General features: G+C 48.4%; 47 protein-coding genes (2 of these 47 running past the window's edge). 15 read left to right on the forward strand and 32 right to left on the reverse strand.

Annotated features, from left to right (window positions below):
* The 8 genes from glsB to topA all read right to left on the reverse strand — a co-directional run.
* A protein-coding gene (glsB, locus tag CCC32_RS04805) for a glycine N(alpha)-acyltransferase GlsB (RefSeq protein ID WP_022317487.1) crosses the window boundary here: on the reverse strand, nt 1-610 show its 5' portion. 389 nt of this gene lie to the left of the window's left edge; only the first 610 of its 999 coding nucleotides appear in the window; it begins with the start codon at nt 608-610; its stop codon lies beyond the left edge, outside the window.
* A gap of 77 nt (nt 611-687) precedes the next feature.
* Nucleotides 688-1,512 (reverse strand): lyso-glycine lipid O-acyltransferase GlsA, encoded by an 825-nt coding sequence (gene glsA, locus CCC32_RS04810; protein WP_042518113.1) that lies wholly within the window; start codon nt 1,510-1,512, stop codon nt 688-690.
* Nucleotides 1,513-1,719: 207 nt separating this feature from the next.
* Nucleotides 1,720-2,949, reverse strand: coding sequence for a M16 family metallopeptidase (locus tag CCC32_RS04815; RefSeq protein ID WP_287072829.1), 1,230 nt, complete (start codon nt 2,947-2,949; stop codon nt 1,720-1,722).
* Between the two features lie 364 nt (nt 2,950-3,313).
* Nucleotides 3,314-3,781: a PG0215 family putative anti-sigma factor gene (locus CCC32_RS04820; protein WP_042518127.1), complete on the reverse strand. Its 468-nt coding sequence runs from the start codon at nt 3,779-3,781 to the stop codon at nt 3,314-3,316.
* Nucleotides 3,771-4,286, reverse strand: coding sequence for a GFO_1088 family ECF-type sigma factor (locus CCC32_RS04825; protein WP_042518111.1), 516 nt, complete (start codon nt 4,284-4,286; stop codon nt 3,771-3,773). The genes CCC32_RS04820 and CCC32_RS04825 overlap by 11 nt, the downstream gene beginning before the upstream one ends.
* Before the next feature lie 242 nt (nt 4,287-4,528).
* Nucleotides 4,529-6,421: a biosynthetic arginine decarboxylase gene (gene speA / locus CCC32_RS04830; protein WP_022317492.1), complete on the reverse strand. Its 1,893-nt coding sequence runs from the start codon at nt 6,419-6,421 to the stop codon at nt 4,529-4,531.
* 139 nt (nt 6,422-6,560) lie between these two features.
* Entirely contained in the window at nt 6,561-7,133 is a 573-nt protein-coding gene (locus CCC32_RS04835; RefSeq protein ID WP_042518109.1) for a shikimate kinase, read from the reverse strand.
* 19 nt (nt 7,134-7,152) lie between these two features.
* On the reverse strand, nt 7,153-9,477 hold the full coding sequence (gene topA, locus CCC32_RS04840; protein WP_022317494.1) for a type I DNA topoisomerase: 2,325 nt from the start codon (nt 9,475-9,477) through the stop codon (nt 7,153-7,155).
* A 238-nt stretch (nt 9,478-9,715) separates the two neighbouring features.
* Here topA and CCC32_RS04845 point away from each other — a divergent pair, with 238 nt between their 5' ends.
* Together CCC32_RS04845 and CCC32_RS04850 are read left to right on the forward strand one after the other, a co-directional pair.
* The gene (locus tag CCC32_RS04845; RefSeq protein WP_044074412.1) at nt 9,716-10,381 is read left to right on the forward strand and encodes a uracil-DNA glycosylase; all 666 of its coding nucleotides are present in this window, start codon (nt 9,716-9,718) and stop codon (nt 10,379-10,381) included.
* 73 nt (nt 10,382-10,454) lie between these two features.
* Nucleotides 10,455-11,081, forward strand: coding sequence for a DUF3109 family protein (locus CCC32_RS04850; protein ID WP_044065677.1), 627 nt, complete (start codon nt 10,455-10,457; stop codon nt 11,079-11,081).
* Between the two features lie 275 nt (nt 11,082-11,356).
* Here the strand turns inward: CCC32_RS04850 and CCC32_RS04855 are convergent, their stop codons facing one another.
* From CCC32_RS04855 to CCC32_RS04895, 9 genes are all read right to left on the reverse strand, one after another.
* Nucleotides 11,357-13,072, reverse strand: coding sequence for a tetratricopeptide repeat protein (locus CCC32_RS04855; RefSeq protein WP_287072689.1), 1,716 nt, complete (start codon nt 13,070-13,072; stop codon nt 11,357-11,359).
* Nucleotides 13,069-13,413: a hypothetical protein gene (locus CCC32_RS04860; protein WP_287072691.1), complete on the reverse strand. Its 345-nt coding sequence runs from the start codon at nt 13,411-13,413 to the stop codon at nt 13,069-13,071. Before CCC32_RS04860 ends, CCC32_RS04855 begins: the two co-directional genes overlap by 4 nt.
* 293 nt (nt 13,414-13,706) lie before the next feature.
* On the reverse strand, nt 13,707-14,063 hold the full coding sequence (locus tag CCC32_RS04865) for a hypothetical protein (protein WP_287072694.1): 357 nt from the start codon (nt 14,061-14,063) through the stop codon (nt 13,707-13,709).
* A gap of 398 nt (nt 14,064-14,461) precedes the next feature.
* Complete coding sequence (locus CCC32_RS04870) at nt 14,462-15,103, reverse strand: hypothetical protein (RefSeq protein ID WP_287072696.1); 642 nt, start codon at nt 15,101-15,103, stop codon at nt 14,462-14,464.
* Between the two features lie 46 nt (nt 15,104-15,149).
* Nucleotides 15,150-15,974 carry a leucine-rich repeat domain-containing protein gene (locus CCC32_RS04875; protein ID WP_287072698.1) on the reverse strand — a complete coding sequence of 275 codons (825 nt, stop codon included), beginning with the start codon at nt 15,972-15,974 and terminating at the stop codon, nt 15,150-15,152.
* 43 nt (nt 15,975-16,017) lie between these two features.
* The gene (locus CCC32_RS04880; protein ID WP_287072701.1) at nt 16,018-16,257 is read right to left on the reverse strand and encodes a hypothetical protein; all 240 of its coding nucleotides are present in this window, start codon (nt 16,255-16,257) and stop codon (nt 16,018-16,020) included.
* Nucleotides 16,258-16,471: 214 nt separating this feature from the next.
* Nucleotides 16,472-17,227 (reverse strand): succinate dehydrogenase/fumarate reductase iron-sulfur subunit, encoded by a 756-nt coding sequence (locus CCC32_RS04885; RefSeq protein WP_022317193.1) that lies wholly within the window; start codon nt 17,225-17,227, stop codon nt 16,472-16,474.
* 95 nt (nt 17,228-17,322) lie between these two features.
* Complete coding sequence (locus CCC32_RS04890) at nt 17,323-19,305, reverse strand: fumarate reductase/succinate dehydrogenase flavoprotein subunit (protein ID WP_022317194.1); 1,983 nt, start codon at nt 19,303-19,305, stop codon at nt 17,323-17,325.
* A 36-nt stretch (nt 19,306-19,341) separates the two neighbouring features.
* Nucleotides 19,342-20,019 (reverse strand): fumarate reductase cytochrome b subunit, encoded by a 678-nt coding sequence (locus CCC32_RS04895; protein WP_022317195.1) that lies wholly within the window; start codon nt 20,017-20,019, stop codon nt 19,342-19,344.
* A 326-nt stretch (nt 20,020-20,345) separates the two neighbouring features.
* Between CCC32_RS04895 and mnmG the strand changes: the two genes are divergently transcribed.
* The 8 genes from mnmG to CCC32_RS04935 all read left to right on the forward strand — a co-directional run bounded on the left by mnmG (nt 20,346) and on the right by CCC32_RS04935 (nt 30,470).
* Entirely contained in the window at nt 20,346-22,217 is a 1,872-nt protein-coding gene (gene mnmG / locus CCC32_RS04900) for a tRNA uridine-5-carboxymethylaminomethyl(34) synthesis enzyme MnmG (RefSeq protein ID WP_287072705.1), read from the forward strand.
* 205 nt (nt 22,218-22,422) lie between these two features.
* The gene (locus tag CCC32_RS04905) at nt 22,423-22,953 is read left to right on the forward strand and encodes an adenine phosphoribosyltransferase (RefSeq protein ID WP_042518100.1); all 531 of its coding nucleotides are present in this window, start codon (nt 22,423-22,425) and stop codon (nt 22,951-22,953) included.
* Between the two features lie 2,013 nt (nt 22,954-24,966).
* A complete protein-coding gene (gene uvrC / locus CCC32_RS04910) occupies nt 24,967-26,799 on the forward strand; it encodes an excinuclease ABC subunit UvrC (RefSeq protein ID WP_287072707.1) in 1,833 nt (610 codons plus the stop codon).
* 70 nt (nt 26,800-26,869) lie between these two features.
* Nucleotides 26,870-27,322, forward strand: a complete 453-nt coding sequence (dtd, locus tag CCC32_RS04915; RefSeq protein WP_287072709.1) for a D-aminoacyl-tRNA deacylase — start codon at nt 26,870-26,872, stop codon at nt 27,320-27,322.
* Between the two features lie 57 nt (nt 27,323-27,379).
* Nucleotides 27,380-27,628, forward strand: coding sequence for a hypothetical protein (locus CCC32_RS04920; protein ID WP_156136941.1), 249 nt, complete (start codon nt 27,380-27,382; stop codon nt 27,626-27,628).
* Nucleotides 27,625-27,993: a nucleotide pyrophosphohydrolase gene (locus tag CCC32_RS04925; protein WP_022316886.1), complete on the forward strand. Its 369-nt coding sequence runs from the start codon at nt 27,625-27,627 to the stop codon at nt 27,991-27,993. The genes CCC32_RS04920 and CCC32_RS04925 overlap by 4 nt, the downstream gene beginning before the upstream one ends.
* Nucleotides 27,994-28,034: 41 nt before the next feature.
* Nucleotides 28,035-28,973 (forward strand): deoxyribose-phosphate aldolase, encoded by a 939-nt coding sequence (gene deoC, locus CCC32_RS04930; protein ID WP_042518125.1) that lies wholly within the window; start codon nt 28,035-28,037, stop codon nt 28,971-28,973.
* 105 nt (nt 28,974-29,078) lie between these two features.
* A complete protein-coding gene (locus tag CCC32_RS04935; RefSeq protein ID WP_287072713.1) occupies nt 29,079-30,470 on the forward strand; it encodes a hypothetical protein in 1,392 nt (463 codons plus the stop codon).
* A gap of 144 nt (nt 30,471-30,614) precedes the next feature.
* On the opposite strand, the gene CCC32_RS04940 is transcribed toward CCC32_RS04935, so the two are convergent.
* Nucleotides 30,615-31,592, reverse strand: a complete 978-nt coding sequence (locus CCC32_RS04940) for a polyprenyl synthetase family protein (protein WP_044065683.1) — start codon at nt 31,590-31,592, stop codon at nt 30,615-30,617.
* 207 nt (nt 31,593-31,799) lie between these two features.
* Between CCC32_RS04940 and polA the strand changes: the two genes are divergently transcribed.
* The 3 genes from polA (at nt 31,800) to CCC32_RS04955 (ending at nt 36,646) form a co-directional block, all read left to right on the forward strand.
* On the forward strand, nt 31,800-34,565 hold the full coding sequence (gene polA / locus CCC32_RS04945) for a DNA polymerase I (protein WP_287072715.1): 2,766 nt from the start codon (nt 31,800-31,802) through the stop codon (nt 34,563-34,565).
* Nucleotides 34,566-34,771: 206 nt separating this feature from the next.
* Nucleotides 34,772-35,107 (forward strand): hypothetical protein, encoded by a 336-nt coding sequence (locus tag CCC32_RS04950; RefSeq protein ID WP_022316891.1) that lies wholly within the window; start codon nt 34,772-34,774, stop codon nt 35,105-35,107.
* Nucleotides 35,108-35,161: 54 nt separating this feature from the next.
* Nucleotides 35,162-36,646, forward strand: a complete 1,485-nt coding sequence (locus CCC32_RS04955; protein ID WP_287072717.1) for an oligosaccharide flippase family protein — start codon at nt 35,162-35,164, stop codon at nt 36,644-36,646.
* A gap of 55 nt (nt 36,647-36,701) precedes the next feature.
* Here the strand turns inward: CCC32_RS04955 and CCC32_RS04960 are convergent, their stop codons facing one another.
* The 4 genes from CCC32_RS04960 to aroQ form a co-directional block, all read right to left on the reverse strand.
* Nucleotides 36,702-37,709 carry a glycosyltransferase family 2 protein gene (locus CCC32_RS04960; RefSeq protein ID WP_287072719.1) on the reverse strand — a complete coding sequence of 336 codons (1,008 nt, stop codon included), beginning with the start codon at nt 37,707-37,709 and terminating at the stop codon, nt 36,702-36,704.
* A gap of 97 nt (nt 37,710-37,806) precedes the next feature.
* Entirely contained in the window at nt 37,807-38,361 is a 555-nt protein-coding gene (locus CCC32_RS04965) for a GNAT family N-acetyltransferase (RefSeq protein ID WP_287072721.1), read from the reverse strand.
* A 7-nt stretch (nt 38,362-38,368) separates the two neighbouring features.
* Nucleotides 38,369-40,996: a DNA mismatch repair protein MutS gene (gene mutS / locus CCC32_RS04970; RefSeq protein WP_044065687.1), complete on the reverse strand. Its 2,628-nt coding sequence runs from the start codon at nt 40,994-40,996 to the stop codon at nt 38,369-38,371.
* Nucleotides 40,997-41,260: 264 nt separating this feature from the next.
* Nucleotides 41,261-41,677 (reverse strand): type II 3-dehydroquinate dehydratase, encoded by a 417-nt coding sequence (gene aroQ, locus CCC32_RS04975; protein WP_287072723.1) that lies wholly within the window; start codon nt 41,675-41,677, stop codon nt 41,261-41,263.
* Between the two features lie 169 nt (nt 41,678-41,846).
* Here aroQ and xerA point away from each other — a divergent pair, with 169 nt between their 5' ends.
* A complete protein-coding gene (xerA, locus tag CCC32_RS04980; RefSeq protein WP_042518080.1) occupies nt 41,847-42,764 on the forward strand; it encodes a site-specific tyrosine recombinase/integron integrase in 918 nt (305 codons plus the stop codon).
* Nucleotides 42,765-43,098: 334 nt separating this feature from the next.
* Here xerA and CCC32_RS04985 read toward each other — a convergent pair whose 3' ends face one another.
* The 6 genes from CCC32_RS04985 to CCC32_RS05010 form a co-directional block, all read right to left on the reverse strand.
* Nucleotides 43,099-43,635, reverse strand: coding sequence for an RNA methyltransferase (locus CCC32_RS04985; RefSeq protein ID WP_042518078.1), 537 nt, complete (start codon nt 43,633-43,635; stop codon nt 43,099-43,101).
* Nucleotides 43,632-44,060 (reverse strand): SufE family protein, encoded by a 429-nt coding sequence (locus tag CCC32_RS04990; protein WP_044079883.1) that lies wholly within the window; start codon nt 44,058-44,060, stop codon nt 43,632-43,634. The genes CCC32_RS04985 and CCC32_RS04990 overlap by 4 nt, the downstream gene beginning before the upstream one ends.
* Nucleotides 44,061-44,114: 54 nt before the next feature.
* A complete protein-coding gene (locus tag CCC32_RS04995) occupies nt 44,115-45,368 on the reverse strand; it encodes a peptidase U32 family protein (RefSeq protein ID WP_022316901.1) in 1,254 nt (417 codons plus the stop codon).
* 113 nt (nt 45,369-45,481) lie between these two features.
* Nucleotides 45,482-46,042: a hypothetical protein gene (locus CCC32_RS05000; RefSeq protein WP_287072725.1), complete on the reverse strand. Its 561-nt coding sequence runs from the start codon at nt 46,040-46,042 to the stop codon at nt 45,482-45,484.
* Between the two features lie 130 nt (nt 46,043-46,172).
* Nucleotides 46,173-47,174, reverse strand: a complete 1,002-nt coding sequence (locus tag CCC32_RS05005; RefSeq protein WP_022316903.1) for a 2-oxoacid:ferredoxin oxidoreductase subunit beta — start codon at nt 47,172-47,174, stop codon at nt 46,173-46,175.
* A 26-nt stretch (nt 47,175-47,200) separates the two neighbouring features.
* The gene (locus CCC32_RS05010; protein ID WP_044073565.1) at nt 47,201-49,051 is read right to left on the reverse strand and encodes a 2-oxoacid:acceptor oxidoreductase subunit alpha; all 1,851 of its coding nucleotides are present in this window, start codon (nt 49,049-49,051) and stop codon (nt 47,201-47,203) included.
* 618 nt (nt 49,052-49,669) lie between these two features.
* Between CCC32_RS05010 and CCC32_RS05015 the strand changes: the two genes are divergently transcribed.
* Nucleotides 49,670-50,695: an IS110 family RNA-guided transposase gene (locus CCC32_RS05015; protein WP_042517114.1), complete on the forward strand. Its 1,026-nt coding sequence runs from the start codon at nt 49,670-49,672 to the stop codon at nt 50,693-50,695.
* Between the two features lie 229 nt (nt 50,696-50,924).
* Here CCC32_RS05015 and CCC32_RS05020 read toward each other — a convergent pair whose 3' ends face one another.
* The 4 genes in view from CCC32_RS05020 to CCC32_RS05035 are tightly spaced (at most 56 nt apart) and all read right to left on the reverse strand, a layout consistent with a single transcriptional unit that may run on beyond the window.
* Nucleotides 50,925-51,632 (reverse strand): hypothetical protein, encoded by a 708-nt coding sequence (locus CCC32_RS05020; protein WP_278840962.1) that lies wholly within the window; start codon nt 51,630-51,632, stop codon nt 50,925-50,927.
* 4 nt (nt 51,633-51,636) lie between these two features.
* Nucleotides 51,637-52,518, reverse strand: a complete 882-nt coding sequence (locus CCC32_RS05025; protein ID WP_278840963.1) for a T6SS effector amidase Tae4 family protein — start codon at nt 52,516-52,518, stop codon at nt 51,637-51,639.
* Nucleotides 52,519-52,574: 56 nt separating this feature from the next.
* Nucleotides 52,575-53,276 carry a hypothetical protein gene (locus CCC32_RS05030; RefSeq protein WP_278840966.1) on the reverse strand — a complete coding sequence of 234 codons (702 nt, stop codon included), beginning with the start codon at nt 53,274-53,276 and terminating at the stop codon, nt 52,575-52,577.
* Nucleotides 53,273-57,671, reverse strand: the 3' portion of a protein-coding gene (locus tag CCC32_RS05035) for a T6SS effector amidase Tae4 family protein (protein ID WP_287072729.1). The gene runs 1,679 nt beyond the window's last position; the window shows 4,399 of its 6,078 coding nt (coding positions 1,680-6,078); its start codon lies beyond the right edge, outside the window — the gene reads right to left on this strand; the stop codon is at nt 53,273-53,275. The genes CCC32_RS05030 and CCC32_RS05035 overlap by 4 nt, the downstream gene beginning before the upstream one ends.

Here is a 57,671-nt window from a genome sequence, read left to right on the forward strand (position 1 = left end):
TCTTCAGGAAATACAGTATCATGTCCCTGCCCTTGCGTATATACGAGGGATACATGGTCATCTTGCCGAAGAAATACTTCACGTTCGGCATTATCACGGTAAGCGCTCCCAGTCCGTCCCACAGGTTGTCGAGGGCAAATAGGCTCTTGGCTCCCATTCTGGAGCTCTGATAAGGAAGCGCCACGAAGGAGCGACCCAACTCAATGGTCTGCGGCATGTATTCCTTCATGAACTTGTCGGAAAAATGGAACATGTGGCTCGTGGCGAGCACGGGCTGTCCGTTGGCGTCAACATCAACGTCGGTGCCAAGGATATAGCGATAGCCGCCGATGATCTCTTCAGCCTCCGGATTCCACACGATGAGCTGCTTGTAGCTGTTTGGCATGGTGTCGAACTCATCGATATCCATACTCTTGCCGGTGCCGCCGCCAGCCTCTCTGAAGGCTATCTCACGAAGACGGCCGATTTCCTTCATCACGTTGGGCGCTTCATGAGCCGTTACGATATATATTTCGTTGTTGCTCTTGTTTGTCATTCGCAGCTGGCGCTCTGGAGTGAGCTCCTGCTTGAGCAATTCCTTATCTATTGGCTGGATAATCTCTTGTTCCATTTTCTGATGATATTGTTGTAAGAATATCTGTTCTTTCTTGTTACTGACTTGTCTTTGTTTCTCTCCCCTCTCTTCCATTACAGCTCATACACCTTGTCCTCTACGTAGAGTGCCCATTGCTTGGGTGTCTTGCTCTTGTCGAAGGTCTGCCACGGTATCGGCTTGCCTATCTTGATGGTGAATTCCTTGTGGACGTTCTTGTACATCTCGTCGACGAGGAACAGCATGGCGATATTGAACTTTATGCCGAGCCGCTTGCTGATGTTGGCAAGATTATAGAAGAAGTTGGAGTTCTGCCCTCCGAAGTGTATCGGCACTATGTCGCGGTGGTATTCCACGCTCTTCGTCACGAAGGTCTTCGTCCAGGGAATGTCGTGTATCCTGCCTTTTATACGCCTTGAACAGAGTCCGGCGGGAAACATCAGCATGTGGTTGTCGCTGTTGAATCCAGCCTCCACCATGGCGGGGAAATTGCGGCTCTGATGTCCGGTCTTGTTTATCGGGATACAGAGCGGGGCGAGTCCCGGCAGGTTCATGAGCAGGTCGTTCACGAGATATCTGAAGTTGCCGTCGTAGTGTTTTCCTATCACGGCTCCGAGCGCCACTCCGTCGATGCCTCCGAGGGGATGGTTGCTGACGAAGGTGTAGAGCTTGCCGTCGTTCTTGTCGGGCAGGTTCTCGGCGCCTTCAATCTTGAGCGTCATGTCGAGATACTTCACACAGTCTTCGAGCCACTCCACACCGATGTGGTCCTTGTGCTCCCACAAGAACGCGTTCACCTCTTTCTGGTGGATTATATGCCTAAGCCATCTGGTGAGCACTCCCGGCACGTAGCGTGCCTTGTCGCCCATCTTGTCCTTAAGTATTTTGTCTATGTCAATCGTATTCTCTGTTACTTCCATCTAATCCGGATTCTTTTCTCTTTTCATAAAAAAAACGAGGTCGAGAAGTGGCCTATCTTTTATGCTTATGCAAAAATAAGCTATCTTTTTCAAATATGTTACTTTTTTAACTAAAAAGTTGCCCAAGTCATATATTTATTACGATATAGTAACACTCGGGAGTTTATTTTCATCCCTGCAACGTGCAGAATGCGACAAAAGCGCATCTCATTCATATATCAGCGTGGTCATCCTGTCGGGGTCGAAGATGTCGAGTGCCGCCTGCTGTATTTCCCGCGCCGTTACGTTGTCGATGTCTGCCATCAGCTTCTCCACGTCTTTCAGCCAACCATAATGAAGGAATGCCTTGCCGAAATCGAGGGCGAAGCTCTCCCTGTTGTCACATGCCACGCCTATCTGTCCCTTTATCTGGCGTTTGGCTGCCTTGAGCTGACTTTCTGAGAGGGGACGGTCCATAACGCGGTCGAGCTCGCGGCGCACGAGGCGAAGGCATTTCTTTACGTCCTTCGGGTCGCAGCCGAAATAGGTGCACCAGAGTCCGGTGTCGGAATAGCTCACCATGGAACTTTCCACCGTGTAGACAAGGGCGTTGCGCTCTCGCAGCGAGATATTGAGGCGTGCGTTCATGCCTGGTCCGCCAAGGATGTTGTTGAGAAGATAGAGGGGCAGACGGTGGTTGTCGTGTGCGCTGTACGCCCTGTTGCCCACCATGACATGTGCCTGATGGGTTCCCTTGTCGTGTACGATATGCTGGGGCTGGTATGGGGGCAGCGTTATGGAGGGTGTCACGTCGACGAGCGGCTGGGCGGCAGGAAATGCCGATGTGGCTCTCTTGAGCTGTCGCACCACGCTCTTGAAGTCTACGTCACCATATACGAAGAACACGGTGTTCTCCGGCCTGTAGTAGCGCTGCGTGAAGCGCAGGGCGTCGGCAGTGGTGTATGTACGGAGGGTGTCGGCAGAACCGAGGATATTGTGCCCCAGGGGATGTCCGGCGAAGATGGCATTCTCGAAATCGTCGAAGATGAGCTCTGCCGGCGAGTCGTTGTAGCTCTCTATCTCGTCGCATATCACTTCCACCTCCTTGTCTATCTCCGCCTGCGGATAGGTGCTGCCGAACACGATGTCGGTGAGGAGGTCTACGGCACGCGGGAAATGGTTTTTCAGAATGGCGGAATAGTACACCGTGTCTTCCTTGTTGGTAAAGGCGTTGAGGTCGCCTCCCACGCTCTCCAGCCTGTTGAGTATCTGCATTGCCGAACGGTGGCGGGTGCCCTTGAAGGTGGTATGCTCGCAGAAATGTGCCATGCCTTCCTCGCCTTCCTTCTCATCGCGTGTGCCGGCACACACTTCATATCCACAATACACCACGGGGGATGCTGACGGACAGTGGATAGCACGCAGTCCGTTGTCGAGAGTCGCCGTATTATATTTCATGTTGTCTGTCTCCATCTTTTAGTCGTGCAAAGGTAATGCAAAAAAGCGACTAAAATGAAAGAAACGGGATTTTATCCAAAATCGATCATTAAGGGGTTGCCTGGATTTTGATTTCTTAGAAGAGTGGATTTTGTCTTTTATCACAAACCGGGAGACTTTAGGCTGTTTTCTTTTGGAGGGGGCATCAGGCTGTTGGGGGCTTGGAAGATAAGCATTCCGGCGGCATAGCGCAAAAAAAGGCCGCTGCGACTATTGTCCAGCGACCTTTTACATCAGTATGTTATGAAAAATTTGAGAGAATGAAGCTTCACAGCTTCGGAGTTGTTTTAATAATATTGTTTTGAGAAAGCATAGAAAAAAATTCTTATTTCAGTATTGCGGAGACAGCCACGGTTTTCTTCAGCGTGTCCATCTTCACGGAGTCGCCCATCGCCACCGACGGACCGTTGTGCACCTTCGGTGTCACGGCAACGGCAGCTGGCATCTCGTCGCCCTCTTCGTTGAATGCCATCTGCGAGGCATTTCCGAGGGTCAGGATTATAGCCACCACGGCGGCGGCCTTGAATAGCGGCATCATGCGCTGACGCAATGTCACCACCTTTGCCTTCACCGTCACAGGCTCGCCAATGAGAGCCTCCATCCTTGCGTCGAAGTCATCACCGAGCACGTTCTCCTCCTCAGCCTTTGCATAAGCAAACAACGGCTTGTATGGGAGAAGGCTTGCAGGGATGTCGTCCTGACAGAAGAATGCTTTCAGGATAGCCTCCTCCTCAAGGGTGGTCTGGCTGTTCCAGTAGCGCTCCAATAGCTGTTCGATGTATTTATAATCCATATTCTGCATTTTCGTTGAACTTTTGTTTTACTGCCTGTCTCGCACGGTAGATATTCACCTTTACCTGTTCTTCGCTGATGGAAAGCACCTCGGCGATGTCTTTGTAGCTCTTGCCTTCGAAATCGCGCAGCTGCATACAGGTTTTCTGCTTCTCCGGCAGCCCATCCACGATCCGCTTCACCATCTCCAGCATGTCGCGCTGTTCGGTGCGCTGGTAGGGAGTAGCCATGCTTGTGGCACGAGGCTCCAATGTGTCTTGGTCGAGCGACTCTTCGCGCCACGACGAGCGCTTGGTCTTGTCGAGAGCTATGTTCCTGCATATCGTCAGGCTGAACGCCTCTATCGAGTCGATGTCTTGCAGGGTGTCCCGCCGGTCCCAGACTTTCATCAGCGTATCCTGTACGACGTCTTCTGCTTCCTCCTTGTTCATCGTGATGCGGAGGGCAAGGCGGAAGAGCACGTTTTTCAACGGCAGCACATCGTTTCGGAAACTGACTATTTTCATTTGCCTCTATTGTTAAGACGATTAGGTTTTGAAGAAGTTACAGAAATGGGCGACTTTTCTATGCTTTTAACTTTTATTCAGATTCTACGGGTCGTTTGGCGTCCTTTTCCGGATATCATCTATATCCCGGTTTTCCTTAGCCAAACTATCCCACCCTACCCTCTTTTGCGTAAAGGTATGGATGGGATAATCATGGTATGCTTGGTGTATTATCCCAAAACGCCCTAATGACTGATTTGGGATTATTCCAGATAGGTGTATCCGTAGAGTCCTGACCTGTAGTTGGAGAGGAATTCCTTGCCCTCTTCCAATGAGATCTTGCCTTGCTTCACGCTCTTTGTCACCCAGCGCTCAAGCTGTCTGACGAGCTCTTTCGGCTTGTACTGCACGTAGCTGAGCACCTCTTCTACGGTCTCGCCGTCGAAAATCTGGTCGATGCTGTATTTGCCGTCTTTCACTGAGATATGTACGGCATTGGTATCGCCGAAGAGGTTGTGCATATCACCGAGGATTTCCTGGTATGCTCCCACAAGGAACACTCCGAGATAGTATGGCTCGTTCTTGCGCACGGTGTGTACGGGCAGGATATGCGATATGTTGCGGTTTGTCACGAAGTTGGCTATCTTGCCGTCGCTGTCGCAGGTGATGTCCTGTATCGTGGCGCTGCGCGTAGGTCTCTCGTTGAGTCTCTGCAGCGGAACGATCGGGAAGAGCTGGTCTATGGCCCAGCTGTCGGGCAGCGACTGGAAGAGGGAGAAGTTGCAGAAATACTTGTCGGCAAGCAGCTTGTCGAGTTTCTTCAGTTCCTCTGGCTGATGCTTGAGGGTCTTTGCCATACTGTTTATCTCGCGGCATACGCTCCAGTACATCCTCTCTATCTCGGCACGTGTCTGAAGGTCTACCATGCCATGGCTGAAGAGGTCGAGTGCCTCCTCGCGTATCTGCTCGGCGTCGTGCCAGTCTTCCATCATGGAGCGTGGGTTGAGGTTGTCCCAGATTTCGTAGAGGTCTTTCACGAGCTTGTGGGCACCATTCTCCGGCTCGAACTCCTCGTTCATCTCCGGCAGTGATGCCGTTTCGAGCACGTCGATGACGAGCACCGAGTGATGGGCAGAGAGCGACCGTCCGCTCTCGGTGATGAGGTTGGGGTGATGTATGCCGTTGGCGTTGGCTGCCTCAACGAAGGTATAGAGACAGTCGTTCACATACTCCTGTATGGAGTAGTTCACGCTGCTCTCGCTGTTTGAAGAGCGTGTGCCGTCGTAGTCTACTCCCAGTCCGCCACCGCAGTCAACGAATTCCACGTCGTATCCCATCTTGTGGAGCTGAATATAGAACTGCGATGCCTCTCTGAGGGCTGTCTGAATGCGGCGTATCTTGGTTATCTGGCTACCGATATGGAAATGGATGAGCTTGAGACAGTCTTTCATGTTCAGCTTCTCCAGCTTCTCCAGTGCGGCGAGGAGCTCCGAACTGGTGAGTCCGAACTTGCTGGCGTCGCCGCCGCTCTCCTCCCATTTTCCGCTTCCCGACGAGGCGAGCTTGATGCGCACGCCGAGGTTAGGACGCACACCGAGTTTCTTGGCTGCCTTCGAGATGATGTCTATCTCGTTGAGCTTCTCCACCACGATGAAGATGCGCTTGCCCATCTTCTGTGCGAGGAGGGCGAGCTCGATGTAGCTCTGGTCTTTGTATCCGTTGCAGATTATGAGCGAGTCGCTCTGACACTGCACGGCGATGACGGCATGGAGCTCCGGCTTGGAACCGGCCTCAAGACCGAGGTTGAACTTGCGGCCATGGCTGATGATCTCTTCCACCACGGGCTGCATCTGGTTCACCTTGATAGGATATATCACGAAGCTCTCTCCCTGGTAGTCGTAGGCCTTGGCTGCCTTCTCAAAGCAGCTTGAGGTCTTTTCGATACGGTTGTCGAGGATATCGGGAAAGCGGAGCAGCACTGGCGGTGTGATGTCTCTCAGGGCAAGTTCGTCCATCACATCACGAATGTCTATCTGTGTATTGTCCTTACACGGAGTGACATATACGTCTCCCTTGTCGTTGATGCCAAAGTAGGATGTGCCCCACCCAACCATATTGTACAACTCCTTGGAGTCGTCAACAGTCCATTTCTTCATTTGTCTTAGCTTTCTACTATTATTAAAAATATATTTTTCATGACTCGTCCCTGCCATTTTCCTCCTCCATCACAGGGGGGAATGGCCAGGGGACGAAAGGATTAACTCTGATTATTGTCTGTTTCTATTTGATTATGCATTACGATTTCTGCAAGCCGCCTACCTCTGTCGTGTCTCCAGGGGGGCAGCATTTCAGCATCCGGCGTATCTTCCTCACCGACACTCTCACCTTGTCTCTGGAATCGAGCACGTTGACGTCGAGCACGTGTTTCGCCTTGCTGTAGTATGGTTCCCGTTGCTGGAGCTGCTGTTTGACGAAGGCTTCCACTTCTTCGGGAGTCTTGTTCAGCAGCAGCGGCCTCACGCTCTTTCCCATCTTCAGATGGGCATAGAGCACTTCGGGGGTCGCCTTCAGATACACCGTCTCGCTCTGGAGGTTCAGATAGTCCATGTTGTCGAAGAAGCAGGGGGTACCTCCGCCGCAGCTTATCACCACGTTTTCAAACTCTGCCACCTCGTGGAGCATGTTGCGCTCTATCCGGCGGAACCCTTCCTCGCCTGACTCCTCGAAGATCTGTGCCACGGTGCGGCGCATGCGGCTGGTGATATACCAGTCGAGGTCGTAGAACATCAGTCCCATGTCTTTGGCAAGCATACGTCCCACGGTGGTCTTGCCGGCTCCCATATATCCGATAAGGACTATTCTGTGCATAGGCTCTGTATTGGGATGCTTATTTCTTCACTGCATTGTTGATGATGTCCATACACTCCACATAGGTCAGCTCGGCGGCACGCTCATGCATTGCCTTGGGCAGACGGTAGTTCTTGCCGTCGTAAACGAGGTATGGTCCGTATTTGCCCTTCATGACCTCAAGCTGCGGATCTTCCTCAAACTTCTTCAGATGGCGCATGCTGTCTTCGATGCGGCGGCGCTCTATGAGTGCCACTGCCGTTGAGAGCTTGATGCTGAGGGGATCTTCGGTGGATGGCAGCGACACATACTTCTTGTTGTGCAGGATGTATGGTCCGAACCGTCCGGCGCCTATCACCACCGGTGTACCTTCGAAGTCGCCGAGCGTACGTGGCAGTTTGAAGAGTTCGAGTGCCTCGTCGAGGGTTATTGCCTCCATGCTCTTGTCTTTAGGCAACTGTGCGAAGCGTGGCTTCTCCTTGTCTTCTGCCGTTCCTATCTGTATCACCGGACCGAAGCGTCCGATCTTCACGAACACCGGTTTGCCGCTCTTTGGGTCGGTGCCGAGCTCGCGTTCTCCGGCTTTGTGCTCCTGTCGGCTGTTCATCGTCTTGTCCACCTGCGGCTCGAAGTCTTTGTAGAAATCCTGCAGCATGTCGGTCCACTGCTCCTTGCCCTCGGCGATGGTATCGAATTCCTGCTCCACCTTGGCGGTGAAATTGTAGTCGAGCACATTGGGGAAGTGTTCGAGCAGGAAGTCGTTCACCACGAGTCCGATGTCTGTAGGCAACAGTTTGCCCTTCTCGCTGCCCACGGTCTCTGCCTTCTCTGTGGCTGTGATGGTGTTTCCCTTCAGCGTGTCGATGGCGAAAGTGCGTTCGTCGCCCTTGCGGTCGCCTTTCTGCACGTATCCTCGCTGCTGTATGGTGCTGATGGTTGGTGCGTAGGTTGAAGGGCGTCCGATGCCCAGCTCCTCCATCTTGTGTACGAGGCTTGCCTCGGTATATCGCTGCGGTCCCTGGCTGAAGCGTTCTGTCGACACCATCTCGCCTCGCTGCAGCGTGTCGCCCTCTGCCATTGGCGGCAGCTGGTTTGTGGTCATCTCACCTGAGTTCTCATCATCGTCAGACGACTCTCTGTATACCTTCAGGAATCCGTCGAAGGTCACCACTTCGCCGTTCACGGTGAATTTCTCGTGTGCCACGGTGCCGTCGGCATGGCGTATCGTGATGCCCACGGTGGTCTTCTCTATCTGTGCGTCTTCCATCTGGCAGGCTGCCGTACGCTTCCATATCAGCTCGTAGAGCCGGCGCTCCTGTGCCGTGCCCTCCACTGTCTTGGCGTTCATATATGTGGGGCGTATTGCCTCGTGGGCTTCCTGCGCTCCCTTCGAATGGGTGTGATACTGGCGTGTCTTGTGGTATTTCTCTCCCCATGTAGCCTCTATCTCTTCCTTGCAGGCATTGATGCAGAGGGATGAGAGGTTCACGGAGTCGGTACGCATGTATGTTATCTTTCCGTTCTCATAGAGATGCTGTGCGAGCATCATGGTCTGCGACACGGTGAATCCCAGCTTGCGTGCTGCCTCCTGCTGCAGTGTGGAGGTGGTGAATGGCGGTGCCGGTGTGCGTCTGAGGGGCTTCTTCGTCACGTCGCTCACGCTGAATGCGGCATCCTTACAGTTGTTGAGGAATGCCAGCGCCTCGTCGTGTGTCTTGAAGCGTGTGTCGAGCTCTGCCTTCACCTCTGTCTTCTTGCCGTCGGGACCGATGGCGAAGAATATGGCGTTCACTCGATAGTATGGCTCCGATTTGAATGCCTGTATCTCTCGCTCTCGCTCCACGATGAGTCTCACTGCCACGCTCTGCACTCGTCCGGCAGAGAGTGCCGGCTTCACCTTGCGCCACAACACGGGCGAGAGCTTGAAGCCCACGATGCGGTCGAGCACCCGGCGTGCCTGCTGGGCATTCACGAGGTTCATGTTGAGGAATCGCGGATGCTGGATGGCGTCGAGGATGGCGGGCTTGGTAATCTCGTGGAACACGATGCGGTTGGTGTTCTTCTCGTCGAGTCCGAGCACCTCGCACAGATGCCATGAGATGGCCTCTCCCTCGCGGTCCTCATCGGATGCCAGCCAAACCTTGCTGGCTTTCTTGGCGCTCGACCTCAGTTCTGACACGAGTTTCTTCTTCTCATCTGGTATCTCGTAGTCGGGTTCAAGGGTTTTCAGGTCGATGCTTATTTCTTTTTTCTTTAGGTCGCGGATATGTCCGTAGCTCGACATCACCTTGTAGTCCTTTCCCAGGAATTTTTCGATGGTCTTCGCCTTTGCGGGGCTCTCCACTATGACTAAATTCTCTTGCATTTCTTATATGTTTTTTATTCCGGCACGTTCCTCCCACGTGCCCCTGTTTCACAATTTGGCGGCAAAAGTAAGAAAAAGTTTCACACAACACATTATATAATGTATTAATTTTCTATTTTTTTATCAAAAAACCTATACCCACATGTATGTTGACACGCTCCTGACACAAGAAAAAAGGGTGACGTTATTGCGAATAAGGATTATTCTTATTACTTTTGTTCTAAATTTGCATATTATCATGAACGTAAACATTGAACAGTCGTGGAAGGACCATCTCGGCGAGGAATTCGAAAAGCAGTATTTCGTCGACCTCACAGAGTTCGTGCGCTCTGAATACCTGCGCACCACGTGTTATCCTCCCGGTAAACTCATCTTCAATGCCTTCAACCTGTGTCCGTTTGACAAGGTGAAGGTGGTAATCATCGGACAGGACCCGTATCATGAACCGGGACAGGCACACGGACTGAGCTTCTCGGTGGCTGACGGGGTGGCTTTCCCGCCATCGCTGCAGAACATATTCAAGGAGATACAGATGGACACGGGGGCTCCGATACCGTCGTCGGGAAATCTGACCCGCTGGGCTGAACAGGGTGTGCTGCTGCTCAACGCCACACTGACCGTGAGGGCACACCAGGCGGCGAGCCATCAGCGCAAGGGATGGGAGCAGTTCACCGATGCGGCGATAAAGGCTCTCAGCTCAGAGCGAGAGAATCTGGTGTTCATCCTCTGGGGAGGATATGCCAGGAGCAAGGCTCCGCTCATCGACACGTCGCGACATCTGATATTGCAGTCGGTACACCCCTCGCCTCTGTCTGCCAACCGTGGCGGATGGTTCGGCAACCACCATTTCTCGCGCTGCAACGAATATCTCAGAAACCACGGCATCGAGGAAATAAAATGGTAAGCGGCATCAACTCGTCTACTTGTTAACTTGTCAACTCGTTAACTTGTCAACTCGTCAACTAAAAAATACTACAATGGCAAATGATTCATCAATAAACGGCTCCAATGGAGCTTACATACCTATTCTGCAGGTGGGCGACGTGCTGATATCGTCGGACATCATAACGGAGCGCTTCTGCTGCGACCTCGACGCATGCCACGGCATCTGCTGTGTGGAGGGCGATGCCGGAGCACCGGTGACCATCGACGAGATTTCTAAAATCGAAGACTCGCTCGACACCGTGTGGAACGACCTTTCGGCATCGGCACAGGCAGTAATCGACAAACAGGGAGTGGCGTATGCCGACCGCGACGGCGACCTCGTGACGAGCATCGTGGGGGGAAAGGACTGTGTCTTTACGTGCTACGACAACGGATGCTGCCTGTGTGCGCTGGAGAAGGCGTGGCGGGGCGGCAGACTGAAGGATTTCTGCAAGCCTATCAGCTGTGCCCTGTATCCTATCAGGGAGAAGACGTTCGACAATGGTCTCGTAGGACTGAACTACAACCGATGGGAGGTATGTCGCGATGCCGTGAAGAAGGGCAGGGAGATTGACCTGCCGGTATACAAATTCCTGCGCGGACCGCTCGTGCAGCGATTCGGCGAAGAGTGGTATAAGGAACTGGAAGAGGTGGCAGAGGCGTTCTGCGGAAAGAAATAGCCTGACGGCGACTATCCCAACCCGTTAGTTCGCTGCCGCCACATATCATCATACGCGAAAGCAGCACTATCCTGACATACGGATAGCTGGAACTAACAGGCTGAAAAAGTAGGTGTACAAATACTGTAGAAATACGACAAAGAGATATGTCGGTATTACGTTACTGAATTGCGATTTCTGCAAAAAAGATATTCTGCCATTTACAAAGATTTCAGAAACTTGTCGAACTCTTCGCCGGTACAGTCTTTCCCCAGCAAACGCCTTTGGAGCTTGGATTATGCCTTGGAGATTGTACTCCGCCCTCTGCCAAGAAGGACAGCTATCCTTGAATCTGACAAATCGCTTACTTTTATCAAAAGGCACATCAGAAAATCCTGCGCACTCATTGTGCATATAGAAAAAAGACTTAGTTTGAAAGACGGGAACAGTCTGTTGGCTTCTTTCAACAGCATTTCCGTTTCGTCAGCAGAAAGAGGGTGGCCATTTTTTGCCTTTGTCTCTATTATACTGCATATCTCCGTTTCCATAAACATAAACCGCACATTGTCACTCAAAGCCCGTTCGCTGCTTATCATATTACTCCTGTTTTTCAGGCTCTCCTTCAGCAGTTCTATCTCCTTGGCTTTGGCTGCGTAAAGACTGTGTGTGACTGACAGCTTGTTCTCAAGTTCTGAAATTTTCTTCTCGCGCTCATTTATGCTATTCTCACTCTGCTCCTGCAGCGAAACTCTGAATTTCTCCAATCGCATGGAGCGCTCTATGCCTGCACGTTTAAGTTTGCGGTATCTCAACACGCCCCAAACCAAAATAAAAACTGCGGCTATGGCAGACACTGATATCACTACTGCTGTTCTCCGGGCCCTGATTTCAAGTTGCATAGTTCGCTCTTTATATTTGGAATAGTTATACATGGCATTCATCCGGGCAATAGAAGTCTCCACATTGTTTTTTTTCAATGAGTCGTCATACTCCTCATATTGCAGAATAAAGTCGAGCGCCGCTGTTATATCTCCTTCCTCACGATATATCTTTGCCAGATATTTGCTGGCTTCCTTCTTGGCTTCAGCCGTATTTGTATGATAGAGCTTCGTAAAATAACAACGGGCTGAGTCACACCTACCCAACCGAAAATATGATAAGGCAAGGACATCGTAGAAGGAGTCCAGACTTGGATTATCTTCACCTGCGGTTGAGACGACTGGCAGGGCAAGATTCTTTGCCTTGTCATATTCACCGTTGTACAGGTAATATGAGGCCATAGAACTGAGCATCTCATTATACAGATTGGTATCTCTTTTTTCACTGGATATTTTCAGAGCCTGCCTGTAATACGCCAGACAACTGTCACTACCCTGCGCCTGATAGGCATAAGCTATTTTCTGGAGCGTATATGCCATCATGGCTGTATCACGTCTAACGCTGTCAGTCTTAAATACGCTTCTGAAATACGGCAATGCCGATTGATAGAAAGACTGTTCGTACAAGAGCATACCAATCTGGAAATCCAAGGCGCTCGACAGCTTGTCTGCATGCTCTCCATACTCTTCCTTTGCCTTGTGATAGTATTCCAAAGCCATTGGCATGTCGTTCATGTCGCGATAGGCACTGCCTACATAATAATACGCTTGCGACAGGATTTTTCTACCGGCATCATTCTTTTCAAAATAGCGAAGAACTTTTGTCGCCTCTACGGCATCTTTCTGTTTGACAAACATTTTGTCGTTAATCTTTATCGTCAACAGTCTGATATACCATTTATCCGGTTCGGAGAAATGTCTGCCGGAATGCCTCATGGCATTCAGCCGTACTGAGGCTGCCTCTGGGTTATCATCACTAAGATTGTCTATGACAACAAGTTCCTTGGAAAAAGACAAGGCATTGTTACCCGGATAGAGGATAAATACTGATAATCCGACAATTAAGAGAACTATGGCAAGAACTGTCACTTTCTTTATTCTGCAAATGCTCGCTATACCGCCAAAAGGCTTCATAAACAAATATTTTTTATATAACTCCCTTTACACATAAATGTGGAAAGCCTGCCAAACGTTACCACCACCATACTGTTAAAGCCGCCAGCGCTGACGTAGTTCACCATATAGGCACGCTGACCTTTCAGCAGACGTTTACCATTGCTTATATAACGCTCGGGAACGAAATTTATTGCTTTCCGTGGAAGGCTTCTCGCTATGAAATTTTCTCCACCCACGCATTTTCCCGTGGCATCGTCTGTCACTGACACTGCAACATTATAGAAGCTCGTGTCCGGGATTGCTTCATCGGCATAGAATGAACAGCCCAAACTTGTGACAAGACATTCTCCTGCTTCCATCTTGATGCCGGAGATTTCCGCATCGTTGCCTTCGATGGCTGGCTATCTATTTCAAAATTTTCTTTCCGTTGACTATATACATGCCCTTTGCCAGGGCGTTGATGTTATGCCTTGAGCTGTTCTGTAAGCTCGCGCATATTGCTTGCCGTCTTGGCTTGCTTCATAACTGGAAAATCAAGTTCTTCTTCCTGACTGCAGGAATGCAATGCCACCATGCCCATGGTGACTTTGCTAAAAAAATTAATCTTTTCATAGTCATCAATATTAAATGTCAGTATTAAGAGTGAATATTGTTATTGAACAATATCGCCGCGGAGATGGCGGTCATCATAATACAGGTCGATGGTCGAGGGTTCTGAATAACCGCCATTGGGAACACGGATTATAGTGCCCATGTTGTCTATCGTCTCGCTCGAGACATGAATGATACTGCCGCACTGGTCTTTCACTATTACAGTCACATCGGTCAACAGTGTGTCGGACTTTATCGTGATGTCACCGCCGGAAACGTCTACCTGCGGAACTTCATAACGGTGCCCGTTATGATTTGGAATAGTATGATCTACCTCGACAAGCGGAACACTCAACGACTGTGCATTCAATCCAGAAACAGAAAACAATGCAAATAAAATCGGTATAATTTTTTTCATAAATATTATCTTTTAGCTGCAAAGATAAGTACTATGAAAAAACAATGAATAATTTCGTTGTTGAATTTTTGTTGAATTCTTATAACACACTATTACCCAACATATTACAATAAATTGGGTAGGAGGTAAATGTTATTCATAAAAGGCATTTACCTCCTACTTTCACATTTACCGACCTCCCACATCACCGTACGTGCCGTTCGGCATACGGCGGTTTCGTGCTTTTACACCTTGCGGTGTGTGGCAAGTTGTTTTCAGCCATCCCTTCGAGATACGTCACTTCTATTCTATTGTCGAAATCATCACACTAAATAACGCAGGTAAAGGACTTGCCAATCAAGACAAGCCCTCTACCCTAATTTATACATGATAACTTTACCTTACACTAACTTAAAAATCTATTGCAGCTTATACGTTTCTGTCTTAACTCCATTTACAATAAATGTCACCATCACTACGCTGTTTATACCACCTACGCTATTAAAATGCACAGTATAGTTTTTCTGACCTTTAGGCAGATGGGTTGTCTGACCTTTTACCGATGTCGTGGAAACTATCACATCCACATCTTCTTGCAATTCATGTCGGAAAGTTATGTAGATACGTGAAGTTGCGGCATCAATCTTGAGTGATTTCTGCAACAAATCATTAACCACTTTCAACGAGTCGTAAACGAGCGCTCCATCCTTCTTGGAACAAACGCGGACTTTATACTCGCCTAATACAGGATTATCACCAATGGCAAAGGTATATCCTTCTCCCAAATATCGGCCATCTGGATCGAACCATTGACATGACACACGTTCTGAAGCATCACTCAATGTAAGGAAATGCTTTCCATTGTATATATAACGCTCAGGAGTCACTTTTATTGCTTTCCGCGGAAGACTTCTCACTATGAAATTCTCTCCACCCACGCATTTTCCCGTGGCATCGTCTGTCACTGACACTGCGACATTATAGAAGCTCGTGTCCGGGATGGCTTCATCGGCATAGAATGAACAGCCCAGACTTGTGGCAAGACATTCGCCTGCTTCCATCTTGATGCCGGAGATTTCTGCGCCGTTGCCCTTGATGGCTGGCTATCTATTTCAATATTTTCTTTCCGTTGACCACATACATTCCCTTTGCAAGGGCGTTGATGTCGGTACCGACATACCTTCCATCAAGTGTATAAATCCTGTCTGACTTAATGCCTGAGGTCGTTACAGCATTGTCTATTCCCGCAACGTCATACTCCTTTATTGTCTTAAAGGCAGTGCTCCAGGTCTCGTCTGCCTCAAAAGCTGACTTGGCGCCTTGGGGAACGTAGAGCACAACATCTTCGGAAATGTCTTCAAACACTTTTTCACCAAGGGTGATTTCACTTGGAGATGAAGCATGCAGAATGAATGATTTCAGATATCTGCAGCCGGCAAAGGCCATGTACTCGATTGACTCTACACTTTCCGGAAGGTCAAGGGTTTCAAGATTGTTGTAATAGAAAGCTCCATAGCATATCTTTTTCAGACCATACGGCAATGTAACATGCTTAAGATTGACACGGTAATATCTCTCTTCCGTCTTTATGCTCTCGTATCCGTAATTCCAAGTATCTTCGCCTATTCCTAATACGCATACGGCTGGAACGCGTGGTTTGAAAGCCATTGTACCGATACAGTCATCCACAAGTTTGCAATTCTCCAGATTAAGTCCTGTCAGATCAAAATACTCTGCAAGGTCACGGAGTTGATAATAGTTCTTGTTTCCCAATGTTCCTGTCACGACAATAGAATCAACATCTCTCCATTCGTCGCTGACCGGGGAGGGGGTGAATACGCCGTCCTGCGTCAACTCCACATACTTTATGTTCTGGGCGTTCATGCATAATGAACTGGCAAGCACGAACAGCAATAAAAAGATTTTTTTCATAGTTTTATCCTTTCTATAATTAAATGATTAAAAAAATGGATTGTCACTCTGCGTTTATACTCGTATAAGTCATGCTCTCGGAATATAGGATGCTCGCGAAGGCTACCTGGATGCCGCGGTATGCTATATCACTGCATGCCTTCAGCTGCTCTGTCAGCTCACGCATGTTGCTTGCCGGCTTCATCCGGCTCTCGACAGGAACCTCTGTCGTATCTTCTTGAGTACAAGAATTGAGCGTTGCCATACCAAGGACAAGCGCCGCAAAAATAAAACGTTTTTTCATAATATATCAATTAAATTGTTTGATCAATATAGACCACTTTATTTTACAGTGCAAAGATAATTACGAAAAAAGGGAACAACTGAATTTCGTTGTTGAATTTTTGTTGAATTCTTATAATACTCTGTAACCCAACATATTACAATAATAAAATCGGGGCCGCTGCCAACTTTGAGCAACGACCCCGATATAGAAAGCTATGATTATTATGCTGTTTTTAGTCAGCCAACTTAGCCTTGATGAACTCGCGGTTCAAGCGGGCGATGTTTGAGATAGACTCGTGCTTAGGACATTCAGCCTCGCAAGCACGGGTGTTGGTACAGTTACCGAAGCCCAGCTCTTCCATCTTCATAACCATCGCCTTGGCACGCTTGGCAGCCTCCGGACGGCCCTGTGGAAGGAGAGCGAACTGGCTCACCTTAGAGCTTACGAAGAGCATGGCAGAACCGTTCTTACATGCTGCCACACACGCACCGCAACCGATACATGTGGCGCAGTCCATTGCCTCGTCGGCAGCCTCCTTTGAGATGAGGATGGCATTTGCGTCCTGAGCCTGGCCTGTGCGAACGCTGACATAACCACCAGCCTGCATGATCTTGTCGAAAGCGCCACGGTCTACCATACAGTCCTTGATGATAGGGAAAGCGGCAGAACGCCATGGCTCAACAGTGATAACGTCGCCGTCCTTGAACTTACGCATATAGAGCTGGCAAGTGGTGGCTCCTGTGTTTGGTCCGTGTGGATGACCGTTGATATAGAGTGAACACATACCGCAGATACCCTCGCGGCAGTCGTGGTCGAAAACGAAAGGCTCCTGGCCTTCCTCGATGAGCTGCTCATTGAGAATATCGAGCATCTCGAGGAACGAGGTGTCGGTAGGAATGTCCTTCATCTCACGTGTGTCAAAGTGTCCCTCTGCCTGAGGACCATTCTGACGCCAGAATTTCAGTGTGAATGATATATTATTTTCCATTGTTGTTGTTGTTTTATCGATGACGAGAAGACGATAAGAATAAGGAGAGTATAATTTCCTTGTCTGCCCGTCTACTCGTTTACTCGTCTACTGTATTAATTCTTATAGTTACGTGTCTGAACCTTGATAGCCTCGTAGTGGAGAGGTTCCTTGATGAGCTCAGGAGCTGTCTCGTCGTCGTTCTGATACTCCCAGCATCCAACGTAGAAGAAGTTCTCGTCGTCGCGCTTAGCCTCACCTTCCTCGGTCTGATACTCCTCACGGAAGTGACCTCCGCAAGACTCGTTACGAGAGAGAGCGTCGTAAGCCACGAGCTCGCCCATCAGCAAGAAGTCACGCAGGTGGATAGCCTTGTCGAGCTCCACGTTGAGACCATCCTTGCTTCCTGGGATGAAGAGATTGGTGTTGAACTCCTTGCGGAGCTTCTTGATGAGCTCCAGGCCCTCTTTCAGTCCCTCTGCAGTACGTCCCATTCCGACGTGCTCCCACATGATGTGTCCGAGCTCCTTGTGCAGAGAGTCAACAGAGCGCTTGCCCTGGATTCCCATCAAGCGGTCGATCTCAGCCTGTACGCCCTTCTCAGCCTCTGCAAACTCAGGCAGGTCGGTAGAGAGACGAGGCCAGATGGCCTGGTCGGCGAGATAGTTCTGGATGGTGTATGGCAATACGAAGTATCCGTCGGCAAGACCCTGCATGAGGGCAGAAGCACCGAGACGGTTTGCTCCGTGGTCAGAGAAGTTACACTCACCGATAGCGAACAGACCGGTTATTGATGTCATCAGCTCGTAGTCAACCCAGATACCACCCATTGTGTAGTGGATGGCTGGATAGATCATCATCGGGTTGTAATATTTAACTCCGTTTATCTCGTTTGCCAGCTCTCCTGGATTAACGTCGGTAATCTCCTCATACATGTCGAAGAGGTTGCCATAGCGCTGACGAACCACGTCGATGCCGAGGCGCTCGATACTCTCTGAGAAGTCGAGGAATACGGCAAGTCCAGTGTTGTTCACTCCGTAGCCCTTGTCGCAACGCTCCTTTGCTGCACGAGAGGCAACGTCACGAGGCACGAGGTTACCGAATGCCGGATAGCGGCGCTCCAGATAGTAGTCGCGGTCTTCCTCTGGAATGTCAGAACCCTTCTTTGTTCCAGCCTGCAGAGCCTTGGCGTCTTCAATCTTCTTAGGCACCCAGATACGTCCGTCGTTACGCAGAGACTCCGACATAAGAGTCAGCTTAGACTGCTTGTCGCCGTGTACAGGGATACATGTAGGGTGAATCTGCACGTATGATGGGTTTGCGAAGTAAGCACCCTTGCGGTAGCACTGTACGGCTGCCGTACAGTTACATCCCATGGCGTTTGTAGAGAGGAAGTAAGCGTTTCCGTATCCACCGGTAGCGATAACCACGGCGTTTGCAGAGAAGCGCTCCAGCTTGCCGGTAATGAGGTTCTTGGCGATGATACCACGGGCACGTCCGTCGATGATAACCACGTCCTCCATCTCATAACGGGTGTAGAGCTTCACACGGCCTGCGTGAACCTGTGCGCTCAGTGAAGAATAAGCTCCGAGCAGCAGCTGCTGACCTGTCTGTCCCTTTGCATAGAATGTACGAGACACCTGTGCTCCACCGAAAGAACGGTTGGCGAGCATACCGCCGTACTCACGTGCGAAAGGCACACCCTGAGCCACACACTGGTCGATGATGTTGTTAGACACCTCAGCAAGACGGTAAACGTTTGCCTCGCGGGCACGGTAGTCACCACCCTTCACGGTGTCGTAGAACAGACGGTATACCGAGTCACCGTCGTTCTGATAGTTCTTTGCTGCATTGATACCACCCTGTGCCGCAATAGAGTGAGCGCGGCGTGGAGAGTCCTGTATGCAGAAGTTTAAAACGTTGAAGCCCATCTCTCCGAGGCTTGCCGCTGCGCTGGCACCAGCCAGACCAGTACCAACTACGATAATGTCGAGCTTCAGCTTGTTCTTTGGGTTCACCAGGCGCTGGTGAGCTTTATAGTTAGTCCATTTTTCGGCCACTGGGCCTTCTGGAATTCTTGAATCTATTGTCTTAGCCATAATTATGTATTACTAAATTATGAATTAATAATGTTATTAGCAGCAGCCGCAAAGTCCTTTAGCAGCGAACCACAGCACTACAACGAGGAAGCCGAGGCAGAGGAGCGTAGAATACGCGATACCGATGACCTTCCAGCGGCAGTACCAAACCTTTCCGTTCCATCCGAAAGTCTGCATAGCGCTCCAGAATCCGTGTGTGAGGTGGAACCAGAGAGCCACGAGCCATACAATGTAGAGCACTACATACACCGGGCAAGAGAATGTGTCTACGATGTAGGCATAACCGTCGGCAGGATGGTGAGCCACTGCGATGCCTGTCAACTCTGCGAACATCATGTTGTACCAGAAGTTGAAGAGGTGGAGCAGCAGTCCGAGGATGATGATGATACCGAGCACGAGCATGTTCTGAGATGCCCACTCCACGCCCTGAGGACGGGTAGTCACGGCATAGCGCTCATTACCGCGGGCCTTTCTGTTCTGCATCGTGAGCCAGAAGGCATAGACGATGTGAAGCACCGCCAGGGCAGCAAGGCCGGCTGTAGCTACAAGAGCATACCAGTTGGCACCGAGGAACTCGCAGATCATGTTGTAGGCATCCCCCGAGAAGAGGGCTACGATGTTCATTGACATGTGGAACGTCAAGAACAGGATAAGCGCAACACCTGTTACAGACATCACGACTTTCCTTCCAATAGATGAATTACATAACCACATAAATTGAATGAAATTTAAGTATTAAAAGTTTGAATTAATTGATATTCTGCCATAATACTGCACACCCCGCCCGCCGACAGACAGAGCATACGATTTAAACCCACAATACTTTATAATAGGTATTGCAGACCGTTAACTCGACTGCAAATATACTCCAAATTAGCGATAAATCAAAGCAATCGTGTAAAAATTCAATTTTAATGCTTAAATTTGCGCCTGTTTGAGTGGAGCCAATCTCACGACACCATGCAATTATAAAAGTCGGCATTGCAAATAGGCTATAAACAGGCCGTTCGCTCACCGGCAGGTCAAGTAAACAAAAATATATGAATTTCAAATACGACGTTTTAGTGATCGGCGGAGGACACGCCGGATGTGAGGCTGCCGTGGCGGCGGCAAACATCGGGGCGAAGACATGCCTTGTCACCATGGACATGAACAAGATTGCGCAGATGAGCTGCAACCCGGCTGTGGGAGGAATAGCGAAAGGACAGATAGTGAGGGAAATCGATGCCCTCGGCGGAGAGATGGGCCGCGTGACCGACGCCACGGCAATACAGTTCCGTATGCTGAACCGCTCCAAAGGACCGGCGGTATGGAGCCCTCGTGCACAATGCGACAGGGAGAAATACATCTGGAAATGGAGGACGGTGCTCGACGCCACTCCCAACCTGGACATCTGGCAGGACCAGGCTTCAGAACTCATCGTGGAGAATGGAAGGGCTGCCGGCATAAAGACGGTTTGGGGAGTGGAGCTGAGGGCGGGCAGCGTGGTGATCACGGCAGGCACGTTTCTCAACGGACTGATGCACATCGGCCGCCACAAGCTGCCGGGAGGACGAATAGCGGAACCGGCTGTGGTGGGATTCACAGAGAGCATCACAAGCCACGGCATACGGTCGGCAAGGATGAAGACGGGCACCCCGGTGAGGATAGACCGCCGCTCGGTGCATTTCGAAGACATGGAGATACAGGAGGGGGAAATGGATTTCCACCAGTTCAGCTTCATGGGAAACCACAGGGTGCTGAAACAGCTGCCCTGCTGGACCTGCTACACCAACAAGGAGGCTCACGCCGCGCTGTTGAAAGGACTGCCGGACTCACCGCTCTACAACGGACAGATACAGAGCATCGGACCGCGCTACTGCCCTTCTGTGGAAACCAAGCTGATGACTTTTCCCGACAAGGAGCAGCATCCGCTGTTTCTGGAACCTGAAGGGGAATCGACAAACGAGATGTATCTGAACGGATTCTCATCGAGCATGCCGATGGAGGTGCAGCTGGAAGCGCTGAAGAAGATTCCGGCGCTGAGGGATGTTAAGATATACCGTCCGGGCTACGCCATAGAATATGACTTCTTCGACCCCACACAACTTGAGCACACTCTGGAATCAAAGGTGATAGAAGGTTTGTACTTCGCCGGACAGGTGAACGGCACCACGGGATATGAGGAGGCTGCCGGACAGGGAATGATTGCCGGAGCGAACGCTGCGCTGAAGAGCAGCGGCGGCGGTGAGTTCATACTGCATCGCGACGAGGCTTACATCGGAGTGCTGATAGACGACCTCGTGACGAAGGGGGTTGACGAACCGTACCGTATGTTCACGAGCCGTGCCGAATACAGAATACTCCTCCGACAGGATGACGCCGACGCCAGACTCACGGAGAAGGCTTACGATATCGGATTGGCAAAGAAGGACCGCTACGACTGGTGGATGCAGAAAAAGGAATATATCGACAGAATCATCGAATTCTGCAAAAACGCTCCGGTAAAACCGAGAGAGGTGAACGCCTTCCTTGAAAGCATCGGCACTACTCCACTGAGGGAGGGATGCAAAATCTTCGACCTCATCGCCAGACCGCAGATCAACATGGCGAACCTATCGGAGATTTCTCCCCAACTGAAAGAACTGCTCGACGCTGCTCCTAACCGCGAGGAGGAGATTACAGAGGCTGCCGAGATAAAGATGAAATACAAGGGATACATCGAAAGGGAGAAGATGATAGCCGACAAGATGCACCGTCTGGAGGACATCAAGATAAGAGGCAGATTCAAATACTCCGAGATGCTGCAGCTCTCCACCGAAGCTCGCCAGAAACTGGAAAAGATAAACCCTGAGACTCTCGCACAGGCAAGCAGAATACCGGGCGTTTCACCGAGCGACATCAACGTTATGCTCGTGTTGCTCGGAAGATAAGAGCGGATGGAACAGGTTAATGTTTCACGTGAAACAAATTTCGATAAACGGTTTGAAAACTAACAAGTTATGAAAAATGACAAAAGTGTTTTCATCATCCGTTTTCACCGTGGAACAACAACTGAAACCGAACGAAAGCAACGGCAAAAGATATCATCAGAGAAAAAGAAAACAATAAAAGAATAAACAAATAAAAACGTAAGAAATGAACAACGAGAAACTTTTAGAGAACCTGAGATGCATACCGGATTTTCCTCAGAAGGGTGTCAACTTTAGAGATGTCACTACCCTATTCAAGGATCCGGAATGTCTGAAGATAATGGTTGACGAACTTTATGAACTGTATAAGGACAAGGGCATCACGAAAATCGTAGGAATAGAAAGCCGCGGATTTGTGCTTTCATCGGCTCTCGCCCTGAAGCTGAACGCCGGTGTGGTGTTGTGTCGCAAACCGGGAAAGCTCCCTGCCGAGACTATCCAGGAGAGCTACAGCAAGGAATATGGCAAGGACACCATAGAGATACACAAGGACGCTATCACCGAAGACGACGTGGTGTTGCTTCACGACGACCTCCTCGCCACCGGCGGCACGATGCGTGCGGCATACAACCTGGTGAAGAAGTTCAACCCGAAGAACATCTACGTGAATTTCATCATCGAACTGGTTCACGAGAATCTCAACGGCAGGGCTAACTTTGAAGAAGGAACAGATATCACATCACTTCTGAAGGTATAACCCCATCGGAACAAAGGAAACGGAAAAACCGCAATATATCGCAACAGACGCCCTGCAAGGCGAAAAGCAGAAGACAACGACGCTTTTCTCTTGCAGGGCGTTTTTGTACCATTTCGGATGTCGGGATAATCTTTCTATCTATAGTATGGTGCCTATATATACTTTTTAAAAATCACCGAAAAAGTATCAAAGTATCATTTTTGCCGTTAATTTCCCATTTATACATTTAGCACACAGCATTTTAGACGAATGATACTTTTCTGAGAAGCTTACAATAAAGTATCACAGAAGTATCATTGAAGTATCACAAACAGCAATAAAACGGCATATAATGCGACGGAACAGAAACAAACACCACCTATTTCGTCGGGACTAAGCATATCTCAATGGAAAACCAACGTTGGTTTTATCTTTTAGGGTAGTGAATGGTTTCTTTTGGGTAGCAAACATATTCTTTTTGGGGTAGTAACCATGTTTCTTTGAGATAGCAACCACGTATCTTTTAGTTAGTAAACCAGTATCTTTTAGGTAGTAAGCCCGTACCTTTTAGGCCGAAAACAATACATTTTTGGGCAAGCAGCGTGCCCAACATGGGCAAGCACGTTACCCAACATGGGCAAGCACGTTGCCCCACTTGGGCATAAATCCCACCAAGAACGTGCCCATTGGGTAATGAATACCGAACGCTGATTTCCACAATGGCTCAAGGCGAACAAGAGAACAAAGCGGAGAACAAACAGCCAGAAGAGGAATTGCTACAGCACTTGCAAATTCTGCTAAATCCAAAACAAAATCCAAATATCACTGACGAAATATTATCAAAAAATGGATACGTGAAAGACCGATCTGTGTAAAGTCTGTGCTATCCGTGTTTCATTTTTGATTTGTATCCCTGCCGCAGGCTGGGGACACCACACCTTACCACGGAATAACAATATCAGTGAGCATATAGCGCCCATCTGCCTACGGCGATGGGCACAGGTCTAAAATAAAACACGGATAGCACAGATTTTACACGGATTAGTCATCACGGATTATTTTAGACCTGTTTTCTTTGGATTTTATAAGGATTTCCGTGGATTCGGGAGTGCTTATGGCACTCCCTTTTTCTGAAAGGCATCAGTAAAGACAGAAGTTGCCCGTCCTATGACATCAGCCCCCACCTAGCCTCCCCCGTTGGGGAGGGACAGATACCATTGACTGTCTGGATACCATTAACTGTCTGAATACCATTAACCGTCTGGATACCATTGACTGTCTGGATATGATAGACTGTCTGGATACCATTAACCGTCTGGATACCATTGACTGTCTGGATACCATTGACTATCTAGATACAATTAACCGTCTGGATGCCATTGACTGTCTGAATATGATAGGCTGCCTAATTGTCTATGATTTATCAATGACCAGAGTAACCGGCATCTCCCCTTCGGGGGAGAACGAGAGGGGGCTGATGCTCATTGGCAGAAGTGAACATCCGATAACAATTGTGCATCGCGAAGCATATCAAAAATAGGAAGTGCCCCAGCACTTGCAAATCCTGCTCAATCCAAACCAAGATCCAAGAATCATTAGCTAAATAACATCAAAAAAAGATCCGTGAAAGACCAATCCGTGTAAAGTCCGTGCTATCCGTGTTTTTTTTGATTTGTGTCCCTGCCGCAGGCCAGGGGCACAAAGACAACACGGAATAACAATATCAGTGATAAGCCCCATCCACCACCCATCAGCATCCGCACATCCTCACAGATAAATTTCCCTCAAACTCTTGTAAGAACCAAACGAGATGCTTATCTTTGTATGGCTGCACGAGACAACAGAGAGGCCCGCAGACGGAACACAGGAGCCATACAGCAGACAACACAAATCTGCACTCCAAAAACTGCGGAAGCCATACGGCAGACAAGAGGCGCACAAGGCGCATCGACAAACAAGAATAAAGAAGGGATATTAAAGTTTCACGTGAAACATTATCATCCAAAAGTTCTATGAAACAAGAAGTTAGAGAAAATGACAAAAGAAGAAAATGAAAAGCGGTTGGAGCATCTGAGGGGCATAGTCAGCAATCTGCCTGGCAAGCCCGGCAGCTACCAATACTACGACAAGGAGGGCACCATAATCTATGTGGGCAAGGCAAAGAACCTGAAGAACCGAGTGTCGTCATACTTCCATAAGGAGGTGGACAGATACAAGACGAAGGTGCTCGTGAGCAAGATATGGGACATCACATACACGGTGGTGAACACGGAGGAAGACGCTCTGCTTCTTGAAAACAATCTGATAAAGAAATACCAACCCAAATACAACATTCTGCTCAAGGACGGCAAGACCTACCCTTCTATCGTTATCACGAAGGAGTATTATCCGAGGATATTCAAGACAAGAGTGATAAACAAGAAATTCGGCACCTATTACGGTCCGTTCAGCCACATCAGCACGATGTATGCGCTGCTTGATATAATAAAGAAAGTGTATAAGCCCCGCACCTGCCGACTGCCGCTCACGGAGGAGGGCATAAGACAAAAGAGATATTCTCCCTGCCTGGACTACCACATAAAGAACTGCTCCGGGGCGTGTATAGGCAAACAGACGCACGAGGAATATATGAAGAACATCGAGCAGGCTCGCGAAATACTGAAAGGAAACACGCGCGAGGTGCAGAAAATGCTCTTTGAGGAGATGCAGAAGCTTGCCGAAGAACTGCGTTTCGAAGAGGCGGAAGAGATAAAGAGGAAGTATATATTGCTCGATAATTTCTGCTCCAAGAGTGAGGTGGTGAGCCATACCATCAACGATGTGGACGTGTTTACTGTGACCGACGACGAGAATATCGCCTTTGTGAACTATATCCATGTGACTAACGGCAATATAAATCAGGCGTTCACCTTTGAATTCAAGAAAAAACTGCATGAAAACGAGGATGAGATCCTGCCTGTCGCCATCATGCAGATAAGGGAGAAACTGGGCAGCAAGTCGAAGGAAATCATCGTGGCACACGACATCGAACTGCCTCTCGACGGCATCACGCTGACCATTCCGCAGAGGGGCGACAAGAAAAAACTGCTGGAACTCTCTGAAATGAACGGCAAGCAATACCGTTTCGACCGTCTGAAACAGGCTGAAAAACTAAACCCTGAGCAGAAGGCGGTGAGACTGATGAAGGAGATTCAGGAGGCGCTGAAACTGCCCAAGATGCCGTATCAGATAGAATGTTTCGACAACTCCAACATCAGCGGAACAGATGCCGTGGCAGCGTGTGTGGTGTTCAAGAAGATGAAACCAAGCAAGAAAGACTACCGCAAATATAATATAAAGACCGTGGTGGGACCCGACGACTATGCCTCTATGAAGGAGGTGGTGAGAAGACGCTATTCACGACTCATGGAGGAGGAACAGCCACTGCCCGACCTCATTATAACCGACGGTGGAAAGGGACAGATGGAGGTGGTGAGAGAGGTGATAGAAGACGAGCTGCATATCGACATACCTATCGCCGGACTGGCTAAAGACGACCGCCACCGCACCAACGAACTGCTGTATGGATTTCCTCCGAAGGTGATTGGAATGAAGACGGACAGCGAACTGTTCCGGCTGCTGACACACATCCAGGACGAGGTGCACCGCTTTGCCATCACTTTCCACCGCGACAAGCGGTCTAAACACGCCCTGCATTCGGAACTTGACGACATCAAAGGCATCGGACCAAAGACGAAAGAGGCGCTGATGAAGGCGTTCAAGACGGTGAAGAAGATGCGTGAGAGCGATGTGGAGAGCCTGGCAGAGGTGGTTGGCAGACAGAAAGCGGAATTGTTAAGAGAATATTTCGACAGTAAAAAGCAGTAATTTATAGGGGAATATTTTGCGGTAATTCAATAAAAAGGTAACTTTGTAGACAGAATAAGAACATAAAAAGATGAAAGTTGTCATACAGCGCGTGGGCCACGCATCGGTAACGATAAACGGCACAGTGAAATCAAGCATCGGAAAGGGTTTTCTGATACTCCTCGGAATAGGCTGCGAGGACACCCAGGAAGACATAGACTGGCTGGTGAAGAAGGTAGTGAACCTGCGCGTGTTCGACGATGAGAACGGCGTGATGAACCGTTCTATACTCGACGACGGCGGCGATATAATAGTGGTGAGCCAGTTCACTCTGATGGCATCCACAAAGAAAGGCAACCGCCCTTCGTGGATTCATGCCGCTCCACACGAACTCTCGGTACCGCTATACGAGAAGTTCTGCAGCGATCTCAGCACAGCCCTCGGGAAGCCTGTAGGCACAGGCGAATTCGGTGCCGACATGAAGGTGGAACTGCTCAACGACGGACCGGTGACCATCTGTATAGACACAAAGCACAAGGAATAGCAGCAAAAAGAAACCATAATAAGATTAATGGGAAAAGAACAAACAGAAATAAAAGGAATGGAAAAGAAGAAGCTGAAAACGCTTCCTCTGGCGCTTTTCATCATGTTTGGAGCAATCAGCATGGCAGACAAGCTGTGGCTGCAGAACGAATACGTGAGACTGGCGGCATGGACGTGTCTCTGCGGATGCATAAACGCCGACTTCTTCCTGTCGGAAAACAAAACGGCAAAAGCAATAACATTGGTCCTGAGCATAGCGTGCGACGCTATACTGATATGGGACATATACCAAATCATTACAGCATGACGATAAAAGAGGCACAAGAGACCGTAGACAAATGGATAAAGACGTATGGAGTGCGCTATTTCTCGGAGCTCACGAATATGGCTTGTCTCACTGAGGAGGTGGGCGAACTGGCTCGCGTGATGGCACGCACCTACGGCGACCAAAGCTTCAAGAAGGGAGAAAAACCAAACCTGGGCGAAGAGATGGCAGACGTGTTGTGGGTGCTCATCTGCCTTGCCAACCAGACGGGCGTGGACCTGACGGAGGAGCTGCAGAAGAGTCTGGAAAAGAAGACGCAGAGAGACCACGACAGACACCGCAACAACCCCAAGCTGAAGTCGGCTTCTACCCCACCCGACAACGGACAGGAAACGGATAAGGAATAAGAAAACAGAATAGGAAACAGAATAAAAACAACTTTATTATGATGACAGAAAAAGAAACACCAAAGGCGGAGAGCACCCTGAAAGCAGCTACACCAAAGGCGAGCAAATATGAAGAGGCTCTGAGCAAGTATAATACAAACCTCGACGACAACGAGGTGCGCGAGGCTGTGAAGAAGATCATCACGGAGAAAGTGCATGAAAACGACAACCTGGACGTGAAGAGATTCCTCATGGGAAGCATCGAACTGACAACCCTGAAGACCACTGACTCTGAGGAGAGCGTACTGGCTTTCACAGAGAAGGTGAACGAGTTTGACGAGGCGTTCGGCGACCTGCCACACGTAGCCACAATCTGCGTATATCCTTGCTTTGCAAAGGTGGTGAGCGAGACTCTCGAAGTGGATGGCGTTGAGGTGGCTTGCGTATCGGGCAGCTTCCCGTCATCACAGGCTCTCATAGAAGTGAAGGTGGCTGAAACTGCACTCGCCGTGAAGGATGGAGCTACGGAAATCGACATCGTAATGCCGGTGGGCAAGTTCCTCAGCGGCGACTACGAGGGCGTTGCCGACGATATCAGCGAGATGAAGTGTGCATGTGGCGACAAGCCGATGAAGGTGATTCTGGAAACGGGCTGCCTGAAGACCGCCTCTAACATCAAGAAGGCTTCAATCCTCGCCATGTATGCCGGCGGAGACTATATCAAGACATCCACAGGCAAACTCGAGCCTGCTGCCACACCGGAGGCTGCCTACGTGATGTGTCAGGCTATCAAGGAGTATTATGACGAGACTGGCATCCAGATCGGTTTCAAGCCAGCAGGAGGCATCAACAGCGTGATGGACGCCCTCATATATTACACCATCGTGAAGGAAGTGTTGGGCGAGAAATGGCTGACAAACAAGTGGTTCCGCCTCGGTACCAGCCGCCTCGCCAACATGCTGCTCAGCGAAATCGAAGGACAACAGATAAAGTTCTTTTAAACCACAATCGGTCATTAAGACTAAAACAGACAGGTAGACTGGGAAGCGAACGGTTTCCTTGTCTACTTGTCCACAAAAAATATACACATTTTAAACCACAAGGTTATGAAAAGAATTGTACTCATTTCATCTGCCATGATGGCGTTAGGCACCATCACAGCAAGTGCACAGATGCCAAAGCTGAATGCTGGCATCATGTCGAAAATCAAGTCTGCCATGGCTAAAGTTATCAAGAAAGAGTCAACCATCGTGGGTAATGTAGCCACAACGGGCATGGATCTGAAGACCACAAAACCCTGCAAGACCACAAGCTACGACTATGTAAACGGAGCGTGGCAATGGGACGAAACCACACAGACAGAATACAACAGCAAGGGATATGTCACGGCAACGGTGACGGAAGACGGTGACGGCAAAATCAGAACCGAAAACACCTACGACGACAAACTGGATGGCTTCGTGACCAAGGTGACGGAATATACATGGGATGCCGCTACCGGCACATGGACAAACCCAACGGTTGTGATGTCGGTAGAACTGACTCGCGACGAAAAGGGACACGTGACAAAAGAGACTATATACTCCCTGGATAAAGACACGAAAACATTGGTGAATGAGGGGGAATACAACTTCGTATATGACTCCAAGACAGGCGAACTCTACTCTCTATCCACCGTGATAGAAGAGAAGGACGAAAAGTCTGGAGAGGTAACATCGGTGCCATTGTTGATAAGTGTACAGAAATGGTATAAATACAATCCCAACAAGATTTTCGACTTAGGAATAAGCGACCTCGAAGGAGACATGTTAGGCGATACAGAGAACATGATAGAGAAAGGTACTATCAGCATAACTGTCATGAACATTCCTATAATAGGAACTATCAGGGGCGAATATACAGATACTAAAAGCACCATCACCGTTAAACTCAATGGTATCCTGAACGTCACGATGTCAAACGAAAAGCTCGATGACTATGGCAGCAACAGGACAGATATGACCATCTCCAGCGGTACATACAACACAATGGTGGAGACCATCACGGAGACCAACAACGAGCATGGCGACTGCATAAAGGTAGTGAGCGAACAAGCAAGTACCACTGGCGCAAAAGCTGCCGGCATCGGAGATATCGATACGGATATGGATGGCAACTACACCTTGACCATGGACTACGAATATCTGGAGACTACAAGCAAACCGGCATACGACTTCATGACCGGCAACAACGGTTTCATCAAGAAGAGCATGGTGGTGAACAGACTTGACGCACAGACGAATACTTTCTCACCTATACAGAAAGTGACATACGACGAGTATGTTGACTATGTATCAGGCGCTACCGGCATCGACAAGGTGACAGGAAATGCCTCTGAGAACCAAAACAAGACGTTCTATAGGCTCGACGGCACTAAGGTGGGCAACCAACTGAACAGCGGCGAGAAAGGCGTTTATATCGTAAAAGAAGGCGGCAGGACCTATAAAGTGGCAAAATAAAATGATTGCCATACAATAGAATAGCATAATGCTACGATATATAAGGCGCATCTGGAATCGGTCCGGATGCGCCTTTTATATTTGTTTTAAACCAAATCGGTAATTAGGGGTTGCTTGATTCTTGGTATTTTAGAAAGGTGGATTTTACTTCTCCCTGCGTATCACATAATCGAGATAAGCCACAAGACTCTTTCTTAGAACCTCAGAACGGACATGGGTATCAATGAAACGGATTGCTTCGGCATGGAAGTTCCACATCTGTTTCTCGGCATAGTCGATACCACCGTTTCGTTTGGCGAAATCCACAAGCAGAGCTATCTCATCAGCAGTCGCCGTGCGTTGCTTTACCTTATAGGCGAGTGCAGTCATCGCATCGTCGCATACGGTGTTGAGGGCATAGATTACGGGCAGGGTCAACTTACCCTCTGCCATATCGTTGCCCGTAGGCTTACCGATATCCGAAGAGTCGTAATAGTCGAAAATATCATCACGTATCTGGAATATAATACCGAGATCTTGTCCGAATTTCTTCGCACTTTCTATCTCCTGTTCACTGGCTCCTGCCGACAATGCTCCGATGGCGCAGCATGCCTCGAAGAGAGCTGCCGTCTTCTGCTTAATCACCTGATAATAAACATCTTCGGATATCTTCTCGTTGGCGATATTAGAGAGCTGGAGTATCTCTCCACTTGCCAGCGTGCGACCCAGTTCGGCGAGGTATTTCACAATCTGCGTGTTCTTGGTGTATGCCACATGCAGCAATGCCGTGGACAGCAGATAGTCGCCAACGAGTACTGCCACCTTGTTGTCGTATTCGGCATTCACCGAAGCCTGCCCCCTACGCTCGCTGCTCTCGTCCACCACATCGTCGTGAACGAGACTGGCGGTATGGAGCAGTTCAAGACCTACGGCGGCATTCTGTGTGACATCGGTCACATCGCCGAAATTGCGTGCCATCAGCAGGATGAGCATCGGACGCATGCGCTTGCCGGTGCGCTGACGGATATATGCAAGGGCTTGCGACAATAGTCCGTCGGTATGCGACAACGAGCTATTGAACAGGTTGTTGAAATCATCAAGGTCGCCCTCTATCGGCTGCTTTATTAGTGATAAATAGTCCATTACGTGAAATTTGATACAAAATTACATTTTTTATCCGATTAATCAGAAAAAATAAGTAATTTTACACGATATTCTTGATGAATGGAAAAAAAAACAGTGTCTCTTTAGGTCCTGAGGGCTGATTACAGGGCACAACCGGCGGTGTGGCAGTATAAGAAACAGGTAACACCGCCTACATAGCAACAACTAAGAAAAAGAACTGAAAGAATGGACAAACTTTTCCTTCTCGACGCATATGCGCTGATATACCGGTCATACTATGCGTTCATAAAAAATCCCAGGATAAACTCCAAGGGCATGAACACGTCAGCAATAATGGGCTTCTGCAACACCCTACACGAGGTGATGACAAAGGAGAAGCCCACACACCTCGGTGTGGCGTTCGACCCACACGGACCTACGTTCCGCAACGAGGCTTACAAACAGTATAAGGCTCAGCGCGAAGAGACTCCGGAAGACATCAGGGCTGCCGTGCCTATCATTAAGGACATTCTCGGAGCTATGCACATTCCGGTGCTCGAAGTGGCTGGCTATGAGGCTGATGACGTGATAGGAACTCTCGCCAAGAAAGCCGGAGAGATGGGACTCGACACATATATGCTCACACCAGACAAGGACTATGGACAGCTCGTGGGAGGAAACGTGAAGATGTTCAGACCAAGACACGGAGGCGGATATGAAACTCTCGACGAAGAGGGAGTGAAGGAAAAGTATGGCATCGACTCTCCGCTGCAGGTAATCGACCTGCTCGGACTGATGGGCGACTCTGCCGATAATATTCCGGGATGCCCGGGAGTGGGAGAAAAGACGGCAGTGAAACTCATCAACCAGTTTGGCGGTATCACTGCCCTACTCCAACGAACCGACGAACTCAAAGGCGCTCTGAAAAAGAAGGTGGAGGAAAACAAAGAACAAATTGAGTTCTCAAAATTCCTTGCCACAATAAAAACCGATGTCCCCATCGAACTCAATCTCGACGAACTGAAGGTGAAGGAGCCGGACGAAGAAAGAATAATAGAAATATTCAATGATTTGGAGTTTAAAACCTTTATCCAGCGATTCCTTAACAAACCTAAACCACAGCAAAAAAGTGTTTCAAATCAGCTCAATCTCTTTGCCGATTTTCCAGACGATGGGAAGGAAACGATAAAAAACGGCGCTTCTCAGAGCTTGAAAACAATGATTCACAAATACGAACTCGTTGATAAAGAGGAGGATATAAAGAAACTGTATGACTTTTTAATTACAAACGATTTTGTTAGTTTTGACACAGAAACGACTTCTACCAACGCTATAGATGCAGAATTGGTGGGATTGAGCTTCAGCGTGAAGGAAAAAGAGGCGTATTATGTGCCGGTGTCAAGCAATCGTGAAGAAGCAGAAAAAATAGTTAATATATTTAAACCTCTCTACGAAAACGAAGAAATTCTCAAAATCGGACAAAACATGAAATACGACATCGAGGTACTCGCCAACTATGGTGTGGAGGTGAGAGGCAAGATGTTTGACACCATGATTGCCCACTATCTCATCCAACCGGAAACGAGACACAATATGGACGACATGGCGGAGACGTATCTCGACTACAAGACGATTCGCATAGAGGAACTTATCGGTCCGAAAGGAAAAGGCCAGAAGAGCATGCGCGATCTGCAGCCAAGCGAGGTGTATGAATATGCCGCCGAGGATGCGGACATCACATTGCAGCTGAAGAACAAGCTGGAACCGGAACTGAAGAAGCGCGGCGCCTACGATCTGTTCTTCAACATAGAGATGCCGCTGATGCCGGTGCTCGCCGAAATGGAGATGAACGGAGTGCGCATCGACACGCAATCGCTGAAGGAAACATCCAGGACTCTCACTGAGCGCATGCACGAGATAGAACAGCGAATCCATGAGTTGGCTGGCATGGAATTCAACATCGCATCACCGAAACAGGTGGGCGAGGTGCTGTTTGAAAAGATGAAAATCGTGGAGAAGGCGAAGAAGACAAAAACAGGACAGTATGTCACCAACGAGGAGGTGCTGCAGTCGCTGAAAGGCAAGCACGAGATTGTGGCTGACATTCTGGAACACAGAGGGTTGAAGAAACTCCTCGGCACGTATGTGGATGCTCTGCCGAAGCTTATCAATCCACGAACGGGGAGGATTCACACATCGTTCAACCAGACCGTGACTGCCACGGGACGCCTGTCGTCGAGCGATCCCAACCTGCAGAATATTCCTGTGAGGGGCGAGGACGGAAAGGAGATAAGAAAGGCTTTCGTACCGGAACCGGGCTGTGAATTCTTCTCTGCCGACTACAGTCAGATAGAGCTGAGAGTGATGGCTCACTTGAGCGGCGACGAGAACATGATAGAAGCGTTCCGCGAGGGACACGACATCCACGCTGCCACGGCGGCAAAGATATACAAAGAAACCATCGACGAGGTGAGCAGAGACCAACGCACAAAGGCAAAGCGTGCCAACTTCGGCATCATCTACGGCATTACGGTGTTCGGTCTGGCGGAACGACTGGAGATAAGCCGCGACGAGGCAAAGAAGCTGATAGAAGGATACTTCGAGAACTTCCCGAAGGTGAAGGAGTATATGGACAAGAGCATCCAGATGGCACGCACCAACGGATATGCCGAGACGCTGTTCCACAGACGGAGATACCTTGCCGACATCAATTCTCACAATGCCACGGTGAGGGGTTTCGCCGAGCGAAATGCCATCAACGCTCCTATCCAAGGCACTGCAGCAGACATTATAAAGGTGGCGATGATAAATGTATACCGCCGCTTCAGGAAGGAGGGCATCAAATCGAAGATGATTCTGCAGGTACACGACGAATTGAATTTTTCCGTTCTTCCCGAAGAGAAGGAGAAGGTGGAGAAAATCGTATTGGAGGAGATGCAGAACGCACTGAAGATGCAGGTGCCGCTGGTGGCTGACTCTGGATGGGGGAAGAACTGGCTGGAGGCGCATTAAAGCAATCCACACCGACACCTGACACCTGACACCCACCCTAGCCCTCCCGAAGGGAGGGGACTGTAAGCGACCCAACCTAACCCTCTCAAAGGGAGGGGACTGGAAGCAGAAAAAACAAGAACCCACCCTAACCCTCCCAAAGGGAGGGGACTGGGGACTGGGGTTATTGTAAACAACTATAACAATTAACATTTAAGACTATCATTATGGAAAACTATGAATGGGCAAAAGAGATGAACTGTGCCGTTACGGTGTGCGACGCCGAAGGCATCATCATCTACCAGAACGACAAGGCGGTGGAAACATACAAGAAACACGGCAACCTGATTGGAAAGAATCTCTACGAGTGTCACTCGGAGAGATCTAAAGAGATTATCCGCCACCTGCTCGCCACCGGCGGCAGCAACGCCTATACCATTGAGAAACAAGGCGTTCACAAAGTGATTTACCAGACGGCATGGAAGAAGGACGGCAAGGTTGCCGGCATCGTTGAGATATCAATGATTACTCCTGCCGATATGCCTCATTATGTGAGAGGATAACATTTCTTTTCAAAATTAAATAATATTTGAGTCCTTCTCACGTTAGTTAATTTGATGGAAAACAGCAACAACAGCTACTCACACATACTGAAATACACGAGCCTGTTCGGCGGCGTGCAGATGCTCAATATCCTTATCGGACTGGTACGCAACAAGTTAGTTGCCGTATTGCTCGGTCCGGCGGGTATGGGACTCGTGGCTCTTTTCTCATCAACGATAAAGCTCGTGGTGGACTCAACGAACTTCGGTCTCCACATCAGTGCCGTGAGAAACATATCCATGGCATTCGACAACGGCGACGAGAAGTGGCTCAGACACGAGATTGAGGTGTTCCGCCACTGGATTCTCATAACGGCATTGTTCGGTCTCGTGGTCTGCGCCGCACTCAGTTCACTGCTCAGCGACTGGACTTTCTCATTCGGCGACCACACGCTGCACTTCGTGCTGCTGTCGCCCGTCGTGGCACTCACCACGCTGACCGTAGGAGAGACCGCCATACTGAAAGCCACACGGCGGCTGAAAGCCCTCGCCGTAACTTCTATCTACGGGGCAATCGGTGTGTTCGCCATCTCGGTGCCTATATATTGGATATACAACTATAAAGGCATCGTGCCATCGCTCGTGCTCATGGCACTGGTGCAGGCAATAATAGTGCTGCAGTGTTCCCTGAGGCTCTACCCCCTACAGATGCGGTTCCGCCTCGACTGCATAAAGGAAGGCACGGCATTCCTGCGGCTCGGCATAGCTTTCGTGGTGGCAGGAATGCTCGGCAGCGGTGCGGAACTCGCCATCAGAGCGTATCTCAGCAACGCTTCGGATGTGGACACCGTAGGACTTTACAATGCCATGTATGTGATGATTTTCACATACGCCGGAATGGTGTTCACGGCAATAGACACCGACTATTATCCTCGTCTGTCGGCTATAAAGACGCATGGCGAAAAACTGAACGACACGGTGAACAACCAGATTGAAGTTTCTATGAACATCGTGTCGCCACTCATCGTCCTCTTCATCCTCTTCATGCCAATCCTCCTGCCATTGCTATATAGCGGCAAGTTCAACGCCGTGATACCTATGCTGCAGGTGGCAGCGCTCTCGATGTATGGCCGCGGAGTGTTCCTGCCGCTGGAATATATAGCACTGTCGAGGGGCAATTCCATGACTTTCCTCACGATAGAGATATTCAGCGACGTGGTACTGGCGAGCCTCGTCATCCTGGGTTTCAACATGTTCGGACTGCTCGGCATCGGCATTGCCATAACAACGGCATATATGCTGGAAATGCTTTTCGCCAGGATGGTATGCAGGATAAAATACAAATACAGGATGTCGTCCACAGTAGTGCGAACCATCCTCTTCCATCTTGCCGTAGGCATCTGCGTCTACGCCTCCACCCACATCGAGAGCAACCTGCTGTATTGTATTGTCGGAACGCTAATATTCTGTGCCGACGCATGGTTCTCACTCAACGTGGTGAAAAAGCATACGGCAATAATGGAGAAACTGAAAGGAAAATTCAAGAAGTTGGTCGGATAGCACAACAAAAGAGGGAGGATTGTTCTGGCGGTGATAAAGCCGAACTGCATTGGCATTATTTACCCTTATAGATACGGAACAACGATTTCATATTGCGACACGTGCCGAAAAAGAAATACCATACGGCGAAACATCTCTCCAATGGCGATAGGCGACGCAATACCGCCATTCTATAGCCACCAAACTTGATATTGCGCTCAAAGCCACGGAAATGCGCTATAACGGCTTTTCTCTCGTCAGGGCTTATATTTGCCCACTCACGCATATACGACACGCTGAGGGTGATGTAAATGGCCATAAGCCAGGATTTCAGCTTGGGGAATGACTTGTGGTCGTGGAAAGTATCAGAAAACAGCTTGTCGATCATCACGGCAGTGTCGAGACGCTGAAACCATCGGATGGAGAAACGCTTGGTGATGGCATTCTCGTTGCCTTGATAATAATAGAAAGTGGAATCGCAAAAACCAACCCTTCCGGCGGCGAGGAACTGTAGTCGCGTGTTATATTCGTCACTGTCGTAATGGTTGGTGTCCTGCCTGTCTTCGTCAATGAGCCTTCTGTTTATCAATGCGAAGCCATGGATAGAAAAGTCTATGCTACGATAGAAAGCCTCCTTGCCGGAGAACACCAAGGAATGGTCGCCATTCGGAGGATAAGAACCTTGTTCCGCAGAAGTCGTTCCGTCAGCATATTCGAGCAGCATATCGGGTATCACGATGTCGAGACTGCGCTTTTCCGCCTCGCCCACAGCCTTTTCAAGCAAATCAGCATCTATCCTATCGTCTTGCGACATATAGAAGAAATATTCTCCCTGCGCCCATTTCTCCATCATCGCCAGATTGCGGGCTGTATTCCCCTTGCCGTCGTTATGCTTTGAGAACACACGAATCCTGTTGTCCCTTCTGGCTAACCCGTCGAGAATGGTGCGACTGTCGTCTGTCGACTCATCATCGAGAGCGATAAGTTCCCAGTCAGCAAAGGTCTGGCTGATCACCGAACCGATGCTGCGCTCCAGATATTCGCTGCCGTTATATACCGGCATATAGATAGAAACCTTGGTCATGATGGTGTTATTATAAGTTGACGAGTTGACAAGTTAACGAATGGACAAATGGAGGAACAGACAAGCATACATCCCCATCGGAACAGCATACTATTCATCACAGCATCAGCTGCATATCCACTACATCGAGACGCCTGCCAAGTTTATAGCCCACCTGCTTGAAACAGGAAACTTCTTCGAATCCCATACTGCCATGAAAGGCTATGCTGCCCGTGTTTTCTGCCGTTATGCAAGCTATGAGAGAATGACAACGGCCGGTCTGGCGACAAGCCTCTATCAGGAGGTTCATCAGCTTAGAGCCTGCGCCATGCCCCGTGTGCTGCGCATCGAGATATATTGTCACCTCCCAGGTATGCGAATAGGCAGCCCGCTCCTTCCAGAGATGGGCATAGCAATACCCCACTACCCTACCGTCTTGCTCTGCCACAAAACAGGGAAACTCGGCAGCGATATGCTTCACGCGCTCTGACATATCGCCAGTAGTAAGAGGCTCGGTCTCAAAACTGACGGTGGTTTCAGTGACATAATGATTATATATCCGTGTCATTTCCTCTACGTCGGTAGGACAGAAAGTACGGACAGTGAGTCCGGAAGACACCTTCGAACCGCCTTTATTCCGGTTTCTCTCTGAAAATTCTTCTTTCCCGTTCATGCTTGCTTTATTTTCCTCCCACAATCGTCTTTATGTCGTTCAGTTTGTTCAGCGCCTCCATCGGCGTGAGGTTGTTTATGTCGAGACCGAGAATCTCGTCGCGCACCTGACACAACACAGGGTCGTCGAGCTGGAAGAAGCTCAGCTGCTCACCGCTGCCCGGCACCGAGATATTGTCTACTGCCGCCTTTCCGGCTGCCCCCACGCCACTGTTGTCAGCCTCAAGCTGCTTGAGAATCACGTTCGCCCTATTGATAATGCTCTTCGGCATACCGGCAATCTGCGCCACGTGGATACCGAATGAGTGTTCCGATCCGCCACGCTCCAGACGGCGCAGGAATATCACCTTGCCGTTTATCTCCTTCACGCTGACGTTGTAGTTCTTTATCCTGCTGAAGTTCTTCTCCATCTCGTTCAGTTCATGATAGTGTGTGGCGAAGAGGGTGCGCGCTGCCGCACGCGGCTGCTCATGCAGATATTCCACTATTGCCCAAGCTATCGAGATGCCGTCGTAGGTGCTCGTTCCGCGGCCCAGCTCGTCGAAGAGCACAAGACTGCGCGGCGTCACGTTGTTGAGGATATTCGAAGCCTCCGTCATCTCCACCATGAATGTGGATTCTCCCATTGAGATATTGTCGCTCGCCCCCACACGTGTGAATATCTTGTCCACGATACCAATCTTGGCACTCTCTGCCGGCACGTAGCATCCTATCTGTGCCATCAACGTGATGAGTGCCGTCTGGCGTAGCAGAGCCGACTTACCCGCCATATTCGGTCCGGTGATAATCATTATCTGCTGCTTCTTGTCGTCGAGATATATGTCGTTGGGCACATACTTCTCTCCCACCGGCATCTGTGTCTCTATCACGGGGTGGCGGCCCTGACGGATATCTATCACGATGTCGTCTTGCAGAATCTGCGGTCTCACGTACCGGTGTTCCTCCGCCGTCTTGGCAAAGGAGAGCAGACAGTCGAGCTGTGCTATGATATGCGCATCCTTCTGAATGGTGTGTATATAATGCTGGGTGTTCTGCACGAGTTCACCGAAGAGCTTTGTCTCCAGCTGCAGTATCTTGTCTTCGGCTCCGAGAATCTGCTCCTCATATTGTTTCAGTTCCTCGGTGATATATCGTTCCGCCTGTGCGAGCGTCTGCTTCCTTATCCATGTGGCAGGCACTTTGTCTTTGTGGATATTCCTCACTTCAAGATAATATCCGAACACATTGTTGTAGCCGATTTTCAGACTTGATATGCCGGTCTCCTCTGTCTCCCTCTCCTGGATTTTCAGCAGATAGTCCTTGCCGTTATATGCTATGTCGCGCATGCGGTCGAGTTCCTCGTCCACTCCGCTGCGTATCACGTGTCCTTTGTTCACGAGCTGTGGCGGGTCTGGCTCTATCTCCATCTCCAGTCTGTCGCTAAGTTCCTTGCAGGCGTCAATCCTGTCTGCCATCAGCGCGAGAGTCTTGTTTTCCGACCGCTCGCAGGCATCCTTGATAGGCTGCATGCAGAGCAGGGCATTCTTCAGCTGCACCATTTCCCGTGGCGACACACGTCCTGTGGCAACCTTTGCTGTGATGCGTTCCAGGTCGCCCACTCCATTGGTGTTCTCGTCGATGATTTCCCTGAGTGACGTGTCCTTGAAGAATTCCTCCACCACGTCGAGCCGCTTGTTTATGTCGGCGGCATTGCGCAACGGGAAGCACACCCATCTGTTGAGCATTCTGGCTCCCATCGGCGAACAAGTGCGGTCTATTACGTCGATGAGCGAGCATCCGCCGTCCTGCATCGAACGTGTCAGTTCGAGCGAACGCACGGTGAAGCTGTCGAGTCTCACATATCGCTCCTCGTCTATCCGGGATAGCGACGTGATATGGCTGATATGTGTATGCTGCGTGAGTTCCAGATATTGCAGGATGGCTCCGCATGCCACGATACCGCATTTGAGATGGTCTACGCCGAAGCCCTTGAGGTTTTTCACCTCAAAATGCTTGTGCAGTTTCTGGCGGGCGGTCTGTTCATTGAACACCCATTCGTCGAGTTCGAAGGTGAAATGCTTTGTTCCGAAGAAGCGTTCGAAGTCTGCCTTCTTGCCTCTTTCATATAGCACCTCCTTTGGCTGGAAGTTACCTATCAGCTTCTGCACATAGTCGTATGGTCCTTCGGTGGTGAGAAACTCTCCCGTAGAAATATCGAGGAACGCCACTCCGCAGGATGCCTTGCCGAAGTGTATGGCTGCGAGGAAGTTGTTCTCCTTGTAGTTCAGCACGTTGTCGGTCAGGGCAACACCCGGCGTTACAAGTTCGGTGATGCCTCGCTTCACGAGTTTTTTCGTCAGTTTCGGATCTTCGAGCTGGTCGCAGATAGCCACTCTTCTACCTGCCCTGATGAGCTTTGGCAGATAGGTGTCGAGGGCATGATGGGGGAATCCAGCCATCTCGGTAGACGGTTTCGTGCCAGAGTTGTTTCTCTTGGTGAGCGTGATGCCGAGGATGCGACTTGCGTCAACGGCGTCGTCGCAGTATGTTTCATAGAAGTCTCCACACCTGAAGAGCAGCAGTGCGTCGGGATGTTTCGCCTTGAGCGAAAAGAACTGCTGCATCATAGGCGTCAGCCCATTGTCGTTTTTTGCCATATTATATGTGAAACTATTGTCGTTTTTGTCTTATGCCCCTGTCCGTCTCCTCGCTGCCGCATCACGACGGTATGGATGTGACAATGGGGGCAAGTTGCAAAATTACGTCTTTCGGATTTAAATACCAAGAACGGAAAAGATTTTTTATTCCAAACCGGTCATCAGGAACACTACATTGAACAACCTATGACCGTTTTGGGATTATGGTTGCTTGGCTCATAAAAAAAAACAGAGCTCCGCATTATGTAAAACAACCGGAACAGGTCAGTCCAGCAGTCCTTCTATCGCCAGTCTGTATGAATTGAGTCCGAAGCCGCATATCACTCCCTTACAGGCGGCGGAAATGAAGGAATGGTGGCGGAAGTCTTCACGCTGGTGGACATTAGAGATATGCACCTCTACAACCGGACATTTTATGGCGCGTATGCAGTCGTGCAGGGCAATGCTGGTGTGGGTGTAGGCTCCGGCGTTCAGCACTATGCCGTCGAAAGAGAAGCCCACCTCCTGTATCTTGTTTATCAGTTCTCCCTCAACATTGCTCTGATAGTATTCTATCTCTACCTCCGGATACTGCTCACGCAACTTGGCCAGATAGCTCTCGAAAGACTCGCTGCCGTATATCCCCGGTTCTCTCACGCCGAGCAGATTGAGATTGGGACCATTCACTATTTGTATCTTCATATTTCTGGATTAGTTTGTTTGTTGCAGCCTTTTTATTACCTTTGCCTTGTATTTCTCTCCTGCCTGGGCATAGCATACTCTGGCGGAGGAGTGCAGGCACTTGGGTGGCTGACATTTGCAAAAGTACAAAATAATAATCATTCGGACAACTATTGACTCGCAAACTGACATGAACGACAACGGCAACTCCAATGCGGAGATGATAAAGCAATACCGCAGATATCTGAAACTGGGAAGAAACTACTCCGAGAACACTCTCAAGGCATATATGGACGACCTGCAGAAGCTGCTCAACTATGCCAACTGCGAGGGACTGGCTCTGACGGAGGTGAAGCTGGATGACCTGCGCAACTTTGCCGCTGCCATCATCGACATCGGCATAAGCCCGAGGTCGCAGGGAAGGATTCTGAGCGGCGTGAGGGCGTTCTACAAGTTTCTGCTCATAGACGGATATATCCAGGAAGACCCTACAGAACTGCTGGAATGGCCCAAGATAGGGGAACATCTGCCAGAGGTGCTGTCGGTGAAGGAGATTGACATGATGGAGGCTGCCGTGGACATGGAGAAATGGGAAGGACAGAGAAACAAGGCAATCATAGAGGTGCTCTTCTGTTGCGGACTGAGAGTCAGCGAACTGACAGACCTGAAGATGTCGGATCTCTTTCTCGACGAGAAGTTCATACGTGTGATAGGAAAGGGCGACAAGGAGAGACTGGTACCGATATCCGAAAGCGCCATACAGGAGCTGAGGTTCTGGTTTGTAGACCGCAACGTGATGAAGATAAAGCCGGGAGAGGAAGACTACGTATTTCTGAACATCCACGGCAAACATCTCACAAGGGCAATGATATTCACCATCGTGAAGAGGCTCGCCGCTGCCGCCGGGATAACGAAGAACGTGAGTCCGCATACGCTGCGCCATTCCTTTGCCACATCGCTCCTTGAAGGCGGTGCCAACCTGCGTGCAATACAGGAGATGATGGGACACGAAAGTATCGGAACGACTCAGATATACACCCACATCGACATGCACACGCTGCGGGAGGAAATACTCGAGCATCATCCAAGAAACATGATGGACAAATAAAATCCACTCTCCTAAAAAGACATAATCCAAGCAAGCCCTGATGAGCGGCTCTGGATGATGCAGGATGATTCAGATATCTGATTTGCAAAAGAATGTCCGCATCATTTGCTCCCTCCAGCAATGATACGGACTGCAAGTTCTCGTTTAGATTTCGTGTTTGATAAAATTCTTACCACTTTTCTTGCTTGCAAAGGTATTCAAAAACATCTGCATCTGCAAGCCCATATTTCCAGGTTATGGTACGAATGGGCCGTATTTTGGATTAAACGACATAAAATAGCAAGATGGGATGTATAAAAAAGCGATATTTAAGGTATAAAAATACTGACACTCATCAGAGCATCAGTCTTTTTGCAAATTCCCATATCACCATACCTGCCGTGACAGAAACGTTGAGCGAGTGTTTGGTGCCAAACTGTGGTATCTCGAGACAGCAGTCGCTCTTGTCCACCACTTCCTGATGCACTCCCTTCACCTCGTTGCCCATTATCACGGCGAAGCCCTTATGCTTGCCGATATCCGGAACAAAGTCCTGAAGCATCGTGCTGCCCTCACACTGTTCCACGGCACACACCTGATACCCCATGGCATGAAGCTCATCCACGGCATCCGTGGCGTTGTCGAAATACCGCCAGTCCACACTGTCTTCCGCACCGAGCGCCGTTTTGTGAATCTCCGGCATCGGCGGAGTGGCGGTAATGCCACACAGCCATACCGCCTCGATACGGAAGGCATCACCGCTGCGGAACACCGACCCCACATTGTGCAGAGAACGCACATCGTCAAGCATCACGATGAGCGGCATCTTGTCACTCTGCTTGAAGTCGCTCACCGTCATACGGTGCATCTCTATCGTCTTGAGCTTTCTCATTGCTCCTCACTCTTTACCTTATATGCCAACGCATACATGCGTATCTGCTTCACCATGGCGAGCAGACCGTTGGAGCGGGTTGGCGAGAGATGTTCCTTAAGACCGATCTTGTCGATGAAATAGAGGTCGGCAGCGAGGATTTCCTGTGGGGTATGACCGCTCAATACTCTGATGAGCAGCGCTATGATGCCTTTCACGATGAGTGCGTCGCTCTCTGCCGTGAATATTATCTTTCCGTCCACATAGTCTGCCTGCAGCCATACGCGGCTCTGGCATCCGTCGATGAGATTGCTCTCTGTCTTGTATTTGTTGTCGAGTGGTTCCTGCTCGTTGCCCAGGTCTATGAGCAGCTGGTATTTGTCCATCCAATCGGAGAAGTCGGAAAACTCCTCAATCACTTCATCTTGTGCTTCGTTGATTGTCATTGTAGTGTATTTTATTGTTGTTGAAAATCCATTTGAGCGTTGCGGCGTATATGCTTACTCCTCTACCCGCTCCAGTTTGAAGAGCTTGTCGCTTGGTCTCACCTTTGACGGCACAGGCATTGACACGCGCTGTCCCTTGCGGGCTTCTTCCACGGGCTCCAGGTCATAGCGTATCTCGTCGGCATTCATATAGATGACGCCTGTCGTAGGTCCGGTAATGAGCAGCTTGTCGCCCTTCTTGAAGTCGGCTGCCTCGATGGCAAATTCTGCCACGCCGAGCTTTGAGAAGTATTTCACTCCCTTGCCCACATACACCTTCTTCTCCGTAGCACAAGAGCCGTAGTTCTTGTTCCATTCTCCGAGTTTCTGTCCAAGATAGTATCCATCCCAGAAGCCGCGGTTGAAGACGGTGGCGAGACGCTCGTCCCACTGGTCTTTCTTCTCCTCCGTAAAGGTTCCGTCGATAACGCTCTGTATGGCTTCCTTGTAGCACTTCACCACGGTGTAGACATACTCCGGACCGCGTGCCCTGCCTTCTATCTTGAACACTCTGACTCCGCTCTTCATCATCTTGTCGATGAATCGCACGGTCTTCAGGTCTTTAGGACTCATCACGTATTTGTTGTCAATCTCCAGCTGGGTGCCGGTCTCATTGTCGGTCACGGTATACGAACGGCGGCAGAGCTGTATGCACTCTCCGCGGTTGGCTGAACGGTTGGCATTGTCGAGACTGAGATAACACTTGCCGCTGATTGCCATACACAAGGCTCCATGGCAGAACATCTCTATGCGCACGGGCTGTCCTGACGGTCCGCAGATGTTCTGTTCCTCTGCCAGTCTGTGCACCTCTGCCACCTGACTCATATTGAGCTCACGGGCGAGCACCACTACATCGGCAAACTGCGCATAGAACTTCAGTGCCTCCACGTTAGAGATATTGAGCTGTGTGGAGAGATGAACCTCCTGTCCCACCTTGTTGCAATAGGTCATCACCGCCACGTCGCTGGCTATCACTGCCGAGATGCCTGCCTCTTTGGCTGCATCCACAATCTCGTGCATCAGCGGTATGTCCTCGTTGTAAATGATGGTGTTCACGGTGAGGTAGGTCTTTATGCCATGCTCATTGCAGGTGGCGGCAATCTCGCGAAGGTCATCGATAGTGAACGTGCTGGCAGAGTGTGCCCTCATGTTCAGCTTCTCGATGCCGAAATAAATGGAGTCTGCTCCTGCCTGTATCGCTGCGGCGAGGCTTTCTCTCGACCCCACCGGCGCCATGATCTCAAAGTCGTTTATATTGTAATTCGTCATAATCATTTTATCATATATATTGGCATTAGAGCGCAAAGACGCACTCTATGCCAATTTACTCGGCAAAAGTAAATAAAACCTACCAAAGTGCCAACTTTATCATTGCATTTTCGTCAATCTTCCCAGAACTGGGTGTATACGCCCTTGAAATTATTGTAGTGTTCCATGGTTTTCTGCCGTATTCTCTCATACATGGCATCTGAGTCTATGCCATTCTTCTTGAGGAATGTGTCGAACCACACCTTCGGTGTAGACCATTCCACTTCGCGGCGCTCCGCCGGTTTCATCACCACACCTTCGAAATAGCCTTCTGCCAAGCCTCCATTGTCAACCTGCGTCACCATCTTTGAAGAAACAAACTTGGTGCTGTAGAGCCGGCGGTCCTGTCCTTTCACCCATCCGAACTGCGGCGAGAACGCCTCAAGCTTGCCTAAGGTGATGGAACCGTCTGCTCCCACACCCGTGATCTGTACGCGATACGTCTTTTTATCCATCTCTATTGAAGAGAAGCCATCGAAATAAAGTCTGGCAAACTGTAGTCCTGCGAATGGATTGCTACTTGTATTGGTGTCTACCTTCAAGCCCCCGGCCTTTCCGCCTCCGCCGCTGATTATCATCCATTTCTTGCCTTCGTCCATCGTTGCCGCAATAAATGATTTGATGTAGTGTGTCATATCTAAAAGTCTTTGGTTTAGCAAAAAGTCCAGTATTCCATCTGTTATAAAAAAAGCCAAAATGCCATATCCCGCATATATTGATATGAGGAATATGGCATCATATAAGAATAATAAAAGCGTATGCCCTTTATTTCACTTCCCAAATGTCGTTGGTTTCGAGGAGCTCCATGAAGTTGTGATATTTCTTCTTACCCTTCACCTCTTCAATCTGCTCAGCAACGGCAGTCTCATAGGTAGGAGCCTCTACGTCGCGGATTACACCGAGAGCCACTGGGAATCCATGCTCGTTGTCCATCATGGCGAGCTTCAGCTGCAGGGTATTGTCCTCACAGTGAGCGTCGTGAACGAGGATGTCCTTCTCTGTGATGCCATTCTCGCCGATCTTCACTACCTTCAGACCAAAGCCCTCCTGCACAAGACCGAACTCGTTGTTCTCACCGAAGATCAGCGGCTCGCCGTGCTTCACGTAGATGGCGTTCTTCTTTCTGCCCTCGCTCTTGTAGATAGAGTCGTAAACACCGTTGTTGAAGATAACGCAGTTCTGCAGAATCTCGCATACAGAAGCACCCTTATGCTGCTTTGCAGCTTTCAGCACCTCTACAGTTCCTGCAGCGTCGGTGGCTACGGCACGTGCAAAGAAACGACCTCTTGCACCGAAGCAAAGCTCTGCCGGACGGAATGGGTCCTCTACAGTACCGAATGGAGAAGACTTGCTGACGAAACCGCGTGGACTAGTAGGAGAATACTGTCCCTTTGTGAGTCCATAGATACGGTTGTTCAGAAGTATCATATTCAGGTCGATGTTACGACGCATGGCGTGGATGAAGTGGTTACCACCGATAGCAAGACCGTCGCCGTCACCGCTGATCTGCCAGATGGTGAGGTTCGGATTGGCTACCTTGGCACCGGTAGCGATGGCAGCAGCACGTCCGTGGATGGTCTGCATCGCATAGGTATTAACATAGTATGGCAGACGGCTTGAGCATCCGATACCGGAGATTACCGCTGTCTCGTATGGCGGAACGCCTAATTCTGCCATCGCCTTATGTAGCGAAGCCAAGAAGAAGTGGTCGCCGCAACCAGGACACCAACGTGGCTGTCCTTTCTTATAATCTTGTATTGTGAACATTGTCAATGAAAAATTAGACGTTTATATTACTTGTTAATGATTTCCTCAAAGCTTTCCACCAACTCGCTTACAACGAATGGCTGTCCCTTAACCTGGTTGAACTGGTATGGCACGAAGCCGTCAACCTTGGCACGCAGGTAGGCAGCAAGCTGACCGAGGTTCTGCTCTGCCACTACCACCTTCTTGTATTTCATGAGCACCTCTGCGGTGTTCTTTGGCAGCGGGTTGATGAACTTGAACTGTGCAGCAGCCACCTTGTGACCCTTCTTGCGCAGCTCTTCCATAGCTGAATAGAGATGTCCGGCAGTACCGCCGAAGCCTACGATGAGCAGTTCTGCATCGTCCTTGTCGCCCAATACCTCAAGGTCTGGAACAGGGATGCGAGCCACCTTGCCTGCTCTCAGGCGACACATCTTGTCGTGGTTCTCAGGATCTGTAGAGATAGCTCCGGTGTCGCTGTCCTTCTCCAGTCCGCCGAGGATATGAGTGAAGCCCTCACGTCCTGGGATACCCCAATAGCGAACGAGAGTCTCCTCGTCTCTCTTATATGGAGTGTAGTTGCCCTTCATGCTCTCTGGAGCATAGTGAGGATGAATCTCAGGAAGCTCAGCGATGTTAGGAAGTTTCCAGGCTGCAGAACCGTTGGCAACGTATGCGTCGGTGAGGAGCAATACCGGTGTGAGATGCTCAACGGCAATCTTTGCTGCGCTGTAGACAGCGTCGAAACAGTCGGTAGGACTTGTAGCTGCGATTACAGGCATTGGAGACTCACCGTTTCTTCCGTAGAGAGCCTGCAGCAAGTCTGTCTGCTCGCTCTTTGTAGGCAGACCTGTAGAAGGACCACCACGCTGCACATCGATGATGACGAGAGGCAGCTCGTCGATAACGGCGAGGTTGATAGCCTCTGACTTCAAGCAAACGCCAGGACCAGAAGTTGATGTGGCTGCCATAGCTCCGGCGAATGATGCGCCGACAGCACTTGCACAACCGGAAATCTCATCCTCACACTGCACGGTGGTCACTCCGAGTGACTTGTGCTTTGCGAGCTCATGGAGCACGTCGGTAGCCGGTGTGATAGGATAAGAACCGAGGAAGAGCTTCATGCCAGCTTTCTCGGCAGCGGCGATAAGACCGTAGGCTGTTGCCTTGTTGCCGGTGATGTCCATATAGCGGCCTTTCACCTTATTCTTTGATTCGATGCGGTATGTAGCAGGCACACCGGCATGAGTATTGTGTCCGTAGTTGAAACCAGCGTTAACCACCTTGATGTTGTTCTCGGCGATCTGAGGCTTCTTGGCGAACTTCTCTCTCAGGAAATTCTCAACGAGAGTGACATCGCGGTTGAAGAGCCAGCATACGATACCGAGAGCAAACATGTTTCTACACTTCATGATGGCCTTGTTGTCCATGCCGGAGTCGGCAAGACAATCCTTCACCATCTTTGTGATAGGACAAGCCACTACTCTATCCTCATCGATGCCCATCTCTGCGAGATAGTCGGCTGTCTTGAATTCTGCCTTCTCCAGATCCTTGGGACCGAAGCTGTCGGTGTCGATGATGATTGTAGCCTGTGGTTTAGCATGCTTGTACTGTGTCTTCAATGCAGCGGCGTTCATAGCCACCAGCACATCGCACTTGTCACCAGGGGTATAAACCTTTCCCTCACCGATGTGAACCTGGAAACCAGATACGCCGGTCAGCGATCCTTGCGGGGCGCGGATGTCTGCCGGATAGTCAGGGAATGTTGAGATTCCGTTGCCGATGGTGGCTGAAACCGTGGAGAAGATGTTACCGGCGAGCTGCATACCGTCGCCTGAGTCGCCTGAGAAGCGTACTACTACCTGCTCCAACTCTTTTACTTCCAAATTTTCTGCCATAGAATTTACAGTATTGATGAATGATTTTTCATTTATTAGTCTTAATCCAAGAAGCTCCGGCTATGCACAGGACATAGAAAGAGCCATGCTTTTCAACAAAGTAATGCAAAGTTCGGAAACTTTAATGAAAGTTCAAAGCTTTTTCCCAAAATAATTTCATTACATATTGAAAACCACGTGTATTTTCACTCTCAATGCTGAATTTGTGTCATTATCCCATACCGATATATATATACAACGGAGTTGTCAGCCTTACACATTGTCAGAAAAATATCATGCGGCATCTGAATTCAAGACGTCTTATAAAAAGCGAAAGACTGCAAGCCCTAATGACCTCTAAGTTTGCAGAAGATTGCGACGAAGTCGCATAAACTCCAAAATAATCAAGGTAAAACTATGATTGCTAAAGACAGTTTCGTACCTTTGTTGTAAAAAGGTAGAATCGGTCTGTCGAAGAGGTAAACCAGCTAATGACCCAGCCGTAAAGCTATAAATCGTTTAGGTCCTCATCGACATAGTTGCAAAGACCAGATAGAAAGTTATCGGCTCTGAGCCTTGTTAGAGTGTTAGTCCATACAACTATTGACCAATTCTACACAATATAACTCGTACAAAGTTATGAAGAATTTATTTATCGGAGTTGATTTTTCGAAAGAAAAAGTTGATGTGGCTATCCTTTTTGCAGACGGACTGGCAGAAACCGCTGCTAGAGTGTTCAACGAGTTCAAGACAACCGTGTCTGGCTATAGGCAGTTGGTCAAGTGGGTTGAGCAGAATTCCTGCGGTATCGACTCGTCCTTGTGGCTCTTCTGTGGCGAGAACACGGGCGACTACAGCAAGGGACTGTGCAACTTCCTCTACGGTAAAGGCTACGACATGTGGCTTGAGAACGCAAAGAGCATCAAAGACGCATCTGGTCTTAGACGATTGAAGTCTGACCGTGCTGACGCCTCGATGATTGCAGAATACGCCATGAGGAATTACGATAAAGCCGTTATGTACGAGCCTCTTAGCGAGTCGCTTACACAACTGCGTGAGCTGTTCCTATACCGTCAGATGATCGTAAGACACAGATGCAGTTTCCAGGTGCGTAGAGGCGAAAAGCGACTCACTATGGAGAAGTCGCCAGTCAAGACAATGATTTCGCAGAGCGGACGGCACATCGTCTCTGAACTCAATAAGGAGATAGAGAAGATAGATAAGCGCATTGCCGATCTCATCAAGTCGGACGAGGAACTCACCGAGGTGTTCACCATCGTGACCTCGGTGCCTGGCATAGGAACGCAGAACGCTGTGTGCCTGATGGTGTACACCGACAACTTCCGGCGTTTCAACTACGACTCACGCAAGATTGCCTGCTATTACGGCCTAGCTCCATTTGGCAAAGATTCGGGAACCAGTGTGCATTCCGATCCGCATGTACATTATATGGCTAACCGCCAGATAAAGGCCATGCTGACGCAAGCGGCACTAGCTGCCGTCAACTTCAATCCCATTATGGCGAGGTACTACATGCGCCTCGTAGAACGAGGAAAGAAGAAGCAGGTTGCACTGAACAATGTCAAGAACAAACTTGTACATTTGGTCACAGCCATGGTCAGAAATCGCCAAACATTCACCCCTGAATATAAAATCTCAGCATAAATTGAAAATAATGGTCAAAACATTTGGATATTAACATAGAAAGCGATTTGGGTTTAAGTTGGTCGATACGAGTAAAAAGTTGCCCATAGCACTGATTCTCAGTAAAACCAAGAATTTCTGAAAAACTGTCAGATTGTCTGGTTTTTTGTTGTAATATTCTGACATCCAAGCAGTTGGCTGTCTGGCAATTGTCAGCCTATTGTCTGGATGGTTTGCTGATGAAAAGGGTTTACGGCAAACTTAATTTATCAAGTCTAATTCTGACGAGGACGGACAATCCCAATTCTCTATCATAGTTTCTCTTTCCTAAGTCTGTTAAATCTGTTCTTCTAAATATAATAATAGGGCTGTCCCCACAAATTATTTTAGATGTTTTTAAGTCATATTGCTTTAAAATATTATCAAAATCTTTTTTTAAGGAAGTATTGTTTATAGCTTTTTCTACTTCTGAATAAGTAGGCTTTCTTGTATTGTTATTTTTTATTATACTTTTTGCAACTTCATAAGATTTGTCTTGAAAACAAGTAAGCTCAAATAATATTTGTTTTAATTCTGATAATTCATATTCAGAAGATGCCCTTTTCATGCAACAAGAAAATTCATGTAAAAAAGTATTGTAATCATTTTTCTTATACTTCGTTCTTTTGGCTTTCTGGAACTTAGATACTGCTGTCGTATCATCAAACAAAACTTCAGACTCATTGTCAGATTCTTTACCATCCAAATCATAATGAATGGACATTCCTAACATTCTCAATCCATAATTATAAAAAATAAAGGAATAGGCGGAAGCTGAATCTTCAGATACCACATAAAATTCCATTCTTTTTGTCAAATCTCCTAAATCAGGTAATTGTTTTACTGCGACATTATCCAGTGAATGGTGATTAGAACAAGAAAATAAAAAGAATACAAATAAATATATATAATATTTCATAATGTCAATATTTCCAAATTATCGTTTCTACAGTTTTCATTTCTTTATGATATTCAGTAGCATATGCCGCTGATTTACCTTTATATACAACATCTACATGACCAGAAACATCAGCTAAATTATTTTGAAAGGTAATTCCGTTTTTCAATGTCCACCCTTTCTTGCAATAAAGTCCTTTTCCCCATATTTTATTGAAATATTTTTTCATGTCTGATGCCAGTGTTATATAATTCCTACCATTTATATCTTTACTTGTAACTCCCTTTATATAAGGAATCTTTAAACCGCTTTCATTCATTGCATAAGATAGTCTAGCAGCGCATGCATTTTCCCAATTATACTCCAAAGCCTTTTGTGCAATTTCTCCACCTAACATTTGATAAAACTCTTGGGGAGACATTGCTTCAATACTGGCAGTTTCTATTTCGTATATTTTTTTTAATTGTCTGTAAGTTGGTCCACCATGTTTCAGTTCATTAAACATCATCACATAAGCCGCCGTCATAGCACCACTTGCAAATTTTCCCCCACCGAGTTCTGATACAATCCCTCCGAGTGCGGCATTGACAGCAATACGTTCGGCAGCCGACAGTCTGTCGCACATTCCGCCGTTCAAAGCTGCGCCACCGGCGGCGGATGCCATACCTGTAAAGAATCCGTGCTCGAAGTGCCCTCCGCGTATTCCCTCCATAGCCCCTTCGGACACGGAGTGGGCGGCAATCTTCATGTACACGTTTCCAAGGTTCCCGATCTCGAAGTTTGCGAAACCTCTCACGCCTCCCCAGAAACCTCCTGTAAAGGTGTTCTTTGCCGTCTGCATAAGGTTGGCTCCGTTGATGATGGAATTGACCAAAGCTGAAAAGAACAAGAAACTTTTATGTGCCATATTCCTTTTATTATACTTCTATGTCTTTTAATGGAGTATTCTGATTTTGTTATTAGTCATTTAATACTTGAAATATGTGCAACAATGGGAACAATAACCAAAATATTAATATTAGGTTCATATAAATATTCTTGCAATATGTCTTTTCTTGTTTGTACGAGAGCCAATCCGTCACAGTTGAAACAGTTACATTTTATGCCGTATTTCCTTAGCATATTATTTAAATCATTCCTGAATGATGTTTTGTTTAAGGCTGAAATAATTTGTTCATCAGTGTACCACATATTATTTTTGTAAATCTTTTCTTTATATAAAAATGTAGTAAATTCTTTTGTTCTTTCCTGTAAATCAGATGTCTGAAAATAAATAGATTTAAGACATTTCAGATTATAATAGTCTTGTGCCTTGTTTAGGCAAAGATTTAATTGTCTTAAAAAAGATTTATAATCGCATAATGTATATTTGCGTTGTGACACAACCTTAGAATAACATGATGTATCTTTGGGGGTTGAATACATATTGTATCTTTTAAATGAAGTGTTCCGGTCAATATATAATGATATTTCATTTGCTTCCTTTGAAAAGATGAATGAATATGCTGAAATGTTGTTTTCATATTTGACAAATAATTCTATTGCATGATTACTGCCATAATCGTAAGATTCTTTTATAATAACCATCTCCTTATCATTTGGTTTAGTCCAACATACACATGAGATGACAAAAGAAATTGTAATGAATATTAATATTTTTTTCATTTTCTAAATCCTCCATATTTCCATATTAATGTATGTGCACCTTCATTATAATAGTATACAGCTCCATGTTCTCCGCCGGCTGCTTTTCCGTTATATACGACATCAACATGCCCAGATGCATTTGTAAAGCCTGTTTGCCCTGTTATTCCATTATTTAATCTTATGTTTTTATTATTGCATACAATTCCGTTACCCCAAATTTTATTAAAATATTTTATCATATCAGATGCTAAAGTAAAATAATTTTTGCCAAATTTATCTTTTAGGGTAATCCCCTTTATGCAAGGAATTTTTAATCCACTTTTGTTCATAGCATAACTTAATCTAGCAGCACATGCATTTTCCCAATTTCCGTTTTTTGCTTTTTGAGCGATTTCACCACCTAATGATTGGTAAAATTCTTTAGGAGACAAATCTCTTCTGCTTTCAATCTCTGCATTGTATATTTTTTCTATTTGTCTGTAAGTAGGTCCAACATGTTTCAACTCATTAAACATCATCACATAAGCCGCCGTCATAGCACCACTTGCAAATTTTCCCCCACCGAGTTCTGATACAATCCCTCCGAGTGCGGCATTGACAGCAATACGTTCGGCAGCCGACAGTCTGTCGCATATCCCGCCATTCAATAAGCTGCCGCCTGCTGCAGATGCCATACCTGTAAAGAAACCGTGCTCGAAGTGACCACCGCGTATTCCCTCCATAGCTCCTTCCGATACGGAGTGGGCGGCAATCTTCATGTACACGTTTTCAAGGTTCCCGATCTCGAAGTTTGCGAAACCGCTCACGCCTCCCCAGAAACCTCCTGTAAAGGTGTTCTTTGCCGTCTGCATAAGGTTGGCTCCGTTGATGATGGAATTGACCAAAGCTGAGGATGCTCCGCCAGCCATGCCGCCAATGACAGTGCCGTAGACACCAGACGCAAGACCGCCAGTTTCAAGCCCTACAGCTATTCCTACTATAGCGGAGAAGGTGTCGCCTATCCAACTGTAGCCTGTCGGGTCAGTAAGCGACAGAGGATTGTTTATACAATAGGCATAGCGGTTGAGACTCTGCGTGTATTCCGGCATCTGCACTATCGGGTCTGGCGACATGAATCTGCCGACGAGAGGGTCGTACATCCTTCCCTCCATGTTGACAAGGCTGAACATGTCGATATGGTCGTGACCGGTAAATCCTGTATTGTATTCTGAAATGCTATCGTTCGAGAGAGTGTAGTAGTCCAATGTGTTCGGATCACGCCGTCTTCCCCAAGCGTCGTAGCTTAGCTCTTCTGTCAGGTTGCCGCTCCCGTCGCTATACGCAATTACAGAGCCGAGGTTGTCGTGATGCAGGTATGTGTCGTGTACTTCACCGTTGCCGGCAATCTCGTGGATAGCAACAGCCTTGCCGCCGGCAAATATATAGTTCAGGCTTTTGGTACTGTTTCCTGCCGTCTCTTCGGTGAAAAAGTCATTGACATAGATTCTTGTCTTTGCGTTCTTGTAATGATATTCAAAGTTCTGACCGCAGCCGCCCATGAAAGTGCCGGTAAATTCCACCTTCTTTTCTTTGTCCACTCCGTAGTCTATGGACAGAGTATTGTATCTGAGCGGATTTTCTGAAATGTTCTGCCTTAAACTGGATATTTTGTTGAACGAGGTATATTTTATATCGTCAAATACAGGTAGAGTGTATTTCTCTCCCTTGACACTGCTTATCCTATTGGTGCCGTCGGTATAATAGACAGAGCCGAGACCAGTTTTGTAAGTAATGTTGCCGGCTCCGTCATATCTAATATCTGTTACGTGTCCTCTGTTGTCGCTTGCAGCTGTAAGACGGTCAAGAGAATCATAGCTGAATGTTTCGGTCAGGTTGCGGATATTGTCAGACCTGCCGTTTAGGTTCCCATTAGAGTCGTACGAGAAAGACCTGGCAAGGATTCCGGGAACCTGTATGCTGACAGTTCTTCCTGCCGTGTCGTATGCCATGTCTATACCCATTCCGTTGCCCAAGGATTCTGACAGCGGCTGTCCTGCAGCGTTGCTGCTGACTGCCTTCCAGTAATTCTTGGTATTGTCGGCTGACGATACCGACTCGAGATAACCTGTTGGCGCATAGTTGTTACGCACCTTGAAACCGGAAGGATATTCCAGTGTTGACAGGCGACTGAAGTTGTCATAGGTTCTTCGTGTTGTATAAGTGTTGCCGAATATACTTTCGTTTTCAGTTACGACTCTTCCGTAAGAATCATAACTTAACTCCCTGGCAATGCCGTTGGAACATGCAGCACCAGACAACGCCCCTTTCCATTCTGCATCATAAGTATAGGAGTATGTGAAATCCTTACGTTTCTCGTCTGTAATACGACCGATCAAATCATATACGTATTCGGCAGTACCTTTGCTGTCGGTCTGGCTTGCTAATTCTCCGTATGGAGTGTAGGTGTATTCAATGGTGCCCAAATCTGGGTCAGAGAGCTTTGTCCTGTTGCCGAACTTGTCATATTCAATAGTTGTCGTTGTCCGCGGTCCCGTAATCTGAATGCATTTATCGCTTGCATCATATTTATAAGTTACCGTGTTGCCCGTGGCATCTGTACTCACGGCAAGGTTACCGTCCATATCGTAAGTTTTTGAAGAAGTGTTGCCGTTAGCGTCAGTCACGCTGGTTGTCAATCCGTTGTAACTCATGGTTGCCGTGGCTCCGTCCGGTTTTTTCTCCTTTATAGTCCTTCCTGCATTGTCGTATTCGTACTCCGTCCATAGCGGGACATCGCCTGCGAAATATGGTTCAGACTTTGATATGATTTGACCTTTACGGTTGTATACTGCATCTGCGTAGACTGTTTTTCCTTCTATGTTTTCCGTCACCTTACGGACAGTTCTGCCGAGACTGTCGAAAAACTCCATGGCGAACGGACTGCCCGCCTTGTCCGTCCTCGTGAAGTATACGGCATTTTGCGGAGCATGCGCATTGCCGTTGCTCCAGTCTGACGTTATTGACGTATTTGAAAGAGGAGAATTTATTGCCGTTACATTTCCGAATGAGTCGTGCTCGTATGACGTGGCGAGTCCGTTGGCATCAACTGTTTTTTTCTCCACTCCGAGGGCTTCGTCGGTTTCTGATGACGATAAAAACGACAGGGCGTTTCTCCTTTTTGTAATGAATCTTCCGTTTCTGTCGTATTCCGATTCCGAACCGCGTGGCTCGTAACTACGGTCGTTTGGTATTGTCACGTCTGATGTGATATTTCCGAACACGTCATAAGCATATTGTTTTCTGTAGCCATGTAAATCTTCTGGTTCAAATGCCTCTTCTATGAGCAATCCACTGTCAGAATCGTACTTGAATTCAGAAGTCAAGGTCTGGCTCTCACCGTTTTCGGATTTCGTCACCGCTGCTTTTGTCAGTCGTTCCAAAATCCATCTGTCTTCATTGTTGTAGTAGACATTTTCCGTGGCAACAGATTTTCTGCCGCTTATAACAGTCGACTTTGTCGTGTTGCCGAAGTTGTCCTGTTCAAAGATTGAAAGCTTGTGAGATACAAGTTGCCCGGAATTATATTCGTATGACTTTTCCTCTACGCATTGAGGATAGTACGTGTATGCCACTTCCGACTTTCCGTCATTGTACTGATAGCTTATGGCATTCTTGTAGAAGGCATCGTTGAGGATTTTACCGTCAAGCATCGTCTTTGAATACTTCAATACCGGTGTTGCTGTCTCTTTCAGTATCTCGTAGCCTTTTGTCGTGATGATGCCGGTGTTGTAGTCATTTGCTGACATTTCTTCAAAGCAAAGTATTCCTCTGCCTCGTTTGTGGGTAATCAAATTGCTATATCTGTAACCTGTCGTGGACATGCCTCCTATGCCGTCTGAGACGGACATTTCTTTTACCACGGGCCATGGACATATTGCCGAAACAAACGGATAAGACTTGAGCGTACCGCGCCTGAACACCTGTCCATCTGTCAGTTTCGCATACTTAATATTTGTGTGGTTTCCCAGTCCGTCAGTTACGGAAGTCAACGCATTGTCACCGGTATTTGTCGAGACATGCAGGCTTATTGGAACAGATGAACCCTTGCTGTTTGGATAACAAATGAAGTCTGCTTTGCCGTCGCCGTTGAAATCTGCTATACGGAAGTTGGCTTTGTCTGTTCCAACTGTGTTGCTTCCTGTATAATGCGAAAAGTTTTTCCCAGTCCGGTCATTTATATATATATTTACTGGGCATGTCTGATTCTTGTTGGTCTTTTCCCCTACTACATAAAGGTCATCAAAACCGTCACCGTTAATGTCTGCAACAAAAATCTGCTTGTTCTTAGGATTGAAAAGGCTCGTAATGGCTTCGGAGACGAAAGACTTTTCATTTTCTCCAGTTATACCTGTTGAAAAATTCATTTCCCATCCG

This window comes from Prevotella sp. LMAG:51 (assembly GCF_008680225.1).
GTDB classification, from domain to species: domain Bacteria; phylum Bacteroidota; class Bacteroidia; order Bacteroidales; family Bacteroidaceae; genus Prevotella; species Prevotella pectinovora.

Coding starts and splice junctions, on each gene's coding strand:
- CCC32_RS04885 (WP_022317193.1), bottom strand. CDS start 17,227: ATGGAAAATAATATATCATTCACACTGAAATTCTGGCGTCAGAATGGT.
- CCC32_RS04875 (WP_287072698.1), bottom strand. CDS start 15,974: ATGAAAAAAATCTTTTTATTGCTGTTCGTGCTTGCCAGTTCATTATGC.
- CCC32_RS05010 (WP_044073565.1), bottom strand. CDS start 49,051: ATGGCAGAAAATTTGGAAGTAAAAGAGTTGGAGCAGGTAGTAGTACGC.
- CCC32_RS04940 (WP_044065683.1), bottom strand. CDS start 31,592: ATGGACTATTTATCACTAATAAAGCAGCCGATAGAGGGCGACCTTGAT.
- CCC32_RS05030 (WP_278840966.1), bottom strand. CDS start 53,276: ATGAAAAAAATATTAATATTCATTACAATTTCTTTTGTCATCTCATGT.
- CCC32_RS04960 (WP_287072719.1), bottom strand. CDS start 37,709: ATGACCAAGGTTTCTATCTATATGCCGGTATATAACGGCAGCGAATAT.
- dtd (WP_287072709.1), top strand. CDS start 26,870: ATGAAAGTTGTCATACAGCGCGTGGGCCACGCATCGGTAACGATAAAC.
- aroQ (WP_287072723.1), bottom strand. CDS start 41,677: ATGAAGATACAAATAGTGAATGGTCCCAATCTCAATCTGCTCGGCGTG.
- topA (WP_022317494.1), bottom strand. CDS start 9,477: ATGCAAGAGAATTTAGTCATAGTGGAGAGCCCCGCAAAGGCGAAGACC.
- deoC (WP_042518125.1), top strand. CDS start 28,035: ATGACAGAAAAAGAAACACCAAAGGCGGAGAGCACCCTGAAAGCAGCT.
- speA (WP_022317492.1), bottom strand. CDS start 6,421: ATGAAGAAATGGACTGTTGACGACTCCAAGGAGTTGTACAATATGGTT.
- CCC32_RS04815 (WP_287072829.1), bottom strand. CDS start 2,949: ATGAAATATAATACGGCGACTCTCGACAACGGACTGCGTGCTATCCAC.
- CCC32_RS04905 (WP_042518100.1), top strand. CDS start 22,423: ATGAACAACGAGAAACTTTTAGAGAACCTGAGATGCATACCGGATTTT.
- mutS (WP_044065687.1), bottom strand. CDS start 40,996: ATGGCAAAAAACGACAATGGGCTGACGCCTATGATGCAGCAGTTCTTT.
- CCC32_RS04955 (WP_287072717.1), top strand. CDS start 35,162: ATGGAAAACAGCAACAACAGCTACTCACACATACTGAAATACACGAGC.
- polA (WP_287072715.1), top strand. CDS start 31,800: ATGGACAAACTTTTCCTTCTCGACGCATATGCGCTGATATACCGGTCA.
- CCC32_RS04965 (WP_287072721.1), bottom strand. CDS start 38,361: ATGAACGGGAAAGAAGAATTTTCAGAGAGAAACCGGAATAAAGGCGGT.
- CCC32_RS05020 (WP_278840962.1), bottom strand. CDS start 51,632: ATGAAATATTATATATATTTATTTGTATTCTTTTTATTTTCTTGTTCT.
- CCC32_RS05025 (WP_278840963.1), bottom strand. CDS start 52,518: ATGGCACATAAAAGTTTCTTGTTCTTTTCAGCTTTGGTCAATTCCATC.
- CCC32_RS04860 (WP_287072691.1), bottom strand. CDS start 13,413: ATGGAAGCAGGAGAATGTCTTGTCACAAGTTTGGGCTGTTCATTCTAT.
- CCC32_RS04990 (WP_044079883.1), bottom strand. CDS start 44,060: ATGACAATCAACGAAGCACAAGATGAAGTGATTGAGGAGTTTTCCGAC.
- CCC32_RS04825 (WP_042518111.1), bottom strand. CDS start 4,286: ATGAAAATAGTCAGTTTCCGAAACGATGTGCTGCCGTTGAAAAACGTG.
- CCC32_RS04850 (WP_044065677.1), top strand. CDS start 10,455: ATGGCAAATGATTCATCAATAAACGGCTCCAATGGAGCTTACATACCT.
- uvrC (WP_287072707.1), top strand. CDS start 24,967: ATGACAAAAGAAGAAAATGAAAAGCGGTTGGAGCATCTGAGGGGCATA.
- CCC32_RS04995 (WP_022316901.1), bottom strand. CDS start 45,368: ATGACGAATTACAATATAAACGACTTTGAGATCATGGCGCCGGTGGGG.
- CCC32_RS05005 (WP_022316903.1), bottom strand. CDS start 47,174: ATGTTCACAATACAAGATTATAAGAAAGGACAGCCACGTTGGTGTCCT.
- CCC32_RS04820 (WP_042518127.1), bottom strand. CDS start 3,781: ATGGATTATAAATACATCGAACAGCTATTGGAGCGCTACTGGAACAGC.
- mnmG (WP_287072705.1), top strand. CDS start 20,346: ATGAATTTCAAATACGACGTTTTAGTGATCGGCGGAGGACACGCCGGA.
- CCC32_RS04880 (WP_287072701.1), bottom strand. CDS start 16,257: ATGAAAAAACGTTTTATTTTTGCGGCGCTTGTCCTTGGTATGGCAACG.
- CCC32_RS05000 (WP_287072725.1), bottom strand. CDS start 46,042: ATGACACACTACATCAAATCATTTATTGCGGCAACGATGGACGAAGGC.
- CCC32_RS04835 (WP_042518109.1), bottom strand. CDS start 7,133: ATGCACAGAATAGTCCTTATCGGATATATGGGAGCCGGCAAGACCACC.
- CCC32_RS04935 (WP_287072713.1), top strand. CDS start 29,079: ATGAAAAGAATTGTACTCATTTCATCTGCCATGATGGCGTTAGGCACC.
- CCC32_RS04890 (WP_022317194.1), bottom strand. CDS start 19,305: ATGGCTAAGACAATAGATTCAAGAATTCCAGAAGGCCCAGTGGCCGAA.
- CCC32_RS05015 (WP_042517114.1), top strand. CDS start 49,670: ATGAAGAATTTATTTATCGGAGTTGATTTTTCGAAAGAAAAAGTTGAT.
- CCC32_RS04870 (WP_287072696.1), bottom strand. CDS start 15,103: ATGGAAGCAGGCGAATGTCTTGCCACAAGTCTGGGCTGTTCATTCTAT.
- CCC32_RS04865 (WP_287072694.1), bottom strand. CDS start 14,063: ATGAAAAAAATTATACCGATTTTATTTGCATTGTTTTCTGTTTCTGGA.
- CCC32_RS04920 (WP_156136941.1), top strand. CDS start 27,380: ATGGAAAAGAAGAAGCTGAAAACGCTTCCTCTGGCGCTTTTCATCATG.
- CCC32_RS04845 (WP_044074412.1), top strand. CDS start 9,716: ATGAACGTAAACATTGAACAGTCGTGGAAGGACCATCTCGGCGAGGAA.
- CCC32_RS04925 (WP_022316886.1), top strand. CDS start 27,625: ATGACGATAAAAGAGGCACAAGAGACCGTAGACAAATGGATAAAGACG.
- CCC32_RS04855 (WP_287072689.1), bottom strand. CDS start 13,072: ATGAAGCCTTTTGGCGGTATAGCGAGCATTTGCAGAATAAAGAAAGTG.
- xerA (WP_042518080.1), top strand. CDS start 41,847: ATGAACGACAACGGCAACTCCAATGCGGAGATGATAAAGCAATACCGC.
- CCC32_RS04985 (WP_042518078.1), bottom strand. CDS start 43,635: ATGAGAAAGCTCAAGACGATAGAGATGCACCGTATGACGGTGAGCGAC.
- glsA (WP_042518113.1), bottom strand. CDS start 1,512: ATGGAAGTAACAGAGAATACGATTGACATAGACAAAATACTTAAGGAC.
- CCC32_RS04895 (WP_022317195.1), bottom strand. CDS start 20,019: ATGTGGTTATGTAATTCATCTATTGGAAGGAAAGTCGTGATGTCTGTA.
- CCC32_RS04950 (WP_022316891.1), top strand. CDS start 34,772: ATGGAAAACTATGAATGGGCAAAAGAGATGAACTGTGCCGTTACGGTG.